We start from the raw sequence: 49,833 nt of genomic DNA on the forward strand, positions 1-49,833 counted from the left end.
GATATTTCTCCATTAGCCGGACCTTGTCACGGTCGACCGTGACCAGCGGCCCGAGGTCGATCGTCACGGTGTCCTCGTCGATGCGCGTGACCTCGCCTTTCCGGTCGATTTGCTGGCCTCGGTTCACCTTGGTGTGATCGATGATGGAATGTGGGAAGTCGTAACCTGGGATCGAGACGCTTACGCGGTCCTCTGTTATCCGCCTTCGAACCGTGGCAGTAATCGCCACCTGGTCACCAATGCCTATTCCCCGAGCCATGCCATGGATTCTGGTGCGGGCAGTGTCTTCTTCAAGAGGTTTCTAATATACGCCCGCCATCCTAAGGCTGATCTACGACCAGAGTTACAAAAGTTGAACTTCATCGGGGAACACTCCTTCTGTCTGCCTGTTCGATTTGGCCAGGCGCATCCCGCGCATTCAGACAGGAGAAAGAAGATGAAACGCATCCTTTTGGTTTCGGCCGTGCTGGCGGTGTCGGCCGGGCTTTCCTTTGCCCAGACGACCAGCGGAACTTCGAGCGGAACCTCGACGAGCGGCACCTCGACCACGACGACCATGCCCAGCACGACGGATCAGGGCACCGGCACGACGAACAGCGGGACCAACATGTCCGGCGATCAGGGCACCGACACGACCACCACCAGCGGCACCACAAATCAGAACTCGGCCAGAGACTGCGCGCCCGGCCAGCAGACTGGCAGCGCTCAGCAGGCTGCGCCAGGTCAGCAGGACACGACAGCCAATACCGCCGCGCCGGGCCAGGTGAAAAAGACCGACGAAGGTTGCTGATTGGCACATCGGCTCGGGTTGGAATCACCAGCGTGTGGCTGGCTGGTCTCCCCCGACCACCGGCTGAGATAAACTCGGCTAGCGAGCAAGTTGCCGCCAGCCGAGCATCAGTCCAGGAACGTTTGCGCTTGCTTGTGCTTTCAGTGGGGCACGCCTAGCTTCTGTTTGCTTTCGGTCAGATAGCGTCGCTGGCGTCTTCGGACTACCGGTGAAGCAAGTCCGATGTGCGCCTATCGCGACCCCGCTTCACCTGCCGTCCAGCCGTTCGCGCATTCGCGATCGTCGCTCTCGGCAACAGGCGGCGCGCGCGGCCAGGACGTGTCGCATGTGCGCGCTGTCGAAGGAGGCGCCCAGCAACATTGCGCGTGAAGGCAACGCGGGCATCCGATCGATCGTTAACCTTTCTCTGCAATGAGCGCCTTGTCGCCGGCGATGGGCCTCCGGCTCTTACGCATTATGGAGATCACATGTTGGTCCCGGCACCCGATGCCGGGAGCAGGTCTGCTTCGGAAGCGTCGTGACAGAACTGGGCGACATGGTTGCGGTGGAGTAGGCGCCGTCGCCCTGGATGAACAACAACTGTCGCATGCGGTGCATACCTTGTCGAAGCTTTCCGGTCGGCCGCGGCCGCATCGACGACGACCACAACGGCATCAAGTCGTTGCTGAAAGCCCGCAAGGTATCGTCAAGACATAGCGTGCCGGCGAAGATCCGCCCTCGCGACAGGGATTCGTCAGGCCGATCGGTCGGCAACGCGACCGGCCAGGTGAGCGAGAGCTTACCCTCGGTGCTGGTCTCGACCCGGCTCGCATAGAGGCGGTGAAGGGACATCTCCAAACGCTCGTCGACGGTCGTCGATCACTGCCGACTACGAGTCGAGGTCGTATGGCTCGTGGCCTAGCTCGTTGTGATGAAGCGCCTCTGCCATACACCTGATGTCGAACGCTTGGCCGCACGCCGGGCAGAGGACGAAATACTCCTCCTCCCGAAGTGGCGATGCATCGTGGTCTTGGGGGATGACGATGTCATTGTATTCGTCGGGCATTGGGTCCTCCGGCGACGCCGCCCGCCATGCTGGAACGCCTGCCGGCAGGATTTGTTTCAAAGTTACTGCGCTTAAGAAGAGGGCCGGAACGGGTGAAGCACAATGTCGGTAAGCGCAAGGCGACGGCGCCCGAAACTCATCACGTGAGCTGAACGACTGCTTTTGCCAACTCGATGCTCGAAACCTGCCGATCTGCTTAGGCCGGTTCCGGACATTCGTGACCGGCCTCATAAGTCATAAGAAGCGCCCACCACCTACGGGACTCAAGCCGACATTCCCCGAGCCTTTCGCCAGGCACGGACTCTTTGCCAACCGCACATTTGAAGCCTATGCTTCCCACATCGGCCGCCAGCGCGTCGGACGCAGCCGACAGTAAGAGGTACGTGCTCTTGCCCGCAGGGAGAGAGAGCCATGCCCCAATCCCTTCTTCGCAACCATGTATTGAAAACCCTCTCCTCGGAGGATTTCGCGCTTTTGAGGGCGTCACTGCATCACGTCGAACTCAACATCAAAGACCAGCTGGAAGTCTCTTATCAGCCGATCGAGCGTGTGTATTTTCCAGAGATGGGCATCGCGTCGGTGGTCGCTACGATGACCGGAGGGCGCAAAAGCGAGGTCGGCATCGTCGGCCACGACGGCATGACAGGAGTTGCCGTTATTCTCGGCCAGGACAAGTCGCCCAATGAAACCTATATCCAAGTCGCAGGTAATGGCTGGATCCTCCCGGTTGAAGCTCTTCGCTCTGCGATTGCGGAGAGCCAATCCCTTCGCGAGTCACTGCTTCGCTATGCCCACGCGTTCCTCATCCAGTCGTCCCGGACGGCACTGGTCAACGGCCACTCCAAAATCGAGGAGCGGTTGGCCCGCTGGTTGCTGATGGTCCAAGACCGCGTCGAAGGAAATAAGATCTACCTGACGCATGAATTCCTGGCGACAATGCTTGGTGCCCAGCGCCCCGGCGTTACCACGGCCCTCCAAATGCTTGAATATCGGGGGCTGGTTCACGCCAAGCGCGGCGAGATCACGATTATCGACCGCGTTGGAATGACACGACTCACGCATGGTGCTTACGGGGAGGAGGAGCAAAGTCACTTCGGCCTAGCCTCCGCCCAAGTGTCCTAAATCAGACAAACCCTTGCAAGCTACCGAATTCGTGCCGTAAATCGTGTGGGTCAGGGTTCAGGGAGGAATTCTCGATGACCACCACTTTTGACACAGTCACGGTTGAAAGAGCCGCCGAAGCCTATGTTCTCTCCAGAGGCAAGGCCCACTTCCTTTCGATAGCACAGGCAATCCGCGCCATCCGAACACTCATGCCCGCATGCAGGGCCACCGACCGCGAGTTGGAGGAGCTATTGGCGGCGGCATCCATCATTCACGGGGTGCCCGTCGCTTTCGATGCAAAAACGGCCGATGGTCTAGAACCACGGCTCCATTCGTAGGCCATATATGCCTGCGCTCACGCAGACGCCCACCTTCTCAGACGTTCGCCAGGCGATTATCTGTTACCTGATCGACAACATCGGCAGCCCTAGCATTTCGATATCGGAGGTTAGCCACATCGTGAGGAGAATGCTTCCGCTGTGCGAACTCACGGACTGGCAACTTGGCGATCTCATTATACAAAGCGCGATCGATGCGGGATTCGCGATTGAACTCGACGGGGTGGGTCCCTAAAACGGATGTTGAGGCTCAATAGCGGAACAGCCGCTTTAGCCATGTGGCTCCCAATCACGGACGGTCAGGCTGTGGCCTCCAAAAAGCCGCCAGGCGGCAACGCGCCTGATATCGCACTTTGAGATCAACTCTGCCGCTTCCTGTTAGCCGAAGTTGAGCGGCCCCGCTGATAATCGTGGTTGCGCCTTTAGGGCATCGTGGTTCAGACCGCTGGCGGATTAGAACTCATGTTAGCTTTGCGATCGGCTCATCGTTGCCGACAATCGGTAACCTATATAAAGGGCATGTCCACGCGCCGAAAAATCAATGCAACAGCGAAGCTGATTGGAGAGTGGCCTTTAACCCCGGCTGCAACGTTTGGATCGTCCGTCAGAGCGAGGGGTATTTTTCTCGAAATACGCGCTCGCCTTCCAACGCAGTTCAGGAAACTGCTCCATATCGAGTCGCGCGTGCTTACCCTGCGCCTCTCGGAGGGCGCCGAGAATGATGTGCAGGTGCTATTCGGGATCGTATCCAAAGCACTGCAGAATATCGAAGACCTGCCCGTAATTCCCCGTGAAATCGAGGACATACTGACGATCTCGACGGCCGAACGGCACCGCTGGCTGAAAGATGGTCGCTTGCAGAGCGCCGGGACGAAAACGGTGAAACTCCGCGGGCGGGCAAGGAACATCACCTTTCACGTGTTCGACCCGCAGCACGTGGAGGATGTGCTTGACCGCGACCTGGTTACGGTCTGGCGCGAACAGGACGCAGCGACAGCTGCAGAGAATAGGCGGCGAGCCGCGGGGAAGGCCGCTATGAAACGTGCTCAAAGAAGCGGTCGCGGAACTGCAGCTTCAGCTGGCTATGGCCACGATGAGAACTCGCACTCCAGTTTGCGCGGCTGGGAAGATTTTGAGAAGGACGGACTCCTGCGCTGATAGGCTGGGCGCACAAGCAGGTTAGGACGTTTGCCTGCGCCGAGCGAGATGCGCAAGGAGGGCGGTCAAACGCATCGCGTTCAGGACCCGCTTCGCAGGGACACCGCCCTTGCGCGCCATCTCGACACCCCAATGCATGTGGTCGAGCTCGCGGATCGAATGAGCGTCCGGATTGATGCTGAAGATGCAGCCCTGACCGAGTGCCTTTTGATGCCAGCGCCAATCGAGGTCGAGGCGCCAAGGATGTGCGTTGATTTCGACAGCGACCCCGTGTTTCGCACACGCTTTGAGGACTTTGTCGACGTCGAGATCATAACCGGGGCGGCGCAACAGCTGGCGACCGGTCATGTGCCCGATGATTGTCGTCCGAGGATTTCCGATCGCCGCAATGATACGCTCCGTCTGTTCCTTCTTGGGCAACTTGAAGCGGCTGTGCACGCTCGCGACGACGAAATCGAACTGCTCCAAAATATGATTCGGGTAATCGAGCGAGCCATCCGCCAGGATGTCCGCCTCGATGCCCTTCAGTATGCGAAATTTTCCATTGTATGCCTTGTTCAGCCGGTCAGCTTCGCGGTGCTGTTCAGCAATCTCCTGCAACGAAAGGCCGCCTGCGTAGTGAGCGGACTGCGAATGATCGGCGACACCATAGTATTCGAAACCGCGCCTACGCGTGGCTTCAGCCATTGCCTCAAGCGTTTCGGTGCCATCGGATGCGGTCGTGTGAGAATGCAGGATGCCATGCAGATCTTCATCCCGAATGAGGGCGGGTAGCTTCTGCTTTGCCGCTCGCTCAATCTCGTCCCTGCCTTCGCGCAATTCAGGCTCGATAAACTGCAAGTCTAGAGCTTGGTAGATTTCTTCTTCTGTCGCTGACGCGATTAGCTTTCTCCCGCGATGAAGCCCGTCGGCGTTTAGGGTGAATCCCTTGTCGGCCGCGAACGTCTTCAGTTGCTCAAGGTGGTCTGCCGAACCGGTTGCTTCGAGCAGGCTCGCGCCAAAGTGCTTCCTGTCCGTGACAACAAGCCTGAGGGTCGTATCCTCGATTCCAGTCGACTTTCTGGCCTGTGCTACCAGGGCGAAGTCGGAAACGAGCTCGCAACCGCGTCGGAAGTCACCTGCAATTTCCACGCGCGAAAACTCTGGATGCTGTTGCTTTACCGATATGACCGCATGGTGGAGAAGAGCGGCGGCCTTGTGCAGGTGAAGTTGCGTTTCGCCGCTTCGCACGATGGCCAGGTTTTGCAGCAGCTTTGTCTGAAGCGCGGCGCCGAGGCCTTTGACTGGGCGTATGCGGTCTTCTCTTGCTGCGGCCTCGAGCTCCGCCAGCGAGTTCACGCCGAGCGCCTGATGAAGCTTCAGTATCTTATCGGGACGAAGCCCGGGTATGGCAAACAGCTCCATCACGCCCGCTGGAACATCCTCGCGCAGCTTCTCAAGGCTTGGGTGCGTGCCGGTTTGGTAAAGCTTGGTCACGATGTCTGCGATCGCTTCACCGATCCCCGGGATCTTGGTGAGGGCGCCGGCGGCGATGATCCGATCAAGCGGCTGCGACAGCCCCGTCAGACTGTCTGCCGCGCGCAAGTATGCCCTTGTGCGATAGGGATTGTCGCCGCGCATGGACGCCCGTTGCGCGTATTCCCTCAAAAGACTGGCGACGGTCCTCGGATTGATTTTTGCCATGGCTTCAGCCAAACGAGGCCGATCTCCGCAGGTTCCAATCAGGCAAGGCCATGAGCGCCGCGTTGCCGTTTAAATCCCGGCTTTACTGCCTCTTCCCGCGTCGGACGCTACAGATTGGGCAAGGATTGGTCAGCGCGACCCCGCCCCAGCGATTCAAGGATAGCGCGGAACTGAAAGGCAGCGGCGCGGACGGCCTCAAAATCGAGGCCTTCATCGGGGTCGAGGTCGAACACGAGGCGGTCGGCCTTTCGACATCCGTATCCGGTTTCTGCCATCGGCTTTAGAAGCCTGACATTCCGGTTCCGGTCCCCTTACCTCGAGGTGCCCCATAGACGCCAAGTACCTCGCCCAGAGCAAGCTCCGATGCCAGTTTCAAGAAGTGCAAAATGGCCCATAAATGCGGCGACCAGAGTGAATGCTCTCGTATCCGGGTCTATTTCGAGCAGCGCGGACTTGGTCAGCATTCGGACAGCCTAGCGGGCCGTCCCAACATAGCCATGGGCACCGGCCTGCTACTCACGGAACCCCCCCTCCTCCTTGGCAGCAGCCTCGAAAGCCTGACGGACCTCTTGTCGGCGCACAGTTGCACAGCCTTCCTCCACTTAGGTCCCATCTTGGCCCACTTCATGAGTTCCTCGGCGGCACCCTCGACGTTGTTGCACCCGTAGGTGACCCAGGTCGGTCGGTCTTGACGTACACCGGAGGGGAGAACCAATGGGTTGCCACGACACCTCCTACTCAGGGGAGAGATACACGTTGGCCTCCTTAGCGGCAGCCTCAAAGGCCTTTCGTATTATGTGCGGGTCAATCGAATCGCCCTCCAAGGCTGACAGGCAGAGGATCACCGCCTTGTGCCAGCGAGGCCCTCGCCGGGTCCACATGTTGAGCTGCTCAAGATGGGCGCCATGATACCTCCTACTCAGGGGAGAGATACACGTTGGCCTCCCTGGCAGCCGCCTCAAAGGCTTCACGGACCTCTTGCGGGGACACCCTGCCCTCGAACGCGTCGACGCAGGATTGGACCGCCTTGGTCCACTTCGGGCCGTTTGTGTCCCACCCCATGAGCTCCTCGGCGGCTCCCTCGACGTGGCTGGCCCCATGCGAATGCCCGGACGTTTCGTCTTCACGTAGACCGGTGGAGAGAACCAGAGAGGACCCATAAGGGGGAACTTAGAGCGGCAAGAGCCCGCCGACCAACCCCGCTTTAGCCGCAGCTAAGGGAACGATGTAGGCCCTCACGGGTTTAGAGGTGGCAGCGGGATTCTTCGTGGATGTGCAGCCGCTGTGGGGGGGTCCGTCGCCTCTCCCTCACTGGCGGCGGGCTCCTTTCGCGAAGGCGGTGTTGGTCAGAGAACCTTTACCGCAATTCAAGTTAGCTGGTTGTCATTGGGGGGAGTAATGTCCCCTCCTCTTTTGCAGCAGCCAGGAATGCCTTACGAGCCTCCTCAGGTTCCATCTCGTCGAATATCACGGCCATGCAAATGCGCACCGCGAGGTCCCAGCAAGGGCCACGCCTGGTCCACTTCATCAGCTCCTCGCCGGCTGTCTCGGCGTTGTTGACGTCGCGGATGATCCCGGGACGCTCGGTCTTGACGGGGACCGGAGGGTTGAACCAGTGGAGGGCCATGCGGTCACTCTTTGTCGACCTTATCAAGTTCCTCCAGCAAATACCTTTGCTCAGCCCAGTTCCCGTTCTACAGGCAGATTTAGCAGCTTGCGAAGGTAATTGCGGATTACCTCTAACTGTTGAAAATGCGCAGGACGGCGCGCTTTGTTGCGATGCCACAGTGACTGGAGTTGGCTGACAGCTACTCGCCACCGTCGAAAGCCACGCAGAGGCCCATGGCAGTTGCTGCCTCGACGATCGCCTCGGTCAGTTCTTCATCGGAGGCCACCAAATAAGGCGCAGTCTCCCGCGCTTCGCGTAGTGCCGCTTTTATCGAGACCGTGTCGCGACGGTCCGCCCTGTTGAGGAGTACAGTGATTGCTTGCTCTAGAAGCGGACCGACCCTTTGCGCGACGCTCATCCAGCCCTCCCCAGGGACACGCCGAAGGGGAATCTACTCACTTCCTGACGGACATCAACGCCATGTACGAATCGTACAATTGTACGGTGCTAGGCCGCGACAGTCAGGAATCTTTGTAGAATTTCTGTGGTGGGGATCGGACACCAGCTCGCGAAGACCCTCATGCTCCTCCTCGATCCTATTGACGCGCCTCGAGCCGCCTTTCTCCCACAATCCCAGGTCGGTCTGTCCTGACGTACACCGCAGGCGAGAACCAATGGGTTGCCATGAGGCTATTCGCGAAGATCGAACCCGACGAACAGGCCAAAGGCTGGGGCAACATTGACAATAAGCTCCACCAGCTCGCAGTCAGTTTCCGCCAGATGTGGCCCGTCTCGGCGCACCGCTGCGATAGTCTCTTTGACGGAGATGATTTGGCCGCGACGGGCTTGTAGGATCAGCTCGTGAACAAGGTGTTTGGCAGTCACTTTGTCGGGTCGGCAGTTCGTCCAAACGTTCATACAAGGCCTCCCACCTCAGCGAGAACCCAAGGGAACATTCATGATCCTCTGTCGAGAAAAATCAAGCAGAATGTTTGATTACTTCTGAGTGGGAATCAGGGGGAGAAGCCACGAAGCGAGCTTCTATATTCTTTGACCTGACGCTCAGCCAGCGGCTAGGGACCTTCTTCCGTCGGGCCCTGTTTGGCCCGATCAATAGCCGCAAGTAATGACTGTAGGGTTGGCGGCAGTTCTGGTTCGACCTCCAGATTTAAGAACGTTTGTACGTGATGACGATAGCCTTCGGAACGGATCAGTTTCCGAAACGCTTCGGAGACAGACTGATGGTCTGCTTTGTTGCTCGTTGTCATGTTCGGGAAGTCCGACCAATGAGCCGCAACTCGCCCGCAACGAATGGGTTCCATCAGGAGGTCGGAATATTTGGAGAAATTTCTGAGCGGTAGCTGGCTCGCGCGAAGACCCCCCGTGCCCCCTTCGTTTGCCGCAGCATTAATCCTCGCTCTTTGAACTGAAGATTCGTGTCGGTCTGGGTCGGTGAACGTTGGAATGCTTCTGTCCGATGTTTGCTCACGCTGTGATGTAGGGCAGGCTCTTGCGGGACGGTGCCGCAAGGCCGCGAAAATGAAACGCCGGCCCAGTTCAACCCGCGCGACCTCCCTCAAAGCTGGGGGGATTGATCTTCATCAAGCGGTCTGCGGCCTCCGCCGCAGTTCGTATCCTGCTGCACAGCGCGAGATTTTCGGCCAGCATTTCTTCAGTGCGTTGAAGCGCGAGCTCGGTCCGGTGGATGCTGCCTGGCATTGGCAACTTCCGATGTCAAAAGATCGGCCGCCATCCCGTGGCCGTGGGGTTCCGTAGCGTCCATAGGTTTCTAATATGGGGGCCGATATCGTTCCGTGATGTCGGGCGAAACGGCGGGCCGCAGAAAAGCGCGATGGGCCGCATGACCAATGCGCTCCCTGTCAAAACAGCGCCAGAAACAGCCGAACGGCTTCGGCCGCTCTACATCCCACGGGCAGAGGCGATCACGGTCCAGAGGGCCATTGATCTGTTCAGACACGACTACAACGTAAGCGAAGACACACTCAGGCGGCAGGTGATCAAGCACCGTCTTCACAACCAGAGAATGCCCGGTGCTCCGTCGAGAATAAGTGCTCCCGGTTTGGTTATGGCGCTCGCCGGCGATGACGACGCGGTTGAGGCAGGACGATCGCGAGCACCCGGACCTAACTCGGTATTTCAAGCGGCTCGGCATCCCGCGACCCTGACTTGCTATCAAAAGTTATGGTCGCGGCGACTGTCTAAAGTAGACATTAAGTAGATGTCGCGGCCCGACAGAGCCCCACACAAGAGCGAACCGTTGCTGCCTTGCGCATCGCCCTCTAGGCCGCCGGCGTCGAGTTCATCCCGCAGAACGGCAGCCGCGCCGGCGTGAGGCTCCGCAAACCTTAGGCCTTAGACTCGTTACTGCGCAGCCACACACCTGCTTTTCGCCATCGGACGAAGCGGTTGCAACAGGTGGTGCGCGGCCCATAGCGCTGAGGCAGGTCGCGCCATGGAGCACCGGAGCGCAGCACCCAGAAGATGCCGTTCAGCACGCGCCGATCATCAACACGCGGCACACCTCGTGGCTTGTTGGGTAGACGCTTTATTCCATTGCTGACCATTGTCCAAAAGCGCTGTTAACCAATTTTCTCACCCGCCAATGCTTATTCGCGCGACTGAAGGGGTGAGGTGATCGATGCGTGATTCAAACATTAGCGCGTTTCCGCTGCATCGGCGGCGGAAGTTGGTCGAAGGGATCGCCCGGATCCTGGAATCCAAGAACGGGGAGGACGCGAACGCCTTCTGGCGCAACACCGCCAAGGCAATTCTCGTTCAACTGTCCGAATCAGGAATTGCACCCGGGGTCGCCGAACAGGAAGTTGGAACGCTTCTTCATGCTGTCTTAGGCGATATCGCCACCCGCAGTGCTGCGAAACTTGCACAATAGCATCGGCTCACGATGAGGGATTGCCGCATAGAGACGCCCCGGGGCTCCACAAGCGTAGCACCACTGCATCCGTCAAACGCAGGTTTCTCACTGCGGATGAAAAGATAGCCGCGTTCGTCGAAATCATGCGCGCGAATGTGCTCTCGGGCGAGATACGGTTCCGCCTCGCCTGTCCGGCGTTCATCGACCAAATCGAGGTAGGCGATGCCGAAACCCGCGTTCATGGAAGGCCGACGGACCTTTTCCACGAGCTGAACCCGCAAAACCAATGAGCCGCCGTTGAGTTCCACACTGCCTTTTTATGCGACTTTCGAAGCACAAAAGGCGAACTTTGACCAAGGTGGCGCTGGTTCCATTTAAGCGTACTGACGGCGCCATCGAGACGGCTCACATGACCAGCATCATCGCAGGCCACAGCCGGCAGCTTGCCGCGCCCGTGAACAAAAATCTGTCGTCACCAAGCGATGCGGAACCGTTCCTTGATTTCCGAAAGCCGTGCCCACGGCTCACCCGGCAAGCGGTCCACAAGCATCATGAACACCCTACGGAACGAGTCAGCCGTGGCAGCTTCCGTCATGTGTTCGGCTGCTTCAGCAGGAAGTAGCGGCTTCATGTCTGTCAGAAACCGCGGATTGGTGAGCTTCGCGAGCATCCGCTCCTGGGCCTGCGCGCGGGATATGGACTGGCCTGACAGCTCAAGATACCGGCCGAACAGTACGGCGATACGATCAAGGTCGAGGCCTTCGAACGTCTCCAGCGCATGGGCGAGGTCGTAGAGGTCACGGCCCTTGTCGCGCTGCAAGAGCGCCCGCAGTTTCGTAGCCAACATCTCTTCGTGGGAAAAGGTGGGGATCGCGGCTTCGCCCGTGAACCATGGATTATCGACACGCAGCTGCATCGCTTGCGGCGGATCATAAGCCTCGATCTCGCGGGTATTGATCTCGACCTTGAGCCGGATGGGGACGCCGCTGCCGTCCTCCGCATCCACGCGGAAACGAAGCTTAGGGGCAACCGGGCTCTGGTCGAATTGCGCCCTGCCGAGCCACGGTTCAAGAACCACCCGCAGGCGGTCCAATATCGGCCCGATGGGACCGGACGAGGTCCGGACGAGATCTATGTCTTCCGAGTAGCGGAGCGGCGCAGGAAAATGCAGCTTATTGAGAGCGGTGCCACCGCGGAAGCGCAACGCGTCGCGAAGGCCTTCATCCGTGAAGATGTCGATGAGCGCGCGGCAGATGATGAGGTCCTGCTCGATCTGCCGCGGATCCGCCCAGGGAACGACATTGCCCCAGGCGACGATGTTCTGCGCCGGGATCATTCGTCGAGCTCCGGCACGCGGCGCACGATCACGCGCCAGCGCTCGTCGCGCTCCTGCGGCTCCTGCGCGAAATCCGGGTCGCGCGCCTCGCGCCGGTCGAGCTCAGTCCATGCCGCGGCGCCGCGGGCATGCAGCGCGGCGCGCATCGGCTCCGCCCGGTCCGTGTGACCGAGGCGGTCGAGCAAATGGCCAAGCCGCTGCACCACCGGCCGCTCGGCGGCGTCCGAGAGCGCCGCGAGCTGCGCGGGGTCGATCCTTCCGGCGAGGTCAGTGAGAACCGTCGCGAGATTGTCGATGCCGCCCGCCGCCTGCGGATAGCGCAAGAGGTCGAGGGCCGTGAGCGCGGGCGAGGATATCTTCATCGTGCCCGTGTCCGTCTTCCGCTCCTCGACGCCGGCCATCACCGCGGCCATGTCCTTGCGATAGTAGAAGACGATCAGGTTGCGGCCTGCCCTGATCTTGGGCAGTCGCTTCGCGGTGACGACTTGGAACTCCATCACGGCTTGGTGGGTAGCGCCATGAAGCTCCGCCGCCTTGAGCAGCCCCACGTAATAGTGTTGCCGTTCATAGCGCATCAGGGGGTCGATGTACCATGGCGGCGGCGGTGCACCCCACGATGCGAACTGCGGGGGCACGGCGATGTAGAAACCCTGCCGGGGGCTGAGAAGCGCCTTGCGGCGCTGGAGTCGCTCGGCGGCATCGAGGAACGCGCCGCGCTCTACGCCCAACGCCTGCGTGACTTCTTCATTTGTAAAGACGACCCGGCCTGCGGAGAGCAGGCCGGCAACATACGTGGAGAGGGCAGACCGCTGATCGTGAACCATGTGTCATTATCCGCCCTTAACGCGGAATATTCAACATGATTTGAAACTCTCTGCGACAGCATTCTGCATATTCCGCTCCAGCAGCGGACTTCTGGACATAATTTGACGGCGTTCTCGGGTCACCGAAATGATCGCGGTTCTCGGATTTGACATTGTCAGCATTTATGATTTAATTTCCTGACATGGAGAATCGCCATGAGTGATGGTCCTCACCGCAGCCTCAATATGCGTCCCCACTGGAAAACCGCCGCCCAATGGGCAGCGAATCTCGTCCACACCGCCGATCAAGTGTGCAGCGCGCTCGCACATGCCCTCAAGAAAGACATACTGGAAGCTCCCATCACTGCCATGCGGGACATCATGAACAGCGACACGCTGTTTCCAGGCATGCGCATCGACCAACTCGAAGCGCTTCGTGCACGCCATCCTCGTTCCGCCGCCACCAACAGCCTGATCGATTGCGCCGTGGAAGCGGCGGCCGCAGGCGCGGCCGGCGAAGCCGGCACGGCGGCCGCGGTAACGGCGGCGCTGGAAGATATGGCGCGCGCGCCTCTGCGCGGCATCGACGAACACTACCAACGGGAAGCAGGAGCCCGGGCGAGCCGCACCGTCCGCACCCGGCTCGATGAGGCGATGGGAAAGCTCGACTGTAACGGTATCGCTCAAGGGCTGCTCGCGCCTGCCCGTCCGCCATCGCGGCGCTTGGTGGAATTGCCGCGCCAGACCGGCCTTGACGAGGGACCGCCTCTATGACGGACGCAGCTTACAAAGCGCGGGTGCCTGTGCACGCCATCGACGTCGTCGCTTCCGGGCGGGGGCGCCGCGCCCGATCCACGTTCGACCTAGGTGAGAATTTCACCTGCTCCACGGCTGCCCTCGAATCCTATGCCTTCGCGCAGTGGGAGCCTGTCATCTACGACGCCATGATCGTCGCGGCGTCCGTCGAATATGCCGACCGCGGTTTCCCACGCCCGAAGCTGGGCTGGCGCCGCGATTTCACGGTACGAGTGCCGGTGCTGGAGCCTGAGCAGTGGATGGACTGTGCGGTGTATGACGCCCTACAGGATGCCGCCTCTTTCCTGACCGGTGATGACTGGGCGTTCGAGTTCATCCAGAGGGACGGAGAAACGCCGCATCCGCCGCAGGATTGCCTCCAGTTTAGCATCACGACCGATGCCGTCATCGCGTTCAGCGACGGGATGGATTCCCGCGCCGTCGCAGGACTGACGGCGCAGGCTCTGGGTCGCAAACTGGTCCGCGTGCGGATCGGCTCAAAGGCAGGCGGGCGCCCGGAACCGGGCGAGCCGCTTCCGTTTGCAGCGGTGCCTTACAACGTAAGTGCCTCGGGCGAGACCAGCGCGCGCAGTCGCGGGTTCAAGTTCGCGCTCATCAGCGGCATTGCCGCCTATCTCGCCGAAGCTTCCGAGATAATCCTGCCGGAAAGCGGACAGGGCATATTCGGGCCGGCGCTCGTCACCTCTTCAGCGCAAGCCTACCCCGATTACCGCAGCCACCCGCTCTTTACGAAACGCATGGAACGGTTCCTGACGGCGCTCCTGAAGCGCCGGATCCGCTTCGTCTTCCCGCGCATCTGGTCCACGAAGGGCGAGACGTTGCAGGCCTACGCGTCACTGTCGGGCAGCGACGACTGGCGCGAGACGCGCTCGTGCTGGCAAAACGCCCGGCACTGCTCTCTTAATGGCGAACTTATTCAGTGCGGCGTCTGTGCGGCGTGCATGCTTCGGCGGATGAGTATCCATGCGGCGGGCCTAACCGACGACGACAACGCCTATGCCTGCCGGGATTTGCATGCCGAGACCTTCGAGGATTCGATGCAGCCTGGCTTCCGCATGCGTGGCCGTGCCCTGCGGGAATATGCGATAGCGGGCGCGCAGCATCTTGACCACCTCGCCGATCTTGTTCTGCCGCTTCACCGATCTGTGCTACGGCGCCATGCCGTACTCGTCGGGCCCGCGCTGGACATGTCCGCGACCGTCGTGGAAACCGCGCTGGCGGCTGTACTCGAACGGCACGCCGCCGAGTGGAATGACTTTTTGCAGGATAAAGGAGCGCGTTCCTTCCTGAGGCAGTGGACGCGGGTATGAATATGATTGGACCGCGCGAGCGGCTGTCGGACGCGGAGATCGGCGAGCGCCTGCGCCTCGCGCGCGAGGGACGAAAGATCACGCAGGCCGCCGCCGCCGAGATGATCGGGGCGGCGCGTACGACGATCGTTGCCATCGAACAGGGCAAAAGGCGCATCCAGATGGGCGAACTGCAAAAGCTCGCCGCTGCCTACGGCACGTCGGCCAACGCCATTCTGCGCCGGGAGGCTGTCCATCTCGACATGGTGCCGCGTTTCCGCAAACTGCAAGAAAGCGAGGATGAGACCGTCGAAGAAGCGACCCGGCTTCTCAACGACCTGGTACGGGCCGAAGTAGAGCTGGAGGACGCCCTCGGCATCAGGCGCGAGCGCCGATACCCTCCTGAACGCCCGATCCTTCCAGGCGATCTTTACACCCAGGCCGAACAACACGCGCAGGAACTGCGCGACTGGCTTGGCCTCGGTCCGGGTCCCGTCACGGACATCGTGTCCATCCTTGACCTTCAGTTGGGCGTGCGCGTTTATGTCCGGCGGCTGCCTGGGAAGATCGCGGGCCTGTTCGCCTATGACGAGCGAGCGGGCGCGTGCATTCTGCTCAACGCTAGCCATCCGCACGAGCGCCTGACGCAAAGCGGCGCACACGAGACGGCGCATTTCGTATCGACGCGGCGTCAGCCTGAAGTGTTAACTGAAGACGAGAGTTTTGCGTCGCGCGAGGAGCGCTACGCCAACATCTTCCAGCGCTGTTTCCTGACGTCGGGCCGTGAAGTCCGCCAGCGTTTCGCCGAGATTACCGCGGGCCAGTCGCACCTGACCCGCCGCCACGTCATCCTCCTCGCTCACGCGTTCGGGGTTTCGCGCGAGGCGATGGTCCGGCGCCTCGAAGAGCTGGGTCTTGCGCGAAAGGGAACGTGGGACTGGTTCGTCTCCAACGGCGGCATCAGCGACAAGGATGTCGCCCAGGTCCTCGGCGAAATACCTGAGCGCCCGTCCTACAAAGGGCTGTCGCGGGGCCTCGTGCCGCCGCGTCTTGCCCTGCTTGTGCGCGAGGCATGGAAGAAGGAGCTCTACAGCGAAGGCCAGCTCGCACGGATGCTCCAGCTCGATCTACACGGCATAAGAGAGGTGCTGGACGGCGCGGAGCGCGAGGAGAGCGAGGCAGATGAGCTTGTCCGCATTCCTCGCTGATCCGAACAGCGTGCTCATCGCAGACGCGAGCGTTGTGATCGGCCTCAACGCGAGTGGTCACGCGCACCGCATTATCGAGCTGACCCAGCGCCGGGTTATCGTGCCCGACAACTCCTACCACGAGCTCGCCGTCGGCGCGCGGTTCGGCCACGACGATGGCGCGCAACTCGACATGCTGGTCGGTGCCGGGTTGGTCGAAAGCATGGCACTCGAAGGCTCGGCGCTGACAACTTACGAGGCGCTGATCGACGGCACCTACGGCGAGACGCTCGACGATGGCGAAGCCGCTACGATCGCTATAGCCGTGCAGCGCGGCGGCGTGGCCGTCCTTGATGAAAAGAAAGCGCGCCGCATGTGCGAAAAGCATTTCCCTAATACTGTCCAAGGATGCACGGCCCAATGGCTGCTGGGGACAGCCACGCTGGGCAGGGCCGCGCACGTAGAAGCGATGATCAATGCGCTGCGCAAGGGCCGGATGCGCGTGCCGCTCGAGTTCCTGGATGCCGTTGTGGCACTCATTGGCGTGGAGGCGGCGGCTACTTGCCCCAGCCTGCCGCGCGTCGCCCGGCAGACTGCTACGCAAGCTGTTTCGTAGGGCGTCACTGTCGCGCTGTCGCCCGTCGCGGTCGTACCCGCCGGCCAGCATGCCAAAGTTCTGGCGAAAAAATGCATGCGAGCAAACGGGGCAACAGCAACAATGCCGTCAACTATCCAAGCTTGTGGATCGCGGCGGTGGGAATGACCGCCTTGGCGATGTCGCACAGGTGCTGGTGATGCGTCAGATAGATAACCTGGCCCACACTGGCCATCTCGCCAAACAACCGGAAAACTTCTTCAGAACGGAGATGGTCAAACGTTTCCATGATGTCGTCGGCGATAAATGGGACAGACGGTCTCAGGCTGGCAAACTCGTAATAGCCGGCAAGCCTGAGCGCGAGATACAGCTGGAATCGCGCACCTTTCGACAATGCATCGGCGACCTTCGACTGGCCAGCCCGCTGTTGGGCGATCAGCACTTCGCCGCCCTTTACTGGCTGGGTTGTAAGGCCGGTGTACTGTCCGCGGGTGATGAGTGCGAATGCATCTGAGGCGCGCGTCATCATTCCGGAGCGGTGGCGTTCGCGATAGACCCTGAGCGCATTCGTCGCCGACAATACCGCAAGTTTCAGCTCTATGTAGCGAACGGCCTTCTCCTCTATCTCCAGAAGGACGGTGCGGCGTTCGGCGTCAATTCGCGCAACCGCGCTGTCGCCGCCGACAGCGTCAAGCCTGTCGGTTGCCCGGGCGCGCCGAATGAGCTGCTCCTGCATTAACCCGTCAAGATCGGCGAGTCGTCGCTCTGTTTCGGACGTTTCGATTGCAAGCGCCTCGAGATCCAGGCTTTCGAGCAACGAGCGCGCCTGCGGAACGCTCTCCATCGCAAGTTCGACCGACAGTTGTTCCTCAGTTTCGACCAGACTGCCTCTTAGGCGGTCCCGCTCTCGCAGCAGCTCGTCGCGCTCGACGACCTCTGGCAGGCTCGTCGCTCTAAAAGCGCTTAACACATCCTGCTTTAGGACCTCGTGTGCCGCGAGCTCGGCTTCCAGAGCTTCGCGCGCATCCTCCAGTCGTTGGATATCCGTAAGTAGGGTCATCCGGGTGTCGCGAGCGCGCTCCGCTTGATCCAGGCGCTCAGTAAGCGTGATACTCAGCTGTTCCGGAACCTCATCGCTGCGACCTTCGGAACCTCGCGCAACCAGCCGGGCGATCTCTTCACCAAAAGCAGCTCTATCCGCCTCCATCTTGCGAATGCGAATACGCATGGCCTCACGGTCCTGCAGAGCCTTTGACAGTTCTGACAACTGATCAAGCACGCTGCCGAGGCCGGCGCCGGCGATGCCTTCCTCCAGCCAAGTGCTCTTGAGCGTTTGCTTGACCTCGGCCTGCCAGGCATCCTCTCGTTTCTCGGCCATTTCGACAGCGAGCCGCCTGCCGGCCAGTTCCTCTTCCTTCGCAGCCAGGGTCCTGAGCGCCTCGGCTCGTTCGGCGTCGACCTTGGCCTGCCTGTCGAGGAAGCGATCTGCTGCAACCACCATTGGCCCCAGGCCTTCACTGGGTTCAGGCTGCATTCCAACACTTTGAAGTGCCGCGGCGAGCCCCAAGCATATTCGATCCCCTTCGGCAGCAGCGCGTTCGATCCTTGCACGCGCGCGCATGATCTCGTCCCAGGCGGCAAGCGCGTCAGCGCGAGCGGAAATGCGCGCCTCGACCAGTTCAATCAGCAGTTCGAACGGGTGTGCCTGGTAGTCACCGAGCAATCCGCTTGCCGCCTCCTTGATTTCAGCAGACGTGATTTCAGCACGCTCGGCCAGTTTCGCGAGTTGACCGCGGGCGCGCTCGATGGCGACATCGGTTTCGGCCGCCTTTTGCTTGACTGACCGAAGATCCGCCAGTTCGCTGGCTAAGGTCAAACGGGTTGCCCTGACATGATCGTCCTTGGCCAAAGCTGCTGCAAAGACATCTGCCGTTTGGGCATCGAGGGCCCTCCTGTGGCTTCGCCAGGCTTCATCTCTGTCACGTCGTGAGGCTGCAGCCGCCTCGTCATCGGGCAGTTCGACCGAGGCGCTGATGGCTGCCAGTCGTGACGAAACAGCCGTGTTGCTTTGCTCGAATTCCGCGAGGCGCTCAGAGAGGACTGCCTTTTCCCTTCCCTGCTGTGTCGCAAGTGTCTTCCACGCCGCAACGTGCAAAGGGGTCGGAACCGGTATTTTGGCGAGGGCCTCGGCGTCTCCAGACCATGGCAGAAGGCGCCGCATTGCCTCGTTCAGATTTTTTTGCGTGTCATCCTCGAATGCGCGAGCCTCTTTTATCTCCCTTGCATAGAAACTGGCTTTTGCCTCCGACAGCGCCGCCGTCAGTCTCGCCCTGGCTGGCTCAGGCACTCCCCTTTCCTCGCCAATCCGGTTGCGCGCAGCGTTGAGCCCGTCAACGGCGGCGGCGGCTTCATCGCGGGCCATGCGCAAGCTCTCGGTGATCCCGGAGCGTTGCTCGACCATGTTGCGAAGGGTGCCGACCACCAAGGCTGGCAGCAAGAGCCGAGACGGATCCTGTTCAGCCGATCTTCCAAGCGCGGCGAGACAGCCCGCCGCCACCTGATCGAGCATCTGAGCTTCCATTTTACGGGTTGGCAGATCCATGCCCGCCGAAGCGTAGCGCGCCTTGAGATCGGCCAGACCCCGCACCTGTTCCGAGATCGCGAGCACAGGTTCGTCGACGACAATCGCCGCGATCTTTGCGTTGGCCCGATCAATCTCATCGGCATTAGCCAAGAGGCGGGTTCTCAGCCTGGCGTCATGATCGATCATCTCGGCGATGCTGCCGGTCCAGGTCCGAGGTGGCGACGGGATATTAGGCAGCTCAGCCAACCGTGCCGCCTTGCGCTTGATTTCTGCGAGGATCGGAGCCGCGCGTACATATCGATTCATTGTGGCGAGACGAGCCGACAAAGCCGAGCGCTCAGCCAAGCTGCGGTCGTACTTATCCTCTGCCTCGACCCGGTCCGCCTCAAGCGTCTCGAACGTCGATGCCAGGGTATCGATCGTATCCTTGCGTGTCTTCAGATCCGCAAACCGCCTCTTAAGCTGCGCGATTTCGGTAGCCTGCGCCTGTTTTCGATGGAGTCCGTCGGCTTCAGCCTCGAGTGCGCCCAAAACGTCCGTTGCATGACCCAGGCCAGCGCTGGCGGTGAAGAGAAGCTTGCCGAGATCACCGCGCGATTCCAATATCGCTTTTCCGCCGGCTTCCAGGGTCTCGTCATCGAGCGAGAACATGGTGCCGTAGGCATCACGGGACAGGCCAGCGAGATGAGCCGAAATCGCGATCTCGCTCAGCGGCCGGCCCTCGTCGTCATGCAGTGAGTTGTTGCGACTTTTGATGCGCGAGAAGGCTTGCGACTGTTCCCCGAACTCCAAGGTCCCGCCGATCCGCATGGAGCTGTATTCATGCATGAAGTTGTAGCGGCTGCGATCTTCGATACCGAAGAGCAAGTCGAGATACGCGGAAAGTGCGGTTGATTTACCGGCCTCGTTCAATCCGAACACTATGTGCAGGTCGGGACCCGAAGCCGGTTTAGGTCCGAAGTCGATCGCCTTGTCGGTGAACTTTCCGTAGCGGGTTAGATCGAGGCGTCGCAATCTCATCGCGTCAACCTGCCTTGAGCTTGGCGGTGACCAGGTCGATGCCGCGTGCAAGCGCGTCGTTTAGAAACAATTCCAACGCCGCTTCGTCCTTACCAACAAAACCTCGCGCTTCAGGCGGTAGATCCGCAATCGTCTTCAACACGAACTCTCGCGCGTCGGATCGGAAAACCTCCGAAACTGCATTGGCACGCATGGACTGTGCGAGCTCCAAGGTCGGATCGGCAACGCTTTCCAATTTGCCGATATCAGGGGCACCAGAGAGATCGAGCTCGAACTTTTCGATCCACGTGCTACCGACCTGCTCAGCCGCCTGTGCGGCCTCGGCGAGCATCAAGTCCCTGTCACGGAGCATGACCCAAGACAGAGGAGAGGCGCCGACCAGGCGAAGGCGGGCAATGAGATATCGGGATCTTGCCATTTCCCTCGATTGCTCAAGCACCGAGCGGATGCGGCCGACGACCTCGGACAAATCGGAAATGCCCGTCAGGTCGACACTGACACGCTCGAATTGCGCAACGCTGGAAAGCTTTTCCTCGATATTGACCGAGCGATCGTCGCCAATGGTCACCAGGGTGACTGATTTTTCACCAGCCTCGTTGATGTCCCTACCCTGAGGCGTTCCTGGCATAACGAGCATATGCGCGCCAGGGTACACCTTGCGGGCGTGAATGTGACCAAGCGCCCAATAATCAAAACCGTGCCCCTGCAGATCGGCTACGCTGCAGGGAGCATAGACGTCATGGCCGGGTGCACCGGCCAGACTCGTGTGCATTATGCCTATGTTTGCCATCCCTTCCTGCGGGCCGGCATACTTTGGCAGCAAGCTTTCAGGTGCCTTGGTACTGGCGAAGCTCAGTCCGTGGAACGCTACATCCACTCCCGCGCCGGGCTGAATCACCAATTGGGCGCGGCCTCCGAAAATGGTCACCGCGTCCGGCATCACGAGCTGCTTCGAGATGCGCGACATGGCATCATGGTTGCCGCGGATCATATAGACCCTGACACCAGCTTGATGCAGGCGGGCCATCTGAGTGGCCACAAAGCGCGCTGTCTTCATCGACGTCTGGTCGCCGTCGTAGAGGTCTCCGGCAATGACAAGCGCGTCGACGCGCTCCGCCAGGCAGAGATCCACGATTGCAGTGAACGCCTGGCGGCTGGCATCCCCTACAAGTTCTGCGAGATCGGGATTGCGCAACGCAAGCGAGCGCAGCGGCGAATCGAGATGGATATCGGCCGTATGAACAAATCGAAATGCCATCTGGGGCGCCCTCCTGGCCCGAACAGACGTTCAGGCAACATTGCCCATCAAGTCAAATCGCCCAAAACGTCGCAGCGAGCGGCGAAGGCGTCTCCAGTCCGGTTAGCAAAGTGCGCCGGCGTTCGGCAACAGTATCTGTGAATTGAGGCCTCGAAGTCAGGACATGGTGTGTGCGACCTTCTTGTGAGGGAGCATTGACAGGCCCGACCTCCCTGTTGCGAGCCTCAACTATCGCGTGGATAAGCGAAGCTTTTGCACTCATCCGTCAGCCAAGAGCCTTTTATATCCGCAAGAAATTGCTTAGTCTCCACGCGGGGGTATGGGGTCAATGCAGTCTGCCGATAGTTCAGAGTTAGTAACAAATGATAGTGAAGTTGCCGGTAGGCCACCTGGCTCGACCATAGTTGCCGAGGTCGCGTCCAGCTTCACTTATGCATCCTATCAGAATGCGATTCCGGTTATCCGGTCCATCCGGCTCGATAACGACACCGCCCGCAGTTTTGAGAATTGCCGGCTGGAGCTTACGTCGTCACCGTCGTTCCTGCGGCCGAAGACCTGGACGGTAGACCGCCTCATCCCAGGCGACCGGCTCCAGCTGAGTGACCGCAAGGTAGAGCTTGACGCTGGATATCTCGCCGGCCTGAACGAACGTGTCTGGTCGACGGATTGGTGGTTTGACTCAAAGAGCTGCGCGGATCGCCTACACGCAAGCCTGGAGACCCTGCTTAAGGAAAGCCGGGCGCGTCATTCAAGCGAGCAGACGGGGGAGGTGACAACGCGTTGGGAAATGGGTCAGCAGCTCGAGCCGACAGGCGAACCGGAGGCGCAGACGCCTGCCCCAATCGAGGAGCCCCTGCCCCTCCCGACCACGTCCGAGGTTGAGCTGGTTTCTGCAAGAGTTGCAACAGCACCCGAGCCCTCGGCCGTTGCAGCATTTTCAACAATGGTCGACGAGCCAACCCAAAACCAGGGCGAGCAAACCCGTTATCGTGTGACGGATCTAACCGACTTTCGGCCGGACCCCGAGCAATTCTTCGAGTTTAGCTACGGCACCACGCTGCGCGGGATGATCGAAGCCGTCGTTGACACGGAGAGCCCATTGCGCTCCGACGTTCTCGCCCAGCGCATCGCACGGGTTCACGGTTGGCTGCGCACGGGCGGCCGCATCCGCGAGAGGATCGACCTGCACCTGCGAGATCTGGATCGCACGCAGGAATCCAGCGGCGAATTCATTTGGAAAAAGAGCGGGCTCTCGGATCTCCTTCCCTATCGTCAGCCGGTCAACGAGGAAGCGCGACGTTCAATTGCCGACATACCGTTGGCCGAGCTTGCCTCGGTCGTGATCGACAATCCCGGACTTCTCGACATGCCCGATCCTGCACGCGACATGGCCCATCTTCTTGGAGTTGAGCGCCTTGCCGCGGTATCGCGCGCGCGGCTGGACGAGGCGATCGCCAGGGCGAGACAGCATATTGCTGGATCCTCCTAGCCAGAGTCCTACAGGAATTCGCTAGGGTTTTTTTATGGGGGAAGGATAATGGCGGGGACACCGATTGATGATGTTGTCGACTGGTCGGCAAAACTCTCGACCTGGAAACAGGACGCTCTGCGGCGGCTGGCGATCAGCAATGAGCTCACGGATGCTGACATTGTGGCTCTGCTGGCGATGGTCAAATACGCGGCCGGCTTTGCGCTCACTTCGGCGCCGCCCGCCCCGATACCGTTTACGAAAGCCCACTTTGGGAACGGAGAATATCAACCAATCGTCCTCAAGCGCATCGCCAATGTCGAAAATGTTAATCGGCTGGTGCCCAAGGCATCTCTCACGTTCTGTCCCAAGGCTTTGACGATCGTCTACGGTCGCAACGGGAGCGGCAAAAGCGGGTTTGTTCGGATCTTTCGCACCGCTTGTCGGACGCGCCTTGAGAACCCAGCCAGGCTGAAGGTTCTTGCTGACGTTTACGGAAGCACGCCCGGCCCTCAGACAGCCGACATCGTGATCGATGCCGGCGAAGGCGAGGTGGTACTTCCCTGGTCGCCAGGCAGCGCAGCGCCGCCGCAGCTCATGCAAGTTGCGGTGTTTGATACGGCCTCCGCCGAGCTTTACGTCGACGGCGGAAATCAAATCCGTTTTCTTCCTTTCGGACTGGCTCTGCCGCATCGGCTCAACGCAGTCTGCATTACCTTGAAGGAGAACCTGGAGGCAGAACGGGCGAAGGAAGTCGGCAACAAGGTCGAACTGACTGCGCTCGCGTTTCCTGCCCAGCACGGCACCGTGGCTCAGCTCTTCAACAAGCAGCTGAACAAGTCCACAACCGATGCGCAGATTGAGTCGGCAACGACGTTTACCGAGACGGACCAGCAGCGTCTCGCTGAACTCACCTCCGCCCTTTCCGCAGGCGCTGCCGCCGCTGCCGACGTCACCGCGCTTTTGAAGTGGACAGATGCGCTGCTGCTGGAGGTCGGGGCTGTCGGATCGGCATTCGCAGATGCAACACTGGACGAGCTTCGAAAGCTCCGCGCTTCAGCAGTTGCAGCACGCCAGGCAGCGACGGTAGCCGCTGGCGAGTTGTTCACCGATGAACCTCTGCCAGGTGTCGGAAGCGGTACATGGCGGGCACTTTGGGCCGCGGCTCGCAATTACTCGGTGACAGAAGCGTATAAGGATAAGGAGTTCCCGGTTCTGGTGGCAGACGGCGGCGCTGCTGCATGCATGCTATGCCAGCAGCCGCTTTTGCCCGACGGTGCTGCCCGCATGCAGCGTTTCCAAAAATACATGGACGCCACACTCGATGCTGCCGCCCGGGAAGCCGAGAAAGCCGTCGAAGACGCCCTGGGAAGCATCCATGCCCTGGCTCTCCTTGGCGCCTCCGATTTTGCTGACCGTCTCGAGCAGGTAAAAAGGAGGGACGAGATGCTCGCTGGCGCCCTCGCAACCCTCCAGGCATCGGCGGTCGCACGGCGAGCGGAGGCCCTCGCGCGATTGCGGTGCGAGAGCAGTCAGACGATTCCTCCTCTCGTCGTGCCGATCGAGCAGCTGGAAGCTTTCGCGCTCAAATTGAAAGGCGAGAAGGATGGACTAGCGCAGGCGGCAGACAACGAAGAGCGGATCAAACTCCTGGCGGAAAGGACGGAGCTTGAGGACCGCAAGCTGCTCTCCATCAACAACACGAAGCTCACCGTGCGACGGAATTTGCTCATCGTTGATGACGCCTACTCCAAGGCTCTCGCCGACGTCCAAACTCGTGGCATTACGCAGCGCGCGAATGAGCTTGTCGATGCCCACCTGACAACAGCCGTCGTCACGCGTTTTGATGCCGAGCGCGCCCGCTTCGACATCATGCACCTCAAGGTAGGCCTCGCACGCAAGAGCAATCAGACAAAGGCGGAATTCGAGGTCGATCCCAAGACAAAACTGGCCAAGGTTACCTCGGATATCCTGAGCGAGGGTGAGCAGCGTGCCTTGGCTCTTGCCGGATTCCTGACCGAAGTTGCTTTGACCGACGGTTCAGGTCCGATCGTGATTGACGATCCCGTTTCGTCGCTCGATCGCGATCGAAGTGCAAGGGTCGCCCAGCGAATCGCTGAGGAGGCAACCATGCGACAGGTCATCGTGTTTACGCACGATATTGTGTTTTTCAATGAACTCAGTCGCGCGGCTGATGAAGTGGGCATCGAGCCCGTCACGGTGGCACTTTTTAGCGACAAGACTGCCGCTGGCAGAGTGGATACGGCAGGGATGCCGTGGAAGGGGCAAAACGTCGGCAAGCGCATCGGGCTGTTGAAGAACGACTCAGCACAACTGACCAAGCTGCTTGCGACCAGCCCGGCCGAGTACGAGTACCGTGTGAAGAACCTCTATGGCCGATTACGCGACACTTACGAGCGTGTGGTGGAGGAAGTGATATTCCGGGACATCGTGCGAAGAGGAACGGATGTCATCCAAACCCAGCTACTGCGCTATGTTCGACTCTCGGACGCGTTGGCAATACGATTCCACGAAGGCATGACCCGCGCAAACACTCACAGCCACGACAATCCCGCGGCGGACACGGTAGCTGTCCCCCTTCCCCAGGAGTTCATCGCGCATCTGTCCGAACTTGAGGCCCTGGTTGCTGATTTGAAGTTCGACAGCGAGGCAGCAGAGGCGGATCGGCCGCAGATGAAGCCAAAAAAATAGCAGGCAGAATTGATGTCTTATCTCGCTTGGATTGATTTCGACCCCGAGGAGCGTCGGCGCGCTCAAACGCTGATCGACCTGTTCAAGCAGCCAGAAGCTCGCGATGAGCTTGGCCTAGGCACGGTGCGCGATGGCCTTGCCGATCTCCTCTTCCCCGGGACCAGCACGATCCAGACGCGACTGCGCTACATGCTGTTCATTCCATGGATCTATCTGGAGGCCCAAAGCCGAAGGGCGACGCAGGCAGAACGGACAGTCATTGCTCGCGATCTGGAATTTGATTTGAGCGAAGCACTTCTACGAAACGGAGAAACAGTTGATGTGATTGGTCGTCTCGCCGGTCGAAGCCTCAAACGGCTACCCTCGAGTGTCTACTGGGCCGGACTGCACACCTTGGGAATTCGAACGCTGCCAGGCAACCAGGCGACCTTCCATTCTTACGGGCCCGAAAGCCTCAAGGACCATGATCTCAAACTGTGGACATCTAACCTCCCGAAACCGCCCGGAAATCTCTTCGATAAAACTGCCTTCGCGCTGACGCGAGGAGAAGCTGACTTTCTGCGCGATCGCATCGCGAGCAATGCGAGGGCAAGCTTGCTGAATGAATTGGCACGCAAGGCAAAGTCCTTTGCCGAGGACTGGCCCTGGCAGGTGAGCGAAGACACCGTGTCAGACTCAAATCGTGCGATACTGCGACACGCCGAAAGATTCTCGGGTGTGATGTATGGCGCCACTCTGCTCTACAACCTCTTGCTGGCACTTCGCGCAGCCGAACGGCCGAATGCAAAAAAACACGCAGACGCTCCTAGGCTCGTGGGGGATTACCGCTCGCGACTTGAAGACTGGAAGGCGGAGCTTGGGCACCTGGCTTTGAGCGATTGGGATCTTGACGATCTCTTTGGCCTGATTGGGAAGACCAGCCACAATCTAAGCAAGGCATCGCGCGATTTTGTCCGCGGCTGGGTATCGATAGCGCGGAACGGCACCGTGCAGCTTGAGGCAAATAACCTTGCGATTGAGCTTCTCAAGCAGCGGGAACATGGACTTAAGCGGATGAAGGCGCGGCTCCTGCACGACGCCCCACTTGAGCGTTGGTCGGGTGCCTCTGGCGACGCGCGCCTCGATTTCAGGTGGAGGATCGCCAGCAGCTATCTTGGGGAGCTTGCAGATGCCGGTTGACCCCGCCTTCGACCCGGAAAATCGGGAACTGTACACCACACTCATGCGCTCGCCCGATAGGTATCGGTTCGACCACGCCGTTGCGACGACCTACTCGCTCGACTTCGAGACTGCCCTCGCCATCCCTATCGCCATCGTTTTTCGGGACGCCGAAAACCGCAACGAGATGTTACGCAGCCCCTTGGCTTTACTGCAAAGCGTCGAACGGATGGCCGGTCGGATGGCCATTTACTGCGACCGGGGCCGCATAAAGGAAACGCGTCCTGCCGCAGCCCGCCTGATGGCTCTCTACGAAAAGACAATCACCGAGGTCTCGGCACCGGGCGGCGGCGCGTTTCATCCCAAATTGTGGTGCATCCGGTTTCAGCCGGAACGAAAGGGAGAGCCAAGTCGCATGCGCCTGGCCATTCTCTCACGGAACCTGACCAATGACCGTTGCTGGGATTTGGCTCTCTGCCTCGACGGCACCGTCAAAGAGGATATCAATAAGGTAAATGAGCCCGTCGTGCAGCTCCTTCGAGCAGTGCCCGGCTTGGCAAATTCAGTCACCCGGCCTCCGACGCCCAAATTCCTTCCGTCGCTCCTGCGAGATCTCGAACGCTGTTTCTGGGACGATCTGCCTGCCGGGGCGACGAAGGTCAGGTTCGCGGTCAATGGATTGGACGTGGGAACTTGGTCCCCGCACAAAGGCGAGCGCCTCGCCATTGTGTCACCGTTCGTGAGCGGTGACGCTCTCAAGCACTTGGCCGAGGGTTACGATAACCCCTCAGCATGTCAGCTTGTGGCGCGAGCCAATGAACTCGACTGTATCAACCACGCCGTTCGCGAGATGTTCGAGATTCGAACCCTTGATGAGCGCGCTACCGAATGTGAGGAGGAGGATCGCGACGAAGCGTGTTCGGCTGATCTCGATGGCCTCCACGCCAAGGCCTACCTCGTGGAGCGAGGCTCGCGTCTGCAGATCCATATTGGTTCGGCCAACGCGACAACTGCCGCGCTCTTACCGATCCGCGGAGGGCGGACACAGAACGTCGAAATCATAGCCACGCTCGATGGCCCCAAGACCCGTATGGGCACGATCGAAGAAGCCCTCTTTTCGGACGGGTTTCAGCGACTTTTAGCTCCTTACGCACCGGCCGAACCGCCAGAGCAGGATGCTGCCGCGGCTGCCGAAAAGGCTCTCGAAAAATTGCGCAGCAAGATTGCCGGTCTGCCCCTCGATCTTCATTGCGTACAATTGACCGAGGCTATCGGTCTCGAACTCGAAGTCGCAGGCAAGGCTCCGCCGATCGAGATCCCCGAAGGCGTGAGCTGCTTCGTTCGCGCGATTACGGTTGCGAATGAAGGGGGATATGACGCGGCGCCCTTGCTTTCCGGCATGGAGCCTAGAAAGGCGCTTGGCGCCGTTCCGTTGGGCGACGTCACCCGTTGGGTAGGGATGCGACTGCGAGACGAGGAAACAGGTGTAGAGCTTGCCTTTACATTGGGTGCAAGGCTCATCGGCCTTCCTGATGGACGCGATGCCGCCATCCTGCGAGCCCATATCGCCAATGTTGAAAACTTCTTGCGGTATCTTAGTTTGCTGCTCGGGAGCCTCGGCGAAGGCAGCTTCCTGGAAAGCGAAACCGCGGGCGAAGGGCAATGGCTGAGACGGCTCGGCCAAGGTGGTGCTTCCCTCCTCGAGCCGATGGTGCGAGCGCTGAGCCTCGGTAACGGTGAGCTCATCGAGATTGGCCAGCTCATCAAGCGCCTTCAAGATCCGGATGGCGGCACAAGTATCGTCCCAGAGGAGTTCCTCAAGCTATGGTCCAGCTTTGCACCGCTCGTGGCTTCGAAGGGTGCACGCCAATGACCTATCGCGCCGAAGAGCATTTGAAGCTCCTCAAGCCGTTCCAGCGAGCCACGGTGGACTATGTTTTCCGACGTCTGTTTACGGATGCATCGGCCATACGCCAATTTCTCGTCGCCGACGAAGTTGGCCTCGGAAAAACCATGGTTGCACGGGGCGTCATTGCGAAGGCGATCGAAGAGCTGACTGGCAAGGTCGATCGGATCGACGTGATCTACATTTGCTCCAATCAAGCAATCGCCGAACAGAACATAAAGTCTCTCAATGTGATCGGTTCGGCGACCAAACCGCTGAACACCCGCCTCACGCTGCTGCCGCTCGAGATTGGACAGGAGGGTGGAATCGCCTCACGGCCTATCAATCTCATCAGCCTGACGCCAGGGACAGCGCTCGATCTCAAGTCATCGCTTGGTACAGCGAAGGAGCGCGCCCTTATTTATGAGATGTTGAGGAAGAGGCTCGGTATTCGGCATAGCGGCGTGCAGCGCATCTTCCGTGGAGGAGTTACTGCAGACAACTGGCCCGGCTGGACCGATTGGATACGCAACCAGCCGATATCCCAGGAAATCGCGCAACAATTCAACAATGCCATTGGCAATGATTTCATACAGCGTATCCGCGAGGCCGCGGAGCTAGCAAGAAGCAGGAAAAGTCCTGACTACCCTCCCGATCATCGCCCGGCTACGATGATCGGGCAACTGCGCCGCATTCTCGCGCGGATTTGCGTCGACGCACTGACCCCAGATCTTATTATCTTGGACGAGTTTCAGCGATTTGCCGAACTGCTGCACGATCATGATGAGGAGCGCGCACCCGAAAAGGCAGCTGCTGCAGAGCTCGCGCGTGCTCTCTTTTCTTATTCCGGACCTGACGGATCGACGGCCCGATTGTTGCTGCTATCGGCAACGCCATACCGGATGTTGACACTGAACAGTGACGATCCCGAAGAGGGCAATCATTACAGCGATTTCCTGCGAACCATGCGCTTCCTGTTTGGCGGGGAAGATGGTGAGGCCCGTGTCCAGGAGCTCGAAAAGGAACTCTCCCTCTTCCGGCGTGCATTGCAGGCCATGCCAGAGACCAGATCGGTCGCACGTATCCAGCGCGACCGTGTCCAACACATCCTGAGCCAGGTCGTTGCCCGGACGGAGCGAGTGGATTCCACCGATGACCGCAACGCACAGGTCCGGGAGTTCAAGCCTCAACTAACGATCGAGACGGAAGATCTTCAGGAGGCGAAGGCCGTCGCTCATGTAGCCGAGCTCGTGAGTGCGCCAGGCATTGTCGAGTATTGGAAGTCATCGCCGTACCTCCTCAACTTCATGCGCGGTTACAAGCTGAGGGAAAAGCTACAGGCGGTGAAGCTGCGGCCGGCCAAGGAACTACGCAAAGCGATCAGAGCCGCTGCCCCCCACTTCATCAACAAGGAGCAGGTCGAAGGCTACGAGGCAATTCCCATTCGTAATGGAAGAATGCGGGCTCTCGCTGAATCAGCTTTCCAGCACGGGCTCGATCGCGCGCTGTGGATCCCACCGTCCCGACCATCATTTGGGGAGCCCATTCCGGCGACAAAGACCTTGGTCTTCTCGGATTGGTCGATGGTCCCTGACGCGATCGCGGCAATTCTCTCGCATGACGCAAGCCGCCGTATGAGCATGACGTCGGACCTCGTCAGTCGCACCAGCCGTCCAATCGGCGTCGAGGAAATGATGCCGATGTTGTGTCCTTCACCTAGCCTTGCCGCCTGGGTGGACCCCTTGGCTTTGGAAAGACGGTTTGGACGTGCGGCGACCTACGACCAACTGGTGAGTCAGGCTCGTGAAGCTCTTGCTGAACGCATTGACCCGGAATGTCTCTCTCGACTGGCCGAGCGATCGGGTCGCCTCCTTCCGCTCACGCTGGAAGTTGAATTGGGGCAAGGCATAAACTGGGGCAAGGTCGGTGCCATCGAACATGACGCCCATGACGAGCATGGGGCGGTGGCGCGAACCATCGAAGCGATCAGAGGCGCGCTCGAAGCCGAAGACAATCTCAGCGATCTTGATGCAAGGGACATATACGACAAGCTTGCGGAATTTGCCCTTGGTTCGCCTGCCGTATGTGCACTCCGGGCACTCGCTCGCCTCTGCCCGGAGCTGTCGCTGGACGATCCGGCGCTTGCAGGGGCAGCGATCACGATCGCTCTGGGGTTCCGCAGCCTGTACAACCAGCCCGAGAGCCGCGCATTGTTGGAGGACTCTTCGCCAATAAACTATTGGCGTCAGATTACTTCTCATGCTGCACGAAACGACCTTCCCGCCGTCCTGGATGAGTACCTTCACCTCATTTTGGAAAGTGAGCGGGCCGAACAATTCGATGCAGCCGACCGCGCTCACCTTATTGCAGCGAAGGTGGTCGAGGTAGTCGCGTTGAGGCCGGCTCAGATTACGCTCGACCATTGGACCGCCGGACGCTCACGCTTGCAGAACAAGACTTTCGAAGTGCGCGCTCGTTTCGCCATGCGATTTGCGGCAAACGCAGAGGAGGAGAAGGGCGTTCGTCGGACAACTCTCGTCCAGGCGGCCTTCAAATCGCCTTTTCGCCCCTTCGTTCTCGCATCAACGTCGATCGGACAGGAGGGCCTCGACTTCCATCCCTACTGCGCTCGGGTCGTACATTGGAACCTGCCCCGCAATCCGGTCGACATCGAACAGCGTGAAGGCCGCGTCCATCGCTTCAAAAACCACGCTGTGCGCCGCAATGTCGCTGCAGAGTTCGGCCGTTTTGCGCTGGGAGGCGACGATGGGCGGCCTTGGTCAGGCATCTTCGACGCCGCTCAGAATCAAGAGAGCGCACACGGACGTGCTGGGGATATCGTGCCCTACTGGCTCTACCCTGGTGAGGCAAAAATCGAGCGCATGGTCCTGATCCCTCCGTTTAGTCGGGAGGTGGAGCGCTACGAGAATCTGAAAAAGTCTCTGGCTACCTATCGGTTGGCCTTTGGCCAGCCCCGGCAAGATGAGTTGATCGAACTGTTTTCGGCGTTCGGATCGGACGTAGTGGCGGACCTAGCCAACCTGCAAATCTCACTCAGGCCATCTCAGATAGGCTCCTTCCCATGTTGATGCGGAGTGGGAATAGCTGTGGTTCGTCGGATCGCGCAGTCGGCATCTTTGCGCGCTCGTTTACCGTTCAGGCTGCCGGCACCAAAGGCGAATCTGAGGCGATAGCTGCTGGGAGCCTCAAGGTCGGATCGCGTCCTCGGTAACATATGCAGCGTGATCGTTGACCCTACGAGGGAGACCTGGCTTCTCTACAGGGTCACCTTGCGCCTCTGTCGCTGCAACCGCCTTGTTCAGATCGAACAAGAAAGCGAGCGGGTCCGCCTTAGCTGGCATGGCGAAGGCTTTGCGCACCGCATCGTCAAGCGCCTCATGCGCATCCCTCAACGGGTTGGCTCCCGGCAGTTCGAGCGTCCGATAGAGTTCCCGGAATGACCGCTTGTGTTTTTGCGCAAGTTCGGCCCTGACCGAGCGCAACTCAATGCCGGCATCGGCCACCTGGCGGACTGCTCTGAGTGAGGGCGATTGCGGCCATGGGAAGCTATCCCAGACGGTGTTCGATGTGTAGCGAAAGTCCGATTTGAGCGTCGAGCAGCGCGCGGTGAACCACTTCCAATGCGTATCGGACTGAAGGATGCCGAAGGAATAGTCATCATCATATGCGAAAACTTGGAGCGCATCGTTGGGGCTAATCCCACTGCTGAGAAACACGAAGATCGGCCGCTTTGTGACACGTCCGCACACAATGTAGCGAGGAATGCCTGCGAGCGCTTCCATCATGTCCTCGCGGCCGTAGGACATCTTCCACCAAGACTTGAGAAAGTTTGCGTGATGCTTGTTGACGCGCGCTTTTGGGTTCTTTGCGAGAGCGGCCGAATTTCGCTTTGCTTCTTTGGCGGCAGCGGCCACGCGAATGGGCAGGACGATTTCCTTCAGGCGCTGGAAGGGCATTCCCGTACTTTCCGCTTCTAGAATATCCATGCGGCTGAAATCGATGACGTAGCGACCTGGACGTGGGTCCTTCTTTCCAATGAGTTCGTTGGCAATGAAAAAGGGACGCAGCACCTTAGAAAGTTCGGCATCTTTGCTGCTGGAAATCGCGAGATGCGCGACGTCAGCCTTGAGAAGGAAGCCCTTGTGGCCGTGGGTCTGCCCTTGATAGCAGCCTTCCGCCTTATTGGCCTTGATGGGCAGAGCCTTAGACACGTCGTGATTGAATGACAGCGACGGTCCGATATGCTCCATCGACTGGACCCGTTCGGCCTCGCCCGCCTTGTTCCCTTGCTGCGCAAAGAGCCGTTTCAGCCCAGGCTGCAGTCCCTTAATCCAATTCACGATTGAAACGTGTACGACGGCTTCCCCCGACCACGGCATTGTCGACATGGCTTCCGTAATCGTACCGCCATTGTCGACGATATAGTCAATACTGGCTTCGCGGCTGTAGTTCTGCCGAACGGTATTGGTGCCAACAAGGCCGGCCCTTTGGCCGGGCTTCAGGTGGTCGTGAGCCCGGTGGAACCAGTAGCAGCAATAGTCCGCGCGGCCGTCGATTTCCGGATAGCGTTCGCGCAGCCTATGAGAATAACCAGCCTCCATCTCGCCCTGAAGCTTATTCTTGCTCTGGTAGGGAGGGTTGCCGACGATAGCGTCGACGTTCGGCCAGTCGAGAAATAGCGCATCCCCTTGGCGGATATTCTCGTCGAGATTATCGAGCGGCAGCGCTTGTTCATCGAGTTCGAGTTCGCCCTGTAAGGCCCCGATCGTCTCGCGTGCCTGATCTAACGCAAGCTTTTTGGCAAGCATGAGCGTGACCTTGGCGAGCTCCACACCGAACCCGTCGAGTTCGACGCCGTAAAATTGCTTGGGTGAAATGACACTGAGCGTCTTCGCCTGCTTCGCAAACTCGCTGGATGAGAAGTCATCCTTCAATCGCTGGAGGATGCGCAAATCCAGGCGGACCATTTCACGATAGGCAACGTAGAGGAAGTTACCGCTACCGCAGGCGGGATCGAGCACACGGAACTCGGATAGCGCTCGCCGTATCGCAAGCAATTCTTTCATTGTCTTGGCAGCGTCGATGCGCTCGCGCCAAGGTCTAACGATCGTCGGCCCAACAATACGCTGGATATCGGCTTCGGACGTATAGTGGGCGCCAAATGCGTGCCGCTGTTCCTTGTCCATGCTGTCTTGGAACAACGTGCCGAAGATCGCCGGATTGACCTTCGACCAGTCCTTTGTCGCCGCACCCACGTTTTCCCGTCCGATGAGATCAAGCTGAAAACGATCCAGTTCGATGGGATCAACGGCATTAAAGAGGCCACCATTGAAGTAGCGCACGCCCTTAAAGCGGCCCGCTTCTGCCGCTTTTGGATCGTTCATCTGGCGAAACAGGCTACCAAAGAGATCATAGGATGATTGACCGCGTTCGACGCAGTCATCGTAGATGCTCTGGATGGTAGCAGCCGGCATCAGGTCGATGTCCTCGGCGAACATCGCAACAAGCAGCTGAAGGACGAACCGCTGGGCCTGGGGACGCGCTACGGGTTTGCCGGGCCGCTTGACCAAGCCGCGGAAGAGCTCAGCCATCTTGTCGGCCGCCTGCCGTGAGACCGTTTCCCTATCATTGCCGAAGACTGGCTTGGGATGGTGGGGATACAGAAAGTTTAGCGCGGGATAGCGCTGGGGAAGATCGTCGAGCTTCACCTTGTCGACCGGTTCGCCCAGTTGCTTGTCGAAGTCGTAGATCCAGAACTCTTTGAAGTTGCAGAGTACGACGTAACGGGGCCGATCCGGAACAGCCGCGATCCAATAATCGAAGGCTTGCTGGTAGTGCAGGTGAAGCTTTTCGCCCGCACTCTTCATTTCCATCAGAACATGAGGCTTCCAGATGAGGTCAGCGAATTTCTTGCCCTTGGCCCCCGCCTTTGCAACACGAAATTCGAGAGTGGCCCCGGCTTCCTTATAACCGTCGTGTCCGAAAGCCTGGAACAAGCGATCACAAAAGACCTGAGATTCGCCTTTCTCATCGGTCAGGGGCTTGGCGTATTCGACAAATTTCTTCAGTCGGTCAACAACTTCGGACACGCAATCCTCTCAAGGGTATGCAAAAATCAACCTTTATGCTCAGAATCCTTATCAGCGAATTGCGTGATCTGCCTCTGCATCGGTCTCGTCGGTGCTCACAGGATCTTCGCTACCGAGAAGTAGGGTTCGGCTTCGAGATTCAAGGCAGAGATCTTGGCCTTCAAAAGCCGGCGAAGATCGACGCGTTGATCGAGCACGGCGCGCAGGTCGAACCCCTCCATTAGAAAGATGGCTTTGTCCGGGTTCTGTTTGAGAAGCGGCACGACGTGATCTGACCAGCCCTCGACCGATAGGAACAGACCCATCGTTTGCCGGCCGGAACGCGCCACCTGACCGGCCAGGCCATCGAGCTGGCGGATATCGGCCAGCCGCGTCCGCCACCGACACTCAACGATGTAGTGCCAGCCGTCGAGTTCGAACGCGGCGTCGATCTGCTCGCCTCCGCCATTTCGACGGAAGGCACGAAGGACGGGTATCCCGTGCAGGTCGAATGCGCGGTTCAACAGGTCCTCGAGGAAATAGCCGCGTTGCTGGTAGTCGCTCGACGAGGCGGCTTGGTCGAACTGGGCGAGCAGCAGGGAGCTTTGGCGGGCGAGCGTCTCCCTCTGTTCGCGACGGCGTTGTTGAACCTCAGTGCCCCTGAGAGCTTCTGCTTGTTTGCGCTCGCGAGCGTCGGCCGCCTCGAGCACACCATGCATCTCGCGGGCCTTCTGAACAACCGCGCGGGCCTGATACTCGTTTTGTGCGAGGTGAAACGCCGACCAGTCGGCTGCGATGGCTATAATGTTGCGCACCACGGGGTGATCGGCTCCGGTGTTCGCCAACTCTTCAAGCACGATGGCACCAGCATCGCGCTTCGAGCGTTTCTCGCCGGTGGAGGGATCGCGCTCGGTGAGGAAGCGACGAATCAAATCCTCGGAGACGCCGCTTCGACGGAGGATTTGGTCAGCTGCAGTCTTCTTGACGTAAACCAGTGTGGCGATGGCTTCGAGCGCCAGGCGGCGCGCGTCAGCATCGGGGGTTATGGTAAGATCAGGTTCGGTGCTCATTCGGCGCACCCAGGCAGCATTGGGCGTAATTCAGCAAGGAAACGGGCGGCGACATTAGCCGCATCGGAGGCGGCTCCCGCATCGACATCGATGCCATGCGCTGCTTGGTTGAGCACCCGTAGGGCGCTTTGGAACTGGCGGACGTTATGCGGAGGCCTTCCATTGCGCTCCAAGTCGGCGAGTGTCGCCCCGATTGAGAGCGGACGTTCGATCAAGCCTGTCTCCTCGACCAAGGCGCGAAAGCGGAGACGACGACAGCTCCAGCATGCGACGCGGTCACACTATGATTGCTGGGCCTTGGAGCGGCTATGACGACATTCTCCTATGGCAGATCGCAGGTTCGCAAAGTTGAAGAGCTCTTATGACGAACCGCCGCAATTCACACAATCCCCAACGCGCGAAACCTTCCCCTGCCCGTCATCTCGCGCAGCCAAGCTCGCCGACCAGATTGAGCGCCCCCTGTTTTGTCACTTTTAGCCGCTCCTGGATCATGCCTGCCGAGACGAGTGGCCGGGACAGCACGAGTTCGATCACATCGGCCAATTTCGAGTTGGCGCGGCGCTCGCGGAGTTTTCGCTCCATCTGGCTTTTGGCCAGCACCAGCCGAATCGTGCTCCTTCAGCCCGGCGAGTGCTGCCTCATGAATGGCATCGAGCAAGGCCAAAAGCCGATCGCTTCGATTGCGCGCCCGCCGCCGCTCGCGCGGAATGTTTTTGGCGCCGAGATGCAGGCTGGCGAGATGGTTGGCGGCAAGACCTTCCTGGCGCAGCAGCGCGGCGAGCCAGGCGGCATGCTGCAGCACCTCAATGTCGGACCAGGCGTCGAGAAGCAACGCCGCGCGCAGGACGACCGGCAGATCGCGCGGCCTGGCGATAACGTCCTGCCATTCGGCCAGGCGTTCTTCTTCATTCCAGTCGAAATCGTAGATCAGGCCGTTTTGCGGCTCCGGCCGGTCACGTCGTGACGTTTCCTCCTTTCGACCAGGCATGTCGGCGCCGCTCAGAATCTTCGACGAGCGTGCCAGGACGGCATCGATCTCGGAAAATTCTTCGGCCAGCAGATCGTCCTCAGCATCATCGCGACCGTCGGCTTCAAAAGAGTTGGCTCCAGCCCCCTGCCCGTCCCGGCTTTTTGGCCCCGATGCCGGCGTCGCGCCGCCGCGGCCGGTCAGGGCCAAAAAACCGTCGCGGCTGAGCGCCCAGTCCGGCTTTTGCGCAAAAATCCGCCGGCGGGTTCGCAGCACCGCGTGCGCGCGGGTGAGTTCGTGGGTCGGCGTGCGGATGTCCATATGGGCGTCGTGCAGCACCACGTCCTCGAGGTGGACGAGCTCGCCCTCCAGCCAAAGTGCTGCGGCCGCGTCGGCAAAATGCTGGCGTCCGACAAAACCGTCGCGGACGGGAGAGCGGGCGAGCCGCTCGTCGAGGCGGACCAAAACCTCGGTCGCGCGGGAAACCGGCCCGATCGGTGTTCAGAGGCAGACTGTCGAGCGCATAAGCCATTGTTTTCATGATGCCTGATTCGCGTTAATCAAGCTATATCGATGTTAAGTTTACTCATGGGGGTTTTCCTTTGCGCACCTTTCACTGTCGAAAATGACCTCTTATCGCTAGTAAACTATGGGAAGTTGATTAAATTCTTATTATTAATCGGGATATACGACCAGTTTAAAGGCGGCTCGCCTCTCACAGGCCACGTTTCCAGCGGCGACCGCAGATCGAGATATTGGCGTTTGATGCCGGGGCTTTGTCCGAAATCTGTCGTCCGATTTCGGACGAAGTGGCGGGCAAGATGTCCGAAATATGCTACGAATTTCGGACAAGCTTCACACACAAAGCGCCGCGGCTATTCGTCGAGTTCGACTCCGACGGGCTCTGGGCGGACGGCAAAGCCAGGGATGATGTGCCCCGCCAGCAGCTTTTCCTTCGACAGCAGTCCGGCGTCCTCGAGCGCCTCGAAATCCGGCAGGTCACGCAGCGTGTCGAGCCCGAACTCCAGCAGGAATTCCTTCGTCGTGACATAGGTGTAGGGCGCACCCGGCGTCGGGCTGCGCGGACCGGAGGCGAGCATGCCGGCGCCGCGCAGATGGCCGATGAAGTCGCGGCTGATTTCCTTGCCGAAGAAGGAGGACAGTTCGGCGCGGGTGATCGGCTGGAAATAGGCGATGCACATCAGTACCAGCACCTCTGACTGCGTCAGGTCGGTCGCCTTCTCGCCGTCACCGACAGCGGCGCGGATGGCATCGGCATAGGCCGGCCGGGTCAGGTGCTTCCAGCCGCCGGCGACGGCGACAAGGTCGTAGGGCCGGCCACGCAGTTCCTCGCGAATGTCGTCGATGAGGAGGTCGATGCTGCAGCTCTTGCCGACGACCCTCGCCAGCGTTTCGCGCGACACCGGTTCGCTTGCTGCAAAGATGGTCGCTTCGACACGGTTCATCCATTCGCGCCAGCGCACTTCCGGCGGCAGATGATCCAGCTCGCGGTCGAACAAATGGTCATTTGATCCACCGTCGCCTGATCGTCCCCTCCCCTGTTTCGCCCGCGCTTCAACCATCGCCTTCACAGTCCGTAAATGCGGAACGTCGGGCGGCCGGACAGCTCGCGCACGGCACCGAACTCGACCAGACGGTCGAACAAGCGGCGGAGCCCGCGGTCGCTCATGCCGGCGATCTTTGCCGACGCCACGACTGCGTCGTCGAACAGGACTCTTTCGACGACCATGTTCGCCGCTTTGGCCCGGAGTTTTGGAGCGACCGCCAGCAGCCGGTCCGCGCGACGCTCGAGGTCGGCGGAAAGGTCAACGGCGCGCAGCGCGGCGCGTGCCTGCGCGGCCAGCAGGCCTTTGGCCCCATCGGATTCCATTTCGGCACCCGCAGCCAGAGCGGCAGTCACTGGTCGACGCGCCCGACCCGTGCCCACAGCTAAGGCCGCCTCGCCGCCCAACAAAGGGATTGCATGCGTCCAGCCCAGGCGCTGCGCGAGCAAGGCGTCGGCGAGCCAGGCGCCAAGGGCGCGCCCAAGGCCCCGGCGTTCGGCGATCGCGATGGCGCCAGTGATCAGTCCCACCGCCCTTCCACTGGCGGCCAGCTGGCGAAGCTCGTTCGCTAGGTCGCTGACCGCCTCGTCGTCTTGGGCGTGGCCAAGATCCTCCAGAACCCTGGCGATGCTCGGCTCGGTCAGCAACTCCTCCGCGGGCCGGGATGCCAGCCGGCGCCAGGCGAGGAGCAAATGACCGGCGGGCCCGACATTGTCGCCCGGCCGTGTGAGCAGCACGGCGTCGCGCAATGCCGCTTCATCCTCGACGCGGCCGGCCTGCTTTGCCGTCACCGCGGCAGCGACAAGCGCCAGGCGCTGCCGCCAGGCGCCAGCCCCGCGTTCCTGCCGGCGCACCACTGCATCGAGCGCGCAGATGGCGGCGCCGGCGGTGAGCGCGACGTCTTCAACATCTTTTCCCGCAAGGCTTTGCGCGTCGAGAACGGCTCGGCGCAGCCACATCGGCACCGCAGCCACCGGCGACGCAGCGCCGGCACCGGGCAGCGTGCCGCGAGGCCGAGAGGGTTTGGGGCGAAGAATCATCGAAGGCACGATGAATCATGGCGGCGCTTTTGGCAACGTAAATGGGCAAAAAGCGCTGTGCCTGTCTTCCACGTTAAACGAACGATAATCTTGCATTATCATTCGTTGTTTACGAGGCGAGGGAACCATGGTAGAATACGCCAGAAAGGTAGAATTTTGGAGTCTTTCGTGTCCCTAAACATCAAAAATCCGGCCACCGTGGCTCTCGCCGACGAACTCGCGCGCCGCCAGGGCATCAGCAAGACGGCAGCCATTCACCAGGCCCTGAGCGAGCGGCTGCATCGAATGGGTTACGGTGACGTGGCCCAGGAGCGCCTGCTCGGCGAGTTGCGGGCGATCCGGGAAAGAGTGGCACGATTGCCGGAACTGGATAATCGCAGCGACGAGGAGATCATCGGGTACGACGAGCATGGAATCCCGAACTGATGGTGATCGACACCTCCGCCATCGTCGCGATCCTGCGCAACGAACCAGAAGCCTTGAGGCTTGAGAAGGCGCTCGTCACCAACCAAATCCGCCTGGTCCCTGCAACCTGCGTGCTCGAGGCGCGCATGGTGCTGGTCAGCCGGCGCGGTGAGCATGCGTTGGCCGAGATCGATCTGTGGCTCCGCAAGATCGAGGCCGACATCATCGCCGTGGATGCCGATCTCGTCGATGTGGCAACGCAGGCTTGGCTCACCTACGGCAAAGGCCGCCACCCGGCCGCCCTGAATTTTGCCGATTGCCTTTCCTACGCGTTGGCCAAACGGGCGGATGAGCCCTTGCTCTTTATCGGCAATGACTTTTCCCAGACGGATATCGAGGCAGCATAACGATGGCTGGCGACGGTGCGGGATCAACTGCAGCGCCCCGAGGGGACGATCTTCCCGACATCATCGATGTCGTGATGGAAATGGGACAGCATCCACAGGAGGGCGAAAAATCCCCCTCCCCTCCCCTGCCGCCTATGCACTCACGGGGACATGGTAGCCTTCCCGGCCATCTGGAAGAGCTTGCCGGCCACGCCCGCGACTATGTCAAGGCGGCCAGCTCGGCCAATACACGGCGCGCCTACGCCGCCGACTGGAAGCATTTTTGCGCCTGGGCGCGCCGGCAGGGTCTGGAAGTGCTCCCACCTGATCCACAGACCCTCGGGCTCTACATCACCGCCTGCGCGTCCGGAAAGGTAACAGGGGAGAAAAAACCAAACTCTGTGGCGACGATCGAGCGTCGCCTTTCGTCACTGTCCTGGAACTTTTCGCAGCGAGGCGAACCGCTGGACCGCAAGGACCGCCACATCGCAACGGTCATGGCCGGCATCCGCAACACCCACGCCTCCCCTCCCCGGCAGAAGGAAGCGATCCTGCCCGAGGATCTGATCGCCATGCTCGAGACCCTCGACCGCGGCACGCTGCGTGGTCTGCGCGACCGCGCCATGCTGCTTCTGGGTTTTGCCGGTGGGCTGCGGCGCTCGGAAATCGTCGGGCTCGACATTGGTCGCGACCAGACGGAGGATTCTTCGGGCTGGATTGAGTTTTTTCCTGACAAGGGCGTGCTGGTGACCCTGCGCGGCAAAACCGGTTGGCGCGAGGTCGAGGTCGGCCGCGGCTCCTCCGACGCCACCTGCCCGGTGGCCGCTCTGCAGACGTGGCTAAGACTGGCGCACATTGCGCACGGACCTCTGTTCCGGCGCGTTGCTGGTCAAGGCAGAGCGGTCGGTGTCCATCGCTTGAACGACCAGGAGGTCGCACGCTTGGTCAAGCGCACGGCGCTCGCAGCCGGCGTGCGTGGCGATCTGTCGGAGGGCGAACGCGGTCAAAAGTTTGCTGGCCATTCGCTGCGCGCCGGCCTCGCGTCCTCGGCCGAGGTCGATGAGCGCTATGTGCAACAGCAGCTCGGTCACGCCTCGGCCGAGATGACTCGAAAGTATCAGCGCCGGCGCGATCGTTTCCGCGTCAATCTCACCAAGGCGTCCGGGCTCTGATGCCCCCGTTTTGCCCGCTGGGATGAGGCGGTCAGATCTCAGGCGATAACAATTACCTCATCGAGCACAGCGAGCGCTGTGTCCAGACTATCGGCGGCCGACGCTTCGTAGTCAGGCATGATCATCAACTGCGTTATGGCACGGCCCACAAATTCCGGGTTTAGCTTTTCCAACCGATCCGTGGTCCGGGAGACCTGTTCCGGGAATGCGCGCAGATTGAAGCGAACAAATGACGAGGTCTCTTATCCCCGACACGAATAGCTCGCGATCTCATCGGGATTTCCCTTACCGCCATAGGCAGCTTGAGTGGGATAAGCGCAGATCGGCTGGTGCTTGCCGGGGAATGCCTTGCTGCCAGCCGCGAGAGAATCCGGAGCCTTGTCTTGGTTTATCCAGCCCTCGATCGCGGCCAAAGGATCAAAGTCGTCGAAGGCTTGGCCATCGCCGCAGTGGGTCATCCCCGGGATTATGAACATGCGCACGAAACGGCGAGCCGCTTCCAAATCGCCGCCGCTTGTGACCTCGACGACTTGCTTGTACCAGCGCACCAGATCGTTGGCTGAGAAGACCGGATCGGAAAGTCCCTGAAACAAGAGCAGCTTTCCACCGTGGGCAGCGAAGCTGGCGAGATACGTGCCGGTCGCATCATTGAGCTTGGCCGTATCCGCAACGCGTGCCGGATCCTTGTCGAAGTCGAACTTCAGGGGGTCAAAATTCGGCGCCGGGGGCGTCATGAAGTAGTATTGAAGCGAGCGGGCTCCCAGAACGATGTTATTTGCATCCGACTGGGAAGTGGGGGAATTGCCCAGCTTCCACATTCTCCAGTCCGCGCCCGCAACGCCCGTATCATATGGCCAATCGCTGTAAAGCTTTTCGCCATCGGAGCTTTCCGGACCCGCGAACGCGCGGCTCATGGCCTGCACTTGACCAGCCGTGAGGCAGCTGTCCGTCTTATCGCCTTGGCAGGACAGGACCTTTGGGTCGAACCGGCACTGCTGCCAGGCGTTGATGACGCCATCCTCAATGCCATCGCGGGCATCACAGGCAGCGAGAACCGCCTTGGCGACGATGTTCAGATCCTGCTGGGAGAAGGCGCGGGATAGAATGGGATGGCCGGCCTCATCCTTGGGAGCGATGCTCATGTACTGGCGAGTATCCCAGGCTTCGGCAATGTTGGCGGCACTGAGACGAAAACCCGGGCTACCTGCAACAATGCCGTCGAACTCGAGCGGATATCGCTGAGCCGCTATCAACGCCTCACGACCGCCATTCGAGCATCCCATGAACACCGACTTTTTCGGAGCCGCCCCATAGAACTTGGCAATCACCTGCTTCGAGACCGAAGTGACTTTGCCAATGGAGGCGTACGCAAAATCAATGCGTGCGGCTTGATCGACCCCGAAAGCCGGATCGGGGCTTGGGTGCCCGCCATCCATGCTTACAACAGCGTAGCCGCGCAAGAGCCCGGGAGCCGCGGTCGAGTTCCGGCAAGGAATGGTCCCGACGGCCGGCGCCAGGAAGCCATCAACTGCGCCGCCGCCCTGGAAAAGGAACATGTCGTTCCAGGTCGTCGGAAGACGCACCTCAAACCGGGTGCCATATGATTGACCATCGACCCCCTGGCGTTTCCCGATAACACCTCGGACAAGGCAGTGCCCGCCCACTTTTACCGCCTGAGGCGAGGCGCCGGTGAATGCAGTGAAGGGATCTGCGGGGATCTCCTGCGGCTTTTGAAGGCTAGCCTCGGTAAAGATCACGCTTGGAATTTTGAGCTTGGCGATGGACCGGCACGCCTGATCCGACGCGTTTGCCGCCAGTGCAGGCGCACATACACATATGATCGCCAAGATCAGTGCCAGCGTGCACCCGCGGTCCCGCAGCTTGAGCCCGTTAGCCAAGAACATACCCATCCTCCCTGGATGCGCCCGATAGCCCGAAAGCTGATCGCATTGGTAGCTAGTTGTGAGCTTTCAGTAGGTTGTCCATCCGGTCCGAACCGGGAAAGCTGAGATTGTCGAAGCTTCAGTGACTCCAGGGGGACCGGATGAACATCCATAAGAATACCGGTCTGACGCCGCTCGGTCGAGAGCGGATTTTTTGCGCCTGGGCGCGCCGGCAGCACCTCGAGGTGTTGCCGCCTGATCCGCAGACCGTCGGCCTCTACATCACGGCCTGTGCATCCAGAAAGGTTACAGGAGACAAGAAACCAAACTCTATGGCGACGATCGAGCGCCGTCTCTCCTCCCTGGCGTGGAATTATACGCAGCGTGGCGAGCCGCTCGATCGAAGGGACCGCCATATCGCCACCGTGCCCGCCGGCATCCGTAACAGCCACGCAAAACCGTCTGTGCAGAATGAGGCCATACTTCCCGAAGACCTGATCGCCATGCTGGAGACGGTGCTCCGCAAGACCCATCAGGTCGCCCCAGGCCAGAGCAACCGGCTCGTCCCCGGGGAGGACGAAACGGTCGACCACTCCGCTTGTTCGACTTGTGTTCGGGCGACTATCCCGGCTTCTATGCATCGCGCTTCGGCGCGGCGAGCTTTGTCCAACGCGCCAAGCCTTTGAACCGAATCGCTGTAGACGGAAGTCGCGGCGAGCTTCGCGTTGTTGATCGGAGCATCGAACCAGGCGTCGTATCCGCGGTATCCACCCCATCGTCTGTCGCGCAATCTGTTGGCGAGCGCGTCCTCAGCCGTTCGATCGCGGCCGTCTTTGCCGCAAACTATTATATGGCGGCCGCCGATGCCATTCGGGCGCGCAATATCTCAGGGGTTGAAGGATCGTCGATCAGTTTTCCGATGTCTTGGCGGGCCGCGATGATCTGCACATGACCCTGCAAAGATTGCGCGTAGTAGGAAATACTGGTGCAACTGGTCACCCCAGGCGTCAGGATAATCGTAGAACCAATCGAACGAATGCACGCATCGCGGTTTGCCTACAGCACTGCTCTCCTGTCCCGATAGCGCAAATTCGCGGTTACCTCCGGCCACGAACAGTCGGACCAATTTTATTTGTAGGTTAGACCTTCGTCCTCGGCAAGATTGGCCAAGCGATGACTCGCTGCTGAATTGCCGGCCCGCGCGTGATGAGCGCGAAGGCGTCAGGTGCCCTCGCCGTCAAGACTCAAGCCGCAACGTAATCAGGCGGGAGTGCCTTCCGCTAGGTGGGGATGGACTGGCCGCCGAAGTCAGAAGCAGCAAGCCTGGAGCATAATGGAAGACCTCGACCATGTGAAGCAGGCCGCGAAGCGCGTCCGGGCCTATTTGCAGGCACCTGCCCAAAGCCGCGACATGAAGCCAGCCGCCAGCCTGCTAGTCGACAGCAACCGTTCAGCTTGCTGCCGCCGACCGCTTGAAAACGATGGTCACCTTCGTCCCTTTGTTGGCGCTGGACTCGACGGCTAGCTGCGCCTTGGCGTTCTCGGTCAGCGATCGCGCGATCAGCGCTCCGAGCTTGCCTGGTTTGGGCCACACCTCGCCTTCCGGCAGGCCGATTCCGTCGTCCGCCACTATAACCCGGCAGCCGTCGCCATCGACGACGCTGTGCAGTGTTATCGTGCCGCCATCGCGCCCCCGGAACGCATGCTTTAGTGAATTGGTCAGCAATTCGTTGACGACCAGTCCCGCCGGCATGGCGACGTTTATTGACACGGGATATGTATCCACCTTCATATCCAGGCGGATCCCCTCGACTGCATGCGAGCTCATCACCGCGGACGCGATCTGGCTGAGATAGACGCCAAGATCGACCTCCTCTTTCGGCTCGTCGGCCGTTAGCGTCTGGTACAGGATCGCCAGAGCGTCGACGCGACCGGCAAGCCGCTCAAACCGTCTCCGGTCGGCCTCGGTCGCGTTGCGGCTTTCCAGCCGGATCAGTGCGGTGATCATCTGTAGGTTGTTCTTCACCCGGTGTTGCAGTTCGCGCAGCAGTGTGTCTTTCTCGCTGACAAGCTCCTCCACCGAGCGCTCATCTCCCGCCGCGCCATGGGCCGATACGTCGACCAGAGCCACCAATCGAAAGCAAACCCTGCCGTTGTCGTCCTCTATCTCGTTGGAATAAACGTCGACGATCGTCGGCTTATCCTCGTTGCGTTCCAGCCTGTAGGTGCCGACAAAATCGGTTCCCTCGAGCACGGCCTCGGCTAGCGGCCTGTCCTTTTGCTGATGGAGGCCCGTGCCTAAAAGGGCCGCCCAGTTTTCTTGGGTGAGCCTGGCGGCTGTCAGGCCTGACAGTTTCTCGAATTCCGGATTGGCGTAGACCACGCGCTCTTCACCGGCAAGGTCCGAAACGGCTATGGCGATCGGCACCTGGTCGAGGAATTTCTTGAACTGTTCGCTTTCCAGTGCGGTTGCAAGGTCAGGTGTATCAAGCAACTGCTCGACCGCCTCAGCCTTCTCTGAATCCGATGTCATTTGCGCGCCTGTTTTGTGCGGATATTATCAACAATGCGGCGAGCCTGCCATCGCCAAAACTGGAGCTGCATCTCACATTTCGCATCACGCATCTGACAACAAGCTCTGCATCGCGTAACGGCCGCACGTCTAGCATTGCGACCGGCCGAAGGAGAGCGGCACGGATCGGCTACAATCCAGGTGCCTGGAATGTCGAAGCGACCGGTCAAGTGGGTACGCTGCGGAAGATCGATAGAGCAGGCATTCAGGGAGAATGAGTTCGCGTGCCGGCCTCGGCGATACGTGCCGACACTGTCAACCTCATGACCGCATGCGGGCTGAAAGAGCAGCGCTTCGCTCCAGCGGTAATTCAGGCCGCTAGCTGCCTAACTGCGGCAAGCCCATCGATCGTGTATGTTGAGACGCTATTGCCGATGCCTAAATATCGAACCCGTCATGGCAATCGTTGTGACGGGAAGCGCTCGCTTATGGGCTGTGCTGGAATGCGCATGAAGTATGCGCCTGTGCGCCGCTTCGTTGATCTCTTGGCCTTCGAGGAAGTCGTCAATCTCATCGTATGTGAGACCGGGACGAGGTTCTCCAGGTCGGCGGTCGGGATCTTTTCAACAAGATCAGACGGAGCGCCCAGATACACTGCCAAGGCGCGAACTCTGCGCTTGTTCAGCCCGGAAAGAGGAAGAATGTCTGCGGCACCATCGCCGAACTTGGTGAAGAAGCCCATCAAGGCCTCGGCTGCTTCGAAGCGACTTCTGAAAAAGAAGTGTGGGTTTGCTCTCATACCCTTTGCTGAAAAATGTTGTCATAGAGCGCATGGAATGCCACGCGCTTCGAATCGGAGTAGCCGTCCGGGAAGCCTGAAGCCCCTTTGAAGCGCATGTCCGGCAGCTATTCATAGCGTGGATGACTTTGATCGAAACAAACGATTTCATAACTCTTCGGAAATCTTGCATGGACAAAAGCACGTCCGCACCGATCACCCATCCAAAGGAGAAAATCTTCCATGCGCCCTGACGTGCAGTGGAGGTCGTGCCGAGAAGTGAGTTGCAACTGGCCGATCATGTCGGCGGTTCGACGCTAGTCGTCCCCAATGTTCCTGAGCTGCGAAGTCTTGCAGGCGAGCCAGTTGCCCAGCGCGATTCTGCTTGTGGCGGGCTTTTTGCCGCAGGCAGTCCGCTCGTTTGGGCAGCGGATTGGAGACCCGGCCGGCAGCGCTACCATACAACATCAGCGCACTTTACATCTACGCGGTATTGCCGGGCTTCCAGTCGGTGCCATGTTTGGCCGACGAATGACGCGATGCGGCCTCCTGCACAAGCGAAGGCGTTATCGGATGTGCGACCGGGAAGCAGGCGGACAGTGCAGCACATGTCACTCGCCTGTGCGACGGTCTTTCGGGGAATGAAATCGGGCCAGTTCACGGCGCGGCATTATTCGTCAACAGCCGCCCCTTCGCAAGGATATAGGCAGCCCGCGTCACAAGTTCGTGCTGCAGATGAAAACGGCATCGCCGGCATGCAAGTCAGCAGCCGGTCAAGATTCGATGATCCAGCCAAGCTCTCGGCGTCATGGAACGGCAGGCGCCACGATCGAAGCATCTCATATTGATTCAGGCGGACCCTTATGAGCGTTCTTTGATGCCGGTGATGCCTGACAGGCGGTTGCAGCTGCAAGCGACAACGCGGCCTATTTAGTTGGAAACGGTCTGAGGCAGGCCAATTTGGCTTGCCCGTCACTATGTGGAGAAAGAAATGCTGTGTCTAGGAATTAGCGGCGGACTTGACCAAGTCCATGAAAACCGATTCGAGCTTCGGAACGCCTTTATGCACGATGGCGCCGCGGTGCTCGTCCGAGACGGACGGGTGATAGCAGCCGTCGAAGAGGAACGCCTCAATCGGATGAAACACTCCAACAAGCTCCCAATTCGTTCGATTCAATACTGTCTGTCAGCGGCGGGGGTTCAGCTCAACGACATTGATCGTGTCGCGCTCTACGCCAGCGAGCCCTATGCCAACGCCATGCTTGAAGGTATGTCCGCATCCCACCCGGACATTCTCTCCATTCCGTTGGATGCTAAAACGTTGGTGCAGGATCTGTTAACGCGTGAGTTCGGCACTAAGTTGGACAGTTCGCGTATTTCATTCGTAAGTCATCATCAGGCCCACGCCGTGAGCGCCTTTGCAATGTCGGGCTTCGAACAAAGTCTCATTCTAGCGATTGATGGCTCTGGTGATTTCCTATCGGGCCTCTTGGCGGTAGGGTCTGGCACAGAAATTACGCAACTCGAGGCTTTCCCCGAGAACAATTCTCTTGGGCTGTTTTATCTCGAGACGATCCGCTATCTCGGCTACGGCTTGTTCGACGAGTATAAAGTAATGGGACTCGCGCCCTACGGCGACCCCGCTCCCTATCGCGAGCTCTTCGAGCAGTTCTACGAGCTCTCCGCCAACGGCGGTGGCTACCGTGTTCACCTCGACCGCATCGGTCCGGCGTTGCTCCGCAATATCGAGGTCAGGCGAAAGGGAATGCCCTTCACCCAGCAGCATCGAGATGTGAGTGCGTCACTGCAGGAAGCGCTTGAGCGGATCGTGTTCCACATTCTCCGGCATCACCGTGAGGCCACCGGCATGAAGCGGTTGTGCCTGGCGGGGGGGGTGGCCCACAACTGTACGATGAACGGTAAGCTGCTGTATTCAGGGCTTTTCGAAGACATCTTCGTGCAACCCGCGTCTCACGACGCTGGCTGCGCATTGGGAGCTGCGCTGATAGTCTCTAACGAGATGGGCCGCCCCGCGCCGTGTGAGCGACTGCAGGAGGTCTATTGGGGTCCTGATCTCGGGAGCGAGCGCGCCGTGCAACAGGAACTGAATGCATGGGCCGGACATCTCGAGGTTGAACGCTCTGATGACGTGGCAAGCAGTGCAGCCGACTGGATCGCCAACGGCGCCGTGATCGGCTGGGTGCAGGGTCGTTCGGAGTTTGGGCCACGTGCGCTGGGCAACCGCAGCATTCTTGCCGACCCTCGGCCCGTCGCAAACAAGGACCGGATCAATGCGATGGTCAAGAAGCGCGAAGGCTATCGGCCCTTCGCGCCATCTGTGCTGGAGGAGGATGCGAGCGAATTTTTCGACCTCCCGGACGGTAGGCACGAATTTCCATTCATGAATTTCGTCGTTCGCGTGCGTGACTCAAAGCGCGCCTTGCTCGGTGCCATCACGCACGTCGACGGTACCGCTCGCCTGCAAACAGTATCGCGCAACGCCAATCCCGCGTACTGGGAGGTCATCAATGCGTTCAAGAAGCGCACGGGCACTCCAATTCTGCTCAACACGTCCTTTAACAACAATGCCGAACCGATCGTGGATTCGGTTGCAGACGCGATTGCTACCTTTCTGACGACAGAGCTGGATGGACTTGTGGTCGGGCCCTTCCTGGTAAAAAAGCGGGCTGCAACGCTGCAGGATTGGACTGCGCTTGCGGTTTCGTTGCCGCCCTATGTGTCCCTCCATCAAACCCGCGCTTACAAAGCGCCAGATCGTCGGGAGACTCACTGCGAGATCAGCACGACCCACTTCAGCAGTGACAGTGTGCGAATTTCACACGACTTGTTTAATCTGCTGATGCGGATTGAGGGCGAAGCCATGTTGGGAGATCTCCTCAATACAATTGCGCCGGATCAGGCTAAGCGTGACGCTGTGATGGAGGGCCTGCGACGACTGTGGGAGCAGCGCCTCGTTCGGTTGCATCCCTCACAAGCTGCTCGCATGGATCAAGACTGCGATCAAACGCTGGACCAGCATAACAGGCTCTCAGCGTGATAGCGATGCCGCTATCCAAGCTCCGCGAATAAAGGTGTTCATCGACGCCGCCCGCCCGCACAACCCCCGGGGGCGGGGGGCATTATAAAACGGGTGGTTAATGGACGTAAATATGGTGAGGGTAAAAAAAAAAGACCCGGCCCCGAACGAGACGGGGGTGGTGGGAGTGGGGGGGCG

At 59.9% G+C, this 49,833-nt stretch carries 42 protein-coding genes and 3 pseudogenes; 20 read left to right on the forward strand and 25 right to left on the reverse strand.

Going from position 1 to position 49,833, the window contains the following annotated elements; all coding sequences use genetic code 11:
• The coding region (locus NKI67_RS29860) for a hypothetical protein (protein ID WP_352648359.1) at positions 1-259 on the reverse strand (259 nt) is incomplete at its 3' end.
• A gap of 177 nt (positions 260-436) precedes the next feature.
• Between NKI67_RS29860 and NKI67_RS29865 the strand changes: the two genes are divergently transcribed.
• Positions 437-790 carry a hypothetical protein gene (locus tag NKI67_RS29865; RefSeq protein ID WP_352648361.1) on the forward strand — a complete coding sequence of 118 codons (354 nt, stop codon included), beginning with the start codon at positions 437-439 and terminating at the stop codon, positions 788-790.
• Positions 791-1,358: 568 nt separating this feature from the next.
• Entirely contained in the window at positions 1,359-1,604 is a 246-nt protein-coding gene (locus NKI67_RS29870) for a hypothetical protein (protein ID WP_352648362.1), read from the forward strand.
• A gap of 54 nt (positions 1,605-1,658) precedes the next feature.
• Here the strand turns inward: NKI67_RS29870 and NKI67_RS29875 are convergent, their stop codons facing one another.
• Positions 1,659-1,835 (reverse strand): hypothetical protein, encoded by a 177-nt coding sequence (locus NKI67_RS29875; RefSeq protein WP_352495879.1) that lies wholly within the window; start codon positions 1,833-1,835, stop codon positions 1,659-1,661.
• 411 nt (positions 1,836-2,246) lie between these two features.
• Here NKI67_RS29875 and NKI67_RS29880 point away from each other — a divergent pair, with 411 nt between their 5' ends.
• The 3 genes from NKI67_RS29880 to NKI67_RS29890 all read left to right on the forward strand — a co-directional run bounded on the left by NKI67_RS29880 (position 2,247) and on the right by NKI67_RS29890 (position 4,435).
• A complete protein-coding gene (locus NKI67_RS29880) occupies positions 2,247-2,957 on the forward strand; it encodes a Crp/Fnr family transcriptional regulator (protein WP_352648365.1) in 711 nt (236 codons plus the stop codon).
• 74 nt (positions 2,958-3,031) lie between these two features.
• Complete coding sequence (locus NKI67_RS29885) at positions 3,032-3,277, forward strand: hypothetical protein (RefSeq protein WP_352648366.1); 246 nt, start codon at positions 3,032-3,034, stop codon at positions 3,275-3,277.
• Between the two features lie 519 nt (positions 3,278-3,796).
• On the forward strand, positions 3,797-4,435 hold the full coding sequence (locus NKI67_RS29890; RefSeq protein WP_352648369.1) for a hypothetical protein: 639 nt from the start codon (positions 3,797-3,799) through the stop codon (positions 4,433-4,435).
• Positions 4,436-4,456: 21 nt separating this feature from the next.
• Here the strand turns inward: NKI67_RS29890 and NKI67_RS29895 are convergent, their stop codons facing one another.
• From NKI67_RS29895 to NKI67_RS29930, 8 genes and pseudogenes are all read right to left on the reverse strand, one after another.
• A complete protein-coding gene (locus NKI67_RS29895) occupies positions 4,457-6,118 on the reverse strand; it encodes a DNA polymerase/3'-5' exonuclease PolX (protein ID WP_352648429.1) in 1,662 nt (553 codons plus the stop codon).
• Positions 6,119-6,225: 107 nt separating this feature from the next.
• Entirely contained in the window at positions 6,226-6,393 is a 168-nt protein-coding gene (gene ligD, locus NKI67_RS29900) for a non-homologous end-joining DNA ligase LigD (protein ID WP_352648371.1), read from the reverse strand.
• Between the two features lie 640 nt (positions 6,394-7,033).
• A complete protein-coding gene (locus NKI67_RS29905) occupies positions 7,034-7,180 on the reverse strand; it encodes a DUF982 domain-containing protein (protein ID WP_352648373.1) in 147 nt (48 codons plus the stop codon).
• Between the two features lie 310 nt (positions 7,181-7,490).
• Positions 7,491-7,745 (reverse strand): DUF982 domain-containing protein, encoded by a 255-nt coding sequence (locus NKI67_RS29910; RefSeq protein ID WP_352495872.1) that lies wholly within the window; start codon positions 7,743-7,745, stop codon positions 7,491-7,493.
• A gap of 181 nt (positions 7,746-7,926) precedes the next feature.
• Positions 7,927-8,145, reverse strand: a complete 219-nt coding sequence (locus tag NKI67_RS29915) for a hypothetical protein (protein WP_352495871.1) — start codon at positions 8,143-8,145, stop codon at positions 7,927-7,929.
• A 272-nt stretch (positions 8,146-8,417) separates the two neighbouring features.
• Positions 8,418-8,645: a hypothetical protein gene (locus NKI67_RS29920; RefSeq protein WP_352458909.1), complete on the reverse strand. Its 228-nt coding sequence runs from the start codon at positions 8,643-8,645 to the stop codon at positions 8,418-8,420.
• Positions 8,646-9,284: 639 nt separating this feature from the next.
• Positions 9,285-9,446 carry a hypothetical protein gene (locus tag NKI67_RS29925; RefSeq protein ID WP_352648376.1) on the reverse strand — a complete coding sequence of 54 codons (162 nt, stop codon included), beginning with the start codon at positions 9,444-9,446 and terminating at the stop codon, positions 9,285-9,287.
• 668 nt (positions 9,447-10,114) lie between these two features.
• A pseudogene (locus NKI67_RS29930) lies at positions 10,115-10,312 on the reverse strand (transposase); the annotation flags it as partial.
• A gap of 74 nt (positions 10,313-10,386) precedes the next feature.
• Here NKI67_RS29930 and NKI67_RS29935 point away from each other — a divergent pair.
• Positions 10,387-10,638, forward strand: coding sequence for a DUF6074 family protein (locus NKI67_RS29935; RefSeq protein WP_352648378.1), 252 nt, complete (start codon positions 10,387-10,389; stop codon positions 10,636-10,638).
• A 454-nt stretch (positions 10,639-11,092) separates the two neighbouring features.
• On the opposite strand, the gene NKI67_RS29940 is transcribed toward NKI67_RS29935, so the two are convergent.
• Positions 11,093-11,956, reverse strand: a complete 864-nt coding sequence (locus NKI67_RS29940; RefSeq protein WP_352648380.1) for a nucleotidyl transferase AbiEii/AbiGii toxin family protein — start codon at positions 11,954-11,956, stop codon at positions 11,093-11,095.
• Positions 11,953-12,780, reverse strand: coding sequence for a type IV toxin-antitoxin system AbiEi family antitoxin domain-containing protein (locus NKI67_RS29945; protein WP_352648382.1), 828 nt, complete (start codon positions 12,778-12,780; stop codon positions 11,953-11,955). The genes NKI67_RS29940 and NKI67_RS29945 overlap by 4 nt, the downstream gene beginning before the upstream one ends.
• 195 nt (positions 12,781-12,975) lie before the next feature.
• Here NKI67_RS29945 and NKI67_RS29950 point away from each other — a divergent pair, with 195 nt between their 5' ends.
• The 4 genes from NKI67_RS29950 to NKI67_RS29965 are packed head-to-tail and all read left to right on the forward strand — an operon-like array spanning position 12,976 to position 16,667.
• Positions 12,976-13,533, forward strand: a complete 558-nt coding sequence (locus NKI67_RS29950) for a hypothetical protein (protein ID WP_352648385.1) — start codon at positions 12,976-12,978, stop codon at positions 13,531-13,533.
• A complete protein-coding gene (locus NKI67_RS29955) occupies positions 13,530-14,885 on the forward strand; it encodes a 7-cyano-7-deazaguanine synthase (protein ID WP_352648387.1) in 1,356 nt (451 codons plus the stop codon). The genes NKI67_RS29950 and NKI67_RS29955 overlap by 4 nt, the downstream gene beginning before the upstream one ends.
• A 2-nt stretch (positions 14,886-14,887) precedes the next feature.
• Positions 14,888-16,072, forward strand: coding sequence for a helix-turn-helix domain-containing protein (locus NKI67_RS29960; RefSeq protein WP_352648390.1), 1,185 nt, complete (start codon positions 14,888-14,890; stop codon positions 16,070-16,072).
• The gene (locus NKI67_RS29965; protein WP_352648392.1) at positions 16,053-16,667 is read left to right on the forward strand and encodes a PIN domain-containing protein; all 615 of its coding nucleotides are present in this window, start codon (positions 16,053-16,055) and stop codon (positions 16,665-16,667) included. The genes NKI67_RS29960 and NKI67_RS29965 overlap by 20 nt, the downstream gene beginning before the upstream one ends.
• Positions 16,668-16,779: 112 nt before the next feature.
• On the opposite strand, the gene NKI67_RS29970 is transcribed toward NKI67_RS29965, so the two are convergent.
• The gene (locus NKI67_RS29970; protein WP_352648394.1) at positions 16,780-20,250 is read right to left on the reverse strand and encodes an ATP-binding protein; all 3,471 of its coding nucleotides are present in this window, start codon (positions 20,248-20,250) and stop codon (positions 16,780-16,782) included.
• A 4-nt stretch (positions 20,251-20,254) separates the two neighbouring features.
• Complete coding sequence (locus NKI67_RS29975; protein WP_352648396.1) at positions 20,255-21,508, reverse strand: metallophosphoesterase family protein; 1,254 nt, start codon at positions 21,506-21,508, stop codon at positions 20,255-20,257.
• Between the two features lie 328 nt (positions 21,509-21,836).
• Between NKI67_RS29975 and NKI67_RS29980 the strand changes: the two genes are divergently transcribed.
• The 5 genes from NKI67_RS29980 to NKI67_RS30000 are packed head-to-tail and all read left to right on the forward strand — an operon-like array spanning position 21,837 to position 31,820.
• Entirely contained in the window at positions 21,837-22,997 is a 1,161-nt protein-coding gene (locus tag NKI67_RS29980; protein WP_352648398.1) for a DUF3320 domain-containing protein, read from the forward strand.
• Between the two features lie 48 nt (positions 22,998-23,045).
• Positions 23,046-25,688, forward strand: a complete 2,643-nt coding sequence (locus NKI67_RS29985; RefSeq protein ID WP_352648401.1) for an AAA family ATPase — start codon at positions 23,046-23,048, stop codon at positions 25,686-25,688.
• 12 nt (positions 25,689-25,700) lie between these two features.
• A complete protein-coding gene (locus tag NKI67_RS29990) occupies positions 25,701-26,867 on the forward strand; it encodes a DUF6361 family protein (RefSeq protein ID WP_352648403.1) in 1,167 nt (388 codons plus the stop codon).
• Positions 26,857-28,719: a phospholipase D family protein gene (locus NKI67_RS29995; RefSeq protein ID WP_352648406.1), complete on the forward strand. Its 1,863-nt coding sequence runs from the start codon at positions 26,857-26,859 to the stop codon at positions 28,717-28,719. The genes NKI67_RS29990 and NKI67_RS29995 overlap by 11 nt, the downstream gene beginning before the upstream one ends.
• A complete protein-coding gene (locus NKI67_RS30000) occupies positions 28,716-31,820 on the forward strand; it encodes a helicase-related protein (protein ID WP_352648408.1) in 3,105 nt (1,034 codons plus the stop codon). Before NKI67_RS29995 ends, NKI67_RS30000 begins: the two co-directional genes overlap by 4 nt.
• A gap of 117 nt (positions 31,821-31,937) precedes the next feature.
• Here NKI67_RS30000 and NKI67_RS30005 read toward each other — a convergent pair whose 3' ends face one another.
• From NKI67_RS30005 to NKI67_RS30030, 6 genes are all read right to left on the reverse strand, one after another.
• Positions 31,938-34,841: a DNA methyltransferase gene (locus NKI67_RS30005; protein WP_352648410.1), complete on the reverse strand. Its 2,904-nt coding sequence runs from the start codon at positions 34,839-34,841 to the stop codon at positions 31,938-31,940.
• 95 nt (positions 34,842-34,936) lie between these two features.
• Positions 34,937-35,890: a hypothetical protein gene (locus NKI67_RS30010; protein ID WP_352648413.1), complete on the reverse strand. Its 954-nt coding sequence runs from the start codon at positions 35,888-35,890 to the stop codon at positions 34,937-34,939.
• Positions 35,887-36,105 carry a hypothetical protein gene (locus tag NKI67_RS30015; protein ID WP_352648415.1) on the reverse strand — a complete coding sequence of 73 codons (219 nt, stop codon included), beginning with the start codon at positions 36,103-36,105 and terminating at the stop codon, positions 35,887-35,889. The genes NKI67_RS30010 and NKI67_RS30015 overlap by 4 nt, the downstream gene beginning before the upstream one ends.
• A gap of 164 nt (positions 36,106-36,269) precedes the next feature.
• Entirely contained in the window at positions 36,270-37,322 is a 1,053-nt protein-coding gene (locus NKI67_RS30020; RefSeq protein WP_502899067.1) for an RHE_PE00001 family protein, read from the reverse strand.
• A gap of 410 nt (positions 37,323-37,732) precedes the next feature.
• On the reverse strand, positions 37,733-38,440 hold the full coding sequence (gene scpB / locus NKI67_RS30025; RefSeq protein ID WP_352648418.1) for an SMC-Scp complex subunit ScpB: 708 nt from the start codon (positions 38,438-38,440) through the stop codon (positions 37,733-37,735).
• A gap of 5 nt (positions 38,441-38,445) precedes the next feature.
• Positions 38,446-39,462: a DUF1403 family protein gene (locus tag NKI67_RS30030; protein ID WP_352648421.1), complete on the reverse strand. Its 1,017-nt coding sequence runs from the start codon at positions 39,460-39,462 to the stop codon at positions 38,446-38,448.
• Positions 39,463-39,630: 168 nt separating this feature from the next.
• Here NKI67_RS30030 and NKI67_RS30035 point away from each other — a divergent pair, with 168 nt between their 5' ends.
• Genes NKI67_RS30035 through NKI67_RS30045 form a run of 3 tightly spaced genes read left to right on the forward strand, consistent with a single transcriptional unit; the run spans position 39,631 to position 41,425 of the window.
• Positions 39,631-39,888, forward strand: a complete 258-nt coding sequence (locus NKI67_RS30035; protein WP_352480547.1) for a type II toxin-antitoxin system VapB family antitoxin — start codon at positions 39,631-39,633, stop codon at positions 39,886-39,888.
• On the forward strand, positions 39,888-40,274 hold the full coding sequence (locus NKI67_RS30040) for a type II toxin-antitoxin system VapC family toxin (RefSeq protein ID WP_023804175.1): 387 nt from the start codon (positions 39,888-39,890) through the stop codon (positions 40,272-40,274). Before NKI67_RS30035 ends, NKI67_RS30040 begins: the two co-directional genes overlap by 1 nt.
• A 2-nt stretch (positions 40,275-40,276) precedes the next feature.
• Entirely contained in the window at positions 40,277-41,425 is a 1,149-nt protein-coding gene (locus NKI67_RS30045; RefSeq protein WP_352595261.1) for a site-specific integrase, read from the forward strand.
• 242 nt (positions 41,426-41,667) lie between these two features.
• Here NKI67_RS30045 and NKI67_RS30050 read toward each other — a convergent pair whose 3' ends face one another.
• Positions 41,668-43,329, reverse strand: a complete 1,662-nt coding sequence (locus NKI67_RS30050) for a tannase/feruloyl esterase family alpha/beta hydrolase (RefSeq protein WP_352648424.1) — start codon at positions 43,327-43,329, stop codon at positions 41,668-41,670.
• A gap of 191 nt (positions 43,330-43,520) precedes the next feature.
• Here NKI67_RS30050 and NKI67_RS30055 point away from each other — a divergent pair.
• Positions 43,521-43,838: pseudogene (locus NKI67_RS30055) on the forward strand (integrase); the annotation flags it as partial.
• A gap of 2 nt (positions 43,839-43,840) precedes the next feature.
• Here the strand turns inward: NKI67_RS30055 and NKI67_RS30060 are convergent.
• From NKI67_RS30060 to nadE, 4 genes and pseudogenes are all read right to left on the reverse strand, one after another.
• Positions 43,841-44,098, reverse strand: coding sequence for an aminopeptidase (locus NKI67_RS30060; protein ID WP_352453904.1), 258 nt, complete (start codon positions 44,096-44,098; stop codon positions 43,841-43,843).
• 56 nt (positions 44,099-44,154) lie between these two features.
• A complete protein-coding gene (locus NKI67_RS30065; protein WP_352453905.1) occupies positions 44,155-44,307 on the reverse strand; it encodes an aminopeptidase in 153 nt (50 codons plus the stop codon).
• A gap of 451 nt (positions 44,308-44,758) precedes the next feature.
• Complete coding sequence (locus NKI67_RS30070; protein ID WP_352648426.1) at positions 44,759-45,841, reverse strand: sensor histidine kinase; 1,083 nt, start codon at positions 45,839-45,841, stop codon at positions 44,759-44,761.
• Between the two features lie 404 nt (positions 45,842-46,245).
• Positions 46,246-46,577, reverse strand: a pseudogene (gene nadE / locus NKI67_RS30075) (NAD(+) synthase); the annotation flags it as partial.
• 1,012 nt (positions 46,578-47,589) lie between these two features.
• Here nadE and NKI67_RS30080 point away from each other — a divergent pair.
• The gene (locus NKI67_RS30080) at positions 47,590-49,656 is read left to right on the forward strand and encodes a carbamoyltransferase family protein (protein WP_352596264.1); all 2,067 of its coding nucleotides are present in this window, start codon (positions 47,590-47,592) and stop codon (positions 49,654-49,656) included.
• The last annotated feature ends 177 nt before the right edge of the window (positions 49,657-49,833 follow it).

This window comes from Mesorhizobium sp. M0408, from assembly GCF_040321495.1.
In the GTDB taxonomy this organism is placed as follows: Bacteria; Pseudomonadota; Alphaproteobacteria; order Rhizobiales; family Rhizobiaceae; genus Mesorhizobium.

Bases quoted from the DNA above. Each gene is read 5' to 3' on its own strand.
- NKI67_RS29865 (WP_352648361.1), top strand. From the start codon at position 437: ATGAAACGCATCCTTTTGGTTTCGGCCGTGCTGGCGGTGTCGGCCGGG.
- NKI67_RS29870 (WP_352648362.1), top strand. From the start codon at position 1,359: ATGAACAACAACTGTCGCATGCGGTGCATACCTTGTCGAAGCTTTCCG.
- NKI67_RS29875 (WP_352495879.1), bottom strand. From the start codon at position 1,835: ATGCCCGACGAATACAATGACATCGTCATCCCCCAAGACCACGATGCA.
- NKI67_RS29880 (WP_352648365.1), top strand. From the start codon at position 2,247: ATGCCCCAATCCCTTCTTCGCAACCATGTATTGAAAACCCTCTCCTCG.
- NKI67_RS29885 (WP_352648366.1), top strand. From the start codon at position 3,032: ATGACCACCACTTTTGACACAGTCACGGTTGAAAGAGCCGCCGAAGCC.
- NKI67_RS29890 (WP_352648369.1), top strand. From the start codon at position 3,797: ATGTCCACGCGCCGAAAAATCAATGCAACAGCGAAGCTGATTGGAGAG.
- NKI67_RS29895 (WP_352648429.1), bottom strand. From the start codon at position 6,118: ATGGCAAAAATCAATCCGAGGACCGTCGCCAGTCTTTTGAGGGAATAC.
- ligD (WP_352648371.1), bottom strand. From the start codon at position 6,393: ATGGCAGAAACCGGATACGGATGTCGAAAGGCCGACCGCCTCGTGTTC.
- NKI67_RS29905 (WP_352648373.1), bottom strand. From the start codon at position 7,180: ATGGGGTGGGACACAAACGGCCCGAAGTGGACCAAGGCGGTCCAATCC.
- NKI67_RS29910 (WP_352495872.1), bottom strand. From the start codon at position 7,745: ATGGCCCTCCACTGGTTCAACCCTCCGGTCCCCGTCAAGACCGAGCGT.
- NKI67_RS29915 (WP_352495871.1), bottom strand. From the start codon at position 8,145: ATGAGCGTCGCGCAAAGGGTCGGTCCGCTTCTAGAGCAAGCAATCACT.
- NKI67_RS29920 (WP_352458909.1), bottom strand. From the start codon at position 8,645: ATGAACGTTTGGACGAACTGCCGACCCGACAAAGTGACTGCCAAACAC.
- NKI67_RS29925 (WP_352648376.1), bottom strand. From the start codon at position 9,446: ATGCCAGGCAGCATCCACCGGACCGAGCTCGCGCTTCAACGCACTGAA.
- NKI67_RS29935 (WP_352648378.1), top strand. From the start codon at position 10,387: ATGCGTGATTCAAACATTAGCGCGTTTCCGCTGCATCGGCGGCGGAAG.
- NKI67_RS29940 (WP_352648380.1), bottom strand. From the start codon at position 11,956: ATGATCCCGGCGCAGAACATCGTCGCCTGGGGCAATGTCGTTCCCTGG.
- NKI67_RS29945 (WP_352648382.1), bottom strand. From the start codon at position 12,780: ATGGTTCACGATCAGCGGTCTGCCCTCTCCACGTATGTTGCCGGCCTG.
- NKI67_RS29950 (WP_352648385.1), top strand. From the start codon at position 12,976: ATGAGTGATGGTCCTCACCGCAGCCTCAATATGCGTCCCCACTGGAAA.
- NKI67_RS29955 (WP_352648387.1), top strand. From the start codon at position 13,530: ATGACGGACGCAGCTTACAAAGCGCGGGTGCCTGTGCACGCCATCGAC.
- NKI67_RS29960 (WP_352648390.1), top strand. From the start codon at position 14,888: ATGATTGGACCGCGCGAGCGGCTGTCGGACGCGGAGATCGGCGAGCGC.
- NKI67_RS29970 (WP_352648394.1), bottom strand. From the start codon at position 20,250: ATGAGATTGCGACGCCTCGATCTAACCCGCTACGGAAAGTTCACCGAC.
- NKI67_RS29975 (WP_352648396.1), bottom strand. From the start codon at position 21,508: ATGGCATTTCGATTTGTTCATACGGCCGATATCCATCTCGATTCGCCG.
- NKI67_RS29980 (WP_352648398.1), top strand. From the start codon at position 21,837: ATGCAGTCTGCCGATAGTTCAGAGTTAGTAACAAATGATAGTGAAGTT.
- NKI67_RS29985 (WP_352648401.1), top strand. From the start codon at position 23,046: ATGGCGGGGACACCGATTGATGATGTTGTCGACTGGTCGGCAAAACTC.
- NKI67_RS29990 (WP_352648403.1), top strand. From the start codon at position 25,701: ATGTCTTATCTCGCTTGGATTGATTTCGACCCCGAGGAGCGTCGGCGC.
- NKI67_RS29995 (WP_352648406.1), top strand. From the start codon at position 26,857: ATGCCGGTTGACCCCGCCTTCGACCCGGAAAATCGGGAACTGTACACC.
- NKI67_RS30000 (WP_352648408.1), top strand. From the start codon at position 28,716: ATGACCTATCGCGCCGAAGAGCATTTGAAGCTCCTCAAGCCGTTCCAG.
- NKI67_RS30010 (WP_352648413.1), bottom strand. From the start codon at position 35,890: ATGAGCACCGAACCTGATCTTACCATAACCCCCGATGCTGACGCGCGC.
- scpB (WP_352648418.1), bottom strand. From the start codon at position 38,440: ATGGTTGAAGCGCGGGCGAAACAGGGGAGGGGACGATCAGGCGACGGT.
- NKI67_RS30030 (WP_352648421.1), bottom strand. From the start codon at position 39,462: ATGATTCTTCGCCCCAAACCCTCTCGGCCTCGCGGCACGCTGCCCGGT.
- NKI67_RS30040 (WP_023804175.1), top strand. From the start codon at position 39,888: ATGGTGATCGACACCTCCGCCATCGTCGCGATCCTGCGCAACGAACCA.
- NKI67_RS30045 (WP_352595261.1), top strand. From the start codon at position 40,277: ATGGCTGGCGACGGTGCGGGATCAACTGCAGCGCCCCGAGGGGACGAT.
- NKI67_RS30050 (WP_352648424.1), bottom strand. From the start codon at position 43,329: ATGTTCTTGGCTAACGGGCTCAAGCTGCGGGACCGCGGGTGCACGCTG.
- NKI67_RS30070 (WP_352648426.1), bottom strand. From the start codon at position 45,841: ATGACATCGGATTCAGAGAAGGCTGAGGCGGTCGAGCAGTTGCTTGAT.
- NKI67_RS30080 (WP_352596264.1), top strand. From the start codon at position 47,590: ATGCTGTGTCTAGGAATTAGCGGCGGACTTGACCAAGTCCATGAAAAC.